Origin of the sequence: Streptomyces rubellus, assembly GCF_036323805.1 — a bacterium.
Lineage (GTDB): Bacteria > Actinomycetota > Actinomycetes > Streptomycetales > Streptomycetaceae > Streptomyces.
The window spans coordinates 56,022-112,931 of the sequence record NZ_JAZDCX010000013.1 but is presented as its reverse complement, the minus strand read 5'-3'; the positions used below and the strand labels follow the sequence as shown (position 1 = coordinate 112,931).

Below are 56,910 nucleotides of genomic sequence, written 5' to 3'. Positions count from 1 at the left end.
GGGTCCCCGCCCGCCTTCACCTTGGCGTTGTAGGCGTCGGCGGCCTCGTTGTACGCGTCGACCTTCCCGTTGTGCTCCGTCCGGGCGTCCTCGGAGGCCTTGACGGCGGCCTTGTACTTGGCGATCGCCTCCTTGGCGCGGCCCTGGGCCCACTCCACCGTCGAGGCGAAGTCCTCCAGGGCCTTGGCGGCCTTCTCGCAGGCGTCGGCGGCCTTGAACCACCTGGGCGGCTCCTCGGCAGCCTTGGTCCGGAACGCCTCGGCCGCCTCGCCCTCCAGGCCCGAGGAGTCCAGCCCCTTGATGCCCTTGCCGACGTTGTCGAACGCCTTCTGGAAGTCCTTCAGATGGCCGGCCGTCGAGCGCAGCTTCGAGGCGCTGCCGTAGATCAGCTTCTTGGGGTCCTCGGTCTGCCCGAGCTGGAGCTCGTCGACGTCGGCGCCCAGGGCGTTGGCGGCGGAGCGGGACTTGTCCCGCACCCAGTCCGCGCCGCCCTCCCAGCCCGCGTCCTCCAGCAGGTCGGCACCGACGTCACCCAGTTCCTCGATGCCCTCGCCGACGAGCTCGACGCCCTCCTCGACCTTGTCCTCGATGACATCGGGTACGAAGTCCCGCCAGCCCATCAGCCCTCACCCCCGCCGCCCTGCTGCTGTGCCCGTTCCTCGGGGGAGGGGCCGAACGCCTCGTCCAGCCCGCGCTCGAACGTCCGGTCGTCGATGCCCAGGGCGTCGTTCATCAGGTCGGAGCGCATTCCGCCCGCGCCCTCGGTCAGCACGGCGCGCCCGGTGTCCTTCCAGGTCTGGGCCGCCTCCTCACCGGCCTGCCGGAACGACTCGGCGCTGTAGTCGGGACGGTAGTTCTCCAGGGAGACCAGCTCTCCCCATTCCCGTTCGGTGATCTCGTCCTCGGACAGGTGGGGGTTCCCGACGAAGGCGTTGGCCGCGACCTTGAAGGTGCCCTCGATGTACTGCTCCTCGGAGTAGACCAGCCCGGCCGCCAGGCCGAGCCGGGCCGCCAGCCCGTTGGCGTCCATGATCAGGGCGCGTACGCCCCACTCCCAGTCCTCGCAGAACCCCTCGAAGTCCTTGGCCAGCCCGGAGTGGCCGGCCTCCATGTTGCTCAGTGCCAGCTCGCCGAAGCCCGAGCCCTGTACGGAGCCGGTCGACGAGCCGCCCACCGCCTTCAGCTCGTCGATCGCCCCGTTCAGGCCCTTGGTGATGAGGCTCAGCGCCTCCTTGGAGAACTTCAGGTCCCCGTCGCCGCTCACCGCGCACCCCCGTCCCGCGCCGCCGCGTCCGCACCGGCGTCTACGTCCGCGTCCACGTCCACCGCCGCCGCATCCGGCACGATGCCCTTCACCGGCGGGAACAGCATCGAGCCGTCCTCGTCCGCGACGTTCACCGCCACCCCGGCCGGGCCGTCCGCCTCGGGCACCACCGCGTCCAGCAACCGGGCGCCCAGCACCGCCTCGTACTCCCACTCCTGGCCGGGGGCGGTGTCCTTCGCCCGGGCGAAACGGGCCATCGCCGGCTCGTCGGTGAACGCGTAGATCCACCGGATCCCGCCGAAGACCCCCGTCAGCAGCCCGCCGTCCACCACCGGCACCAGCACGGCGGTGCGGCGGAACTCCCCCAGCATCGCGTGCGGGTTCCCCCGGCCCGCGCGCACCGCAGCTATCTCCTCGACGAGATCCACCCCGAACCCCCGTTCGACGCCCTGCCCGGCACAGTCGGCAACACCATAAGTCCATACGGCAGTCGGCCGCCCGGAGTACGGCAGCACTGTTGCGGCACCATGACACGGCACGGCCGGGGAACGCGCCGCCTCGGGAATCCGGCCTGCCGGGGCCGGAAAGCGCTCACTTACCATTGCCGCTACGACAACGGGGTGGACCGCGGCCCGCCGCGGGGGAGGGGACGGGAACCGATGAGTCTGCGTCAGTTCGAGTACGCCCTGGCCGTCGCACAGGAGGGCTCGGTGACGGCGGCGGCGGAGCTGCTGCACGTCGCCCAGCCGTCGGTGTCCCAGCAGATCCGCGGTCTGGAGCGGGAGCTGGGCGTGACACTCTTCGCCCGCACGCCGACCGGGCTGGTGCCCACCGTGGTCGGCCGCGCGTTCCTGCGGGAGGCGGAGGCCGCGGTGAGCGCGGCGCGGCGGGCGCGGGCGACGGCGCGGGCCGGTGCGCGGGAACCGGCGGGCGAGCTGGTGGTCGCGGCGCAGATGGGTCTGGGCGCGCGGCAGCTCCCGGGCGCGCTGAGCGCGCTGCGCCGCCGCTTCCCGCGGCTGGACGTCACCGTCTTCGAGGAGCGGAACCCCGCCGAGATGGAACGGCTGGCGCGCCGGGGCGTGCTGGACTTCGCCCTGACGGCTGCGCCCTGCGAGGAAGGCGGGTACGAGGAACACCGCCTCGGCGACGAGGAGTTCGTCGTGGTGCTGGGCGCCGGGCACCCACTGCTCGCCGCGGACCGGGTCGACCTGCGCGACCTGGCGCGGGAGCCGTGGGTGAGGTTCGACCAGGACAGCGCACTCGACGGTGTCCTGGTGGGCGTGCTGCGGGACAACGGGCTGACCCCGGCCACGGTCGCCCGCGTGTCCCAGACGGCGACGGCCGTGCGCTGGGCCGTCCACGGGCTGGGGGCGGCCCTCGTCCCGGCCTCCGCGGTGCCCCACAACCACGAGCACCTCACGCGCCCGGTGTCCCCGGCCGTGTCCCTGCCCGTCGTCGCCGTGGTCCGGCCCGGCGCGGGCCCGGCGGAGACGGCCCTGCTCGAACTCCTGCGGCAGGAGGCCTGGTACAGGTCCTCTTCCCCCGTCACCGTGCCCGTCCCCGTCCCCGCACCGGTGGCCTGACGGCCGGGACCGCGGCACAGCGGCGGGACCGGCTCAAAGCTGGGTGCGGCCGCCGTCCACGGCGAGTTCGGCGCCGGTGGTGTACGTGGCGTCGAAGGCGAGGAACGCGGCCGCCCGGGCGATCTCCCCGGGGCTGCCGAAACGCCCCATGGGGTTGTCCGCCAGCACCTGGGACTTGAACTGCTCGGCCTCCTCCTCGGTCATCGTCTTCTCCAGGATGCCCGTGTCGATGGGACCGGGGCTGATCGCGTTGACCCGGATCCCGCGCGGCAGCAGATCGCGGGCGAAGCTGCGGGCCATCGAGCGCAGCGCCGCCTTGCCGGCCGCGTAGCCGCTGGTGTCCGGCATGCCGATGACGTTCGCCGCCGAGGTGGTGAAGACGATGCCGGCGTCCGGGTTCAGCAGCGGGGCGAGCTTCTGCACGGTGAAGTAGGCGCCCTTGACGTTGACCGCGAACAGCTCGTCGTACACCTCCTCGGCCGTCGCCCCGAAGGGTGTGGTGAGTGTGATGCCGGCGTTGACGAACAGAGCGTCCAGGGTGCCGAGTTCGCCCTTCACCCGGTCGGCCAGGGCGTCCAGGTCGGCCAGTGAGGACACATCGCCCCGGACGGCCGTCGCGTTCTCGCCGAGCCGCTCCCGCGCGGCGTCGAGCGCGGCCCGGGAGCGGCCGGTGATCACCACCCGCGCTCCGCCGTCCGCCAGCAGTCTCGCCACCGCGAATCCGAGGCCGCTGCCGCCACCCGTGATCACCGCGTTCTTGCCGCTGTACTTTTCCATGCCGGTGTTTCCTCGCTGCTTTCTCTCGGAAGTCGGTGAGCTGTTTCTCCGGAAACGGCGTTCCGGAATGCCGCCGGTGTCAGGCCCGGGGGAATTCGCCGCCGTCCACGACGAGATTGCTCCCGGTCAGCCAGCCCGCCCGGTCGGACACCAGGAACAGCACCGTGTGGGCGAGGTCGTCGGGCCGCCCGTCGCGCCCCAGCGGCACGGGGCTGCCGTCCTGGCTCTGCGCCGGGTCCATGCGGGCCCACTGCTCCCGCGTCCGCACACCGCCGGGAGTGGTGACCCGGCCGGGGCTCACGGTGTTGACCCGGATGCCGAACGGGGCCAGCTCCAGGGCCAGTCCCCGGCTGTAGTTCTCCAGCGCGGCCTTCGCCGCCGTGTAGTGCAGGAACGGTCCCCCCGGGGTGCGGACCGCGGCGGTGGAGACGTGCACGACCGCCCCCGATCCCTGCTCCCGCATCCCCGGCACCAGCAGCGAGTCCAGCCGCACCGACGCCAGGTAGTTGAGGTCCAGCGAGTCCTGCCACACCTCGTCGGGGATGGCCGAGGTGCCCTCGTACGGCCGCGCCCCGCCCACGTTGTGGACCAGGACGTCCACCCCGCCGAGCGTCTCCCGCGCGGCCTCGGCGATCGCCGCCGCGCCGGCCCGCGTCCGCACGTCGGCCGCCACGAAGGCGGCACCCTCCGGCACCGTGTCCGCCGCCGTCCGGGCGGTCGTCAGCACCTCGGCGCCCGCGTCCAGGAGGTGGCGCACGACGGCCGCCCCGATTCCGCGGGAACCACCCGTGACCAGGGCCCGCTTTCCCGCGAGCTCCGGCTTTTCCGATCCGTTCTCGGTCGTGGCCATGCCACCGGTCCTCTCGATAACGTCTTCGTCCGCTCGACGGAAGAAGGGGCGATGTGCGCGGCGCGCGAATCCCCGGAGAAAAAGAGGCGGTCGCCCTCGTCGAGCTATTTGACGGTACGTCCGGGAAAGAGTGAGAGGCAAAGACGAAATATCAGCAGGGGGCATAGGGAGTTCCTATGGTGCCCCGGTTCCTCCGCAGTGACCGGCGCGGGGAGCGGGTCGAGGCGGCCCCGTCCACCGTCTCCACGCCGGCCCGCACCTCCCGCACCCGTTCGGTCAGGGCCGGAGCGAGCACCCCGACCGGCGGCCCGGCCGCCATGACCACGCCCCGCGGCAGCACCACGAGCCGGTCGCGGAACGCCGCCGTCCGGGCTTCGGGGCTGCCGTGGCCGGTACGGGCCGGGGGCGGCGGCACCTCCGCCCGAACGGTCCGGTGTACGTGCCCCCTCGCCCCCGGCGTGCACCGCGACCACGAACAACCGGCCCCGGCCCGCACGGTGGTCCGGGCCGGGGCGGCGTGCGAGGGCGGGGCTATGCGGCTTCCGCCTCCCGCCCGGGGGCACCGAAGGAGTCGTCGGCCGCCTCGGCCCCGTCGTCCAGGACGATGCGGACGGTACGGCGGCCGTCGCCGGGACCGGCTCCGGCCAGCCGGGCCCGGATGCGGTCGTAGACCCTGGTGGCCATTGCCCAGCCCACGTCCACCGTCTCACTTGGTGCGTTGCGGGTCTCCCACAGGCTGATCAGGGCCGTGATGAGGGACGGTCCGGACAGATGCGTCCGCACCCGGTCCTCGCCGTGGTCGTCGACCGCCCCCGGAACCCGGAAGCGAGGATGGCGGGCGGCCTGTACGAGCAGGAACTCCCAGGTGTCGCGGTGGCAGATCAGCTCCGCACGCGACAGTCCGGCGGCGGTCAGCAGCAGCTCAGCGTGCTCTTCCAGCGGATCCCTGGGCGTCCGGGGGGTCTGGCCACCCGCTCCCGGAGGTGCCGTGGCACCTCCGGAGCCGTCACCGGAACCGTGGGAACGGTGCCGCAAGGCTGCTTCGGCGGCCCTCTTCACCTCCCTCACTCGCTGCCCCTCCGGTGCCTCCCCGCCCGGGGACTTCGCCGCGTCGTCTTCGAGGTCCCGCCGGTTGCCGTCCCGCTCCCCGTTCACGCTTTCCTCCTGCTCATGCTGACCGCCGTCCTGTGCCTCGGGGACTCCGCCCGAGGAGGTGGGCGGCGGGTCCACCACCGGCCGCGTGGTCTCCTCCCCTGCCTCTCCGCCCGCATCGGCCTCGGAAGGAGGCGGGTGCGCCCCAAGCCGATCGCTGGTGATCTCCAGGTGCAGGTCTTTCAGACCGCCGAGCATCTTCTCCTGCCGCCGACGCAGTTCCCGGTTCTCCTCCCGCAGGACCATGGTCCCGGTGGAGATGGCTTCCCGGAGCTTGTAGAGCTCCTCGCCCGGTGTCTGTGCCAGCGGACGCGCCTCGGTGAGCGCCGTACGGACGGCCGCGATCTCCTCGCCGATGCCGTCGAGCTTGCCGTCGAGTTCGTTGAGCCCTCCGTCACAGGCATCGAGCTTCTTCGCGAGACGCTGTTTCCACCCCTGCCCCAACTCCACGCAACCCCCTTGTCGCTTTGTGTGACGGGCCCATCCTTTCCCTGGCGGATGCGGCCGACGCGGGCGTTTTCCGGCCACAGCCGAGCCGTACCGTGCGTGCTCGTGAAGTGGGTGTTCCGGCCGAGGCCCGGCACGGTGGCGGTCATTTCCCGCCACCCACGTCCAAGAAGCGCGCGCCCGAGGTCTCCGATGGGGTGGCTGCTCGAACGCAAGTACCCCGGCCCCCTGTGCTCGATCCCGTGCGCCGGAGAGCGGCGGATGCCGGACGATGTCACGCGCCTCGGACACCGGCCACACCCGCACCACGCGGTGCCACGGCCCCGACCGGAGGGAACGCCCGCCTTGGCGAAAACCACGCAACTGCGCACGTACACCGTCCGGGACGGCATGTTCGACGCCTGGTTGGAGCGGTGGCGGAAGGACGTCGTCCCGCTACGTCTGAAGCTGGGCTCTATGATCGACGGGGCCTGGACGGACCGGGAACGCAACCAGTTCGTGTGGCTGATCTCCTACGACGGCCCGGAGACCTTCGCGGAGCGCAACGCCGCGTACTGGGCGTCACCCGAGCGCGAGGCCATGGATCTCGAACCCGACGACTACCTCGTCCACACCGACGACCGTGTGGTCCAGCGGGCCTACTGATCGCACGGTGCCGCGCGGCAGCGGGAACTGCCGCCGGTCCGGGTGCCGTGTATGTGCGGGATTCGAAGGCTGCGGGCGATGGCCCTGTGCTGCGGGTCGGCCGGGACGAATGGGCCGCGTTCGTGGCGCGCGTGAGGTGAGCGAGTACCCGGAAAGCTGCATCGGATCAAAGTGACTGTGCTGCTTTCCGGGGGCACCGTTTGGAAGAGAGGGCTTTCGTGGGGGCGATCGGTCTACGACTCGACTTCCTCCGACTCCCTCAGGTATTTCTGATTGTTCTCGATGAGATGATCGAGCGCGGACCTGGCGGCAGTAAGGCTGTCCATCGCGAAGGACAGTCGGGCTCGCTCGTGATTCATTACTTCCAGAGCTTTCTGAGCCTTTTCCCTGCTGGGCTCCGCCATGCAGGGAACCATCGCGGCGATGCTGCTGCTGGACACGCCCGCGGCCAGGAACGCCTGTATGAGCCGGACTCGCCGGACATGCCCGTCGTCGTAGTGGCGCTGCCCGCTGGCGGAGCGTGAGCTGACGAGCAGGCCCTGGTCCTCGTAGTAGCGCAGTGACCGACGGCTGACTCCTGTCCGGGCGGACAGTTCGCCGATTCGCATCCCAACTCCCCGCTGTGTACTGGGTCACAACGACTTGCCCCTCACATCGATGTGAGGGTCTAGGTTAACCCCCGCGGTTGCCTGTCATGCCACTTCGTGTGTCCAGTGCTCGGTGTGGCCCTGCGAGGAGGAGAGAAGTCGTTGATCAAGCTTGCCTTCATGATCAATCGTGTCGGAGGAATGTCCTTCGAGCGGTTCGTCGAGTATCACCGGGACCGGCACGGTCCGCTGTTCACCTCCATTCCGGAGGCGCGGCGCTACGTGCGGAAGTATGTCGTGTCGCACCCGGTGCCCGCCGAGAACTACCCGGGTCCCGCCTATGACGGCCTGACGGAGATCTGGTTCGACAACTGGGAAGACCACAACGCCTTCTTCTCCTCCGAGAACTACAGGGAGCTGGTCAACCCGGACGAACCGAAATTCATCGACATGAGCACAGTGGCGGTTATGGTCACCGAGGAGAAGGTCATGATCTGATCCGGATTTCGGTGGGCGGTGCTCAGGCGCCGGTCAGCAGGCGGCGCAGCAGGCGTCCGGCGGGGCCCCACCCCCGACGGGCCCCGCCGGAGCGCTCGCGGTACCAGCGGCGCAGCTCCCGCCGCTCGGTACGGGACAGGGGGCCGGACGCCAGCAGGTGCGCGGCGAAGCGCAGGGCGTCCTGGCGGTGGCCGTCGGTCAGCGGGCGGCCGTCGGCGTAGGCGGTGAACGCCGGGCGGTAGCCGTCGCCCAGGATCCGGGGCAGTTCGGGCGCCAGCCTGGCGACGACGGCGGCGCGCTTGGCGGTCAGTGCCCGGGCCTGGACGCGCAGCCGCTCGGGGTCGAAGCCCTCGGGCGCCGGGGCGCCGGCGGTCAGTGCGGCCAGCAGGGCGGTCTGGGCCGCGGCGAGGTGTTCCCGGGCCGCCTCGGTGTCGGTGGTGCCGGCGCGGTCGGGGGCGACGGTGCGGTCGGGGATGTCAGGCACGGGCCGCCGTCCCCTCGAAGACGGTGCGGATCGCGGACAGTTCCGCCGCCAGCTCGCCGCCGGGCGGGAAGGCGTCGTCGCGTTCCAGCAGCACCCCCGGCGGCGCGGTGCGCGCGCACAGCTCGGCCAGGATGCCCAGCACCGGCTCGGGCACCGGGTGGGCGTGGCTGTCGTGCCACACCCCGTCCCGCTCCACCCCGCCCGCCACGTGCACGTACGCCAGCGCCTCCAGCGGCAGCCCGGCCAGCACGGCGGACGGGTCCTCGCCGCGGTTGACGTGGTTGGTGTGCAGGTTGGCGACGTCGATCAGCAGGCCGACTCCGGTGCGCTCCACCAGTTCGGTGAGGAACTGCGCCTCCGTCAGCTCCTCGCCGGGCCAGCGGACCAGGGCGGCGATGTTCTCCAGCGCCAGCGGCACCGGCAGGGCGTCCTGGGCGACGGTCACGTTCTCGCAGAGCACCTCCAGCGCGTCGCGGGTGCGCGGCACCGGCAGCAGGTGCCCGGCCTCCATCGCGGGCGCGCCGGTCCCCGGGCCGCCGGCCCGGACGAACGCGATGTGCTCGGTGACCAGCGGCGCGTCCAGCACCTCGGCCCGCCGCGCCAGTGCCGCAAGCCGGGCCGGGGCCGGGCGGTGGGCGCCGCCCAGGCCGAGCCCCACCCCGTGCGGCACCACCGTGGTGCCGCGCTCGCGCAGCCGCAGCAGGGCCTCGGGCAGGTGGTCCGGGCAGATGTTCTCCGCCACCACCTCGACCCAGTCGACGCCGGGCAGCGCGTCGATCACGTCGGCGATCTCGGGCCGCCAGCCGATGCCCGTGCCCAGCCGCGCCACCGCCTGCCGCATGGCCGCGCCCCCTCTCCGGATCCTCCCGACCCGCGGATGTCATCTCCGGAGGGAGAGAACGCCAACCGCGCGGCGGCGGGTTCAGAGCTTCATTTGAGCTTGTCCGGTCGCGATGTGCCCCGTTCCGCGTGTTCTTTCCGCCTCCGGGGCCAGAAGGGAACAGAATCTGCTGACCCCCCACAGGAGACATCCATGCTGGACGAACTGCAGCGAAGGCTCGGCCTCCGCACCGACTCCGTCATCTTCTTCACCTCCGCGGCGCTCACGGTCGTGTTCGTCGTCGCGGCGATCACACTGACGGAGCAGGTGGACCGGATCTTCGCGACGGCCTCGGACTGGCTCCTCACCAACCTGGGATGGTTCTACATCCTCGGGGTGACCAGCTTCGTGATCTTCCTGCTGTGGATGGCCGTCGGACGCTACGGTCACGTGCGGCTCGGGGGGCAGGACGAGCGCCCGGAGTACAGCACGCGCGCCTGGTTCGCGATGCTGTTCGCCGCCGGGATCGGCACGATCCTGATGTTCTGGGGGGTCGCCGAGCCCATCAGCCACTTCGCCGTGCCGCCGCAGCAGGGCGTCGAGCCGCAGACGGTCGAGGCGGCCAGGATGGCCATGGCCTACTCGCTGTACCACTTCGGCCTGCACACCTGGTCCATCTTCTGCCTGCCGGCCCTGACCTTCGCCTACTTCGTCTACGTGCGCGGGCTGCCGTTCCGGGTCAGCTCGGTCCTCCAGCCCCTGCTGGGCGACCGCGTCAACGGCACTGCGGGCCGGGTCGTGGACATCACGGCGGTGATGGGCACCCTCTTCGGCGTCGCCGTCTCCATCGGCCTGGGCACCCTGCAGATCAACAGCGGGCTCGCGCGGCTGTTCGGTCTGCCGGAGAACTCCCTGGTCCAGGTCCTGCTGATCACCGTGATCACGGCCATCGCCACCACCTCGGTGGTCTTCGGCCTGGACAAGGGGATCCGGCGGCTGTCGAACATCAACATCACCATGGCCATCGGGCTGATGATCTTCGTGTTCGTCACCGGGGCGACGCTGTTCCTGGCCAAGGGCATCATCGAGAACGTCGGCGTCTACCTGTCCCAGCTGGTGTCCCTGGCGTTCTGGAACGACACCTTCGCCGACACCGGCTGGCAGGGCAGCTGGACGGTGTTCTACTGGGCCTGGACGATCACCTGGTCGCCGTTCGTGGGCATCTTCATCGCCCGCATCTCCAGGGGGCGCACGATCAGGGAGTTCGTCCTCGGCGTCCTGGGGCTGCCGACCGCCTTCACCATCGTCTGGTTCAGCGTCTTCGGGCTGTCCGCCATCGATCTGGAGCTGGACGGCGAGAGCGACCTCGTCCGGACGGTCGTCGTGGAGGGCGACGTCCCCGGCGCGCTGTTCACCTTCCTGGAGAACTACCCGCTGACCACGCTCGTCTCGGCCCTGTCGGTGCTGATCGTGGTCATCTTCTTCACCACCTCCTCGGACTCGGCGTCCCTGGTGGTGGACATGCTCTGCGCCGGGCAGCGGGGCGAGGGCGGACCGACCCGGCAGCGGGTCTTCTGGGCGATCACCGAGGGCGTGGTCGCGGGCACCCTGATCGCCGCCACCGGCAGGAGCGCGCTCGACGCGCTCGCCGAGGTGATCACGGTCTTCGGCCTGCCGTTCTTCGTGCTGGCCTTCCTGATGATGTACTCGCTGCGGCGCGCGCTGCGGACCGACTTCCCCGAACTCGCCGGCCCGCCCCCGACGCTGCGGAAGCGGGCGGAGCAGGACCCGGAACGGGCCGGGAACGGCGGAGTGGACCGCGGGCCGCGCGAACAGGGGACGAGCCGGCTCAGCAGGCTGCGGGACCGACGGACGGGCGGCAGCGGGAAGAGGTGAGGCGGGCCCGCCCCGCCTCTTCCCGTCGCCGGACTCAGCGGCGCAGCGCCGGGTGGTCGGCGACCACCGTCGCCGACCCCGGGGCGATCTCGGTGAACCCGGCGTCGCGCACCACCGGCAGCCCGGAGGCCGTCAGCTCCGCCCACCGCCCGGGCGGGGCGGTACGGACGGCGAGCGGGAAGCCGGCCGCCCGCCAGGCGGCGCGGGTGTCGTCGTCCAGCGCCCACCAGGTGAACTGGGCGCCGTGCCCGGCCTGGGCCATCGCCTTGCCCGCGGACATCTCCAGCGCCGGGTTCAGCCACAGCACGGGTGTCCCGGAGGCGGGGACGACGGGCGGTGCGGGGTCGGTCAGCTCGGTGCCGGAGACCTGGAGCCGGGCCAGCTCCTTCGGCCAGCCGTCCAGCGGTACGGGCGGGAACACCCGCACCTCGGCCGGGGCGGTGCCTCCGGCGTCCACGGAGCCCTCGGCGCCCGGACCGGTCACCGTGATGCCCGGCAGGGCCTGGACCCGGCGCCACTCCGCGCCCCGCGCCCGCCGCACCACCTTGCGGATGCGCCCGTCCTGCCAGGCGCGCACCAGCCGGTGCCAGTCGCCGCCGGGGTCGGTCGCCCGCTCGTCGGACAGCAGGGCGAGCACCGCCCGCGCCGCCGTCCCCAGCGCGTCGGCGCGGGCCGGGGGGCCCGGCGGGGTGGCCCGCTCGATCCGGACGACGAGCGGCAGGACGTACTGCGGGGCGGCGTCCCGGTCTGCGGGCGCGGGGTCTGCGGGCGCGGGGTCGGAGGCGGCGGGGGAAGGGGCGTCGGGCGTGGTCACGGGGTCAGTGTGCCAGCCGGGATGAAGGGGACCTTATGCCTTCCTCAAGCGGGGGAAAGGGTTCCGCGAAGCGCGGACAGGGCCGCGGACCGGCGGCTATGGTCGGCCGTCATGAGACTGGAAGCCGTCGGCCGCCGCTACGGGATCGGCAAACCGTGGGTGCTGCGCGACGTGGACCTGGAACTGCGCCCGGGGACGCTGGTGCGGATCGAGGGGGCCAACAGCAGCGGCAAGTCCACTCTGCTGAGACTGCTCGCCGGGATCGACGCGCCCAGCGCGGGCCGGATCACCGGCCGTCCGCGCACCGCGTACGTGCCCGAGCGCTTCCCCGCCGCGCTGCCGTTCACCGTGATCGGCTATCTGACGCATCTGGGCCGGATCCACGGGATGCGGCGCGGTCCCGCGGTCACCGCCGCCCGGCGGTGGCTGGAGCGCTTCGGCGCCGGAGGGCTGGCGGACATGCCCCTGGCGGAGCTCTCCAAGGGCGGCTGCCAGAAGGTCGCCCTCGTCCAGGCGCTGCTGGCCGGACCGGAGCTGCTGGTGCTGGACGAGGCGTGGACGGGACTGGACCGCCGGGCGAGCGCCGAGCTGGACCGGGCGGTCGCCGAACGGGTGGCGGCCGGCGGCACGGTCGTCTTCGTCGACCACGATCCGCGGCGGCTGGCGGGCGCGGAGAGCGACGTGCACCGGATCGAGGACGCGGGGCTGGTGCCGGCCGCCGGTGAGGCGGCGGAGGCGCGGGAGACGGCCGGGCCGAAGGCCGTCGTGGAGGCGGTGGGCCCGCCGGGGACCCTGCCGCCGGACGGGCTGCCCGGTCATCCGGTCCGCGAACCCGCGGGCGGCGGCGCCCTGCGGCTGACCGTGCCCGCCCCCTACTCCGACCTGCTGCTGCGGGCCCTGCTCCAGGCCCACCCGCCCTGGCACGTCCGCTCCGTCACCACCCTGCCGGAGGGCGTACGGGCGGGGGGCGCCCGGCCGGGGGAGACGCGCGGGCCGCGGGGCGTACGGACGGGGAAGGACCGGCGGGGAGACGAGCGGCCATGACGGACACCGGACCGGAGACGGTGGCGGACAGGACGGCCCCGGACGGGGACGCCGGGGCGGGAGACGCCCCGGCCGTGGCCGCGGGCGCCGGGGTCGGAGGTGCCAGGGGCGCGGCGGCCGTGCTGCCCGCCCTGGTGCGCTACGAGACCTCCCTGCTGCTGCGCTCGCGCTGCTGGCTGCCGCCCCTGTTGCTGTACGCCGCCGCCCTGCTGGTCGGGGTGCGGGGCGGGGAGCCGGTCCTGGACTCGCTCGGCTACGCCGCCGCCGTGCTGCTGCCGGTGGCCGCCTGGCTGACCAGGGCCTGCGTCACCGGCGAGCCGCCCGCCGCCCGCTGGTGCGCCGCGGCGTCGGCCGGTCCGGGCGCGGTCCAGCTGGCGTCCCTGCTGGGTGCGCTGCTCGTCTCGGTGGCGCTGGGCGCCGCCGGTGCGGTGGCCGTCGCCGTGATCGGCGGCCCGCACGGCGGCGACCGCGCCACCGCCGTACCGCCGGTGCCCGCGGCCGGTGCCGGGCTGCTGGCCGTGCTCACCTGCGCGCTGCTGGGCACGGCGGTGGGGGCGCTGTGCAACCGGCCGCTGCTGCGCGGCACCGGACGGGCGGTGCCCGCCACCGTGCTCGCCTCGGTGGCGGCGCTGGTGGTCCCGTGGTCGCCGGCCAACGCGGCGGTCGGCGCGCTGGTCACCGGATCGCGCGCCGCCGACGTCCCGGTGCCGCTGCTGCCGTGCGCGGCGGCGCTGCTGGTGGCCGCCGGGGCGGTGGCGGTGAGCTGCCGGGCCGCCGCCCGCCGGGGGTAGCGCGGCGCCGTGGGGCGTCCCGTGCTTCCCGGCGGACCGGCCGGCGGCCGGCGCGTACGGCCGCGGGCGCCCGTAGGCTCGGCGATATGGAGAACGAACCGGAAGACCGCGCCGACCGCGCCGAGGGCGCCGAGCGCGAGGAGCGGGCCCGCTGTGTGCGGTGCGGCGAGCCCACCGAGTACCCGGCGAGCACGCCCGGCGCCACGCTGTGCCCGGTGTGCGGCTGGCAGGAGGCCGAGCGGGTCGCCTGCTCCGGCTGAGCCCGCCGACGGGCGGGCCGTACCGGGGGCGGGGTGCGCCGGGGCTCAGCGGGGCGGGACCGAGGATGCGGACGGCGAGGCGGGCGCCCGGCCCATGGCCGCCGCGACCAGCTCCGAGACTCGGACGAGGCGGTAGCCGCGCTCGCGCAGCTCCGGGACGAGGCGGCCGACCGCCTCGGCGGTGGCCGGTGCCCGCTCGCGGTCCCAGCGCAGGACCACCACCGAACCTGGCCTGACCTTCTCCAGCACCCGTCCGGCGAGTTCCTCCGGATCGGACGCGCCGGTGTCCGCCGCGTCCACGTCCCCCGCCACCGCGGTCACCCCGGCCGGTGCGACGGCCCGCCGGGACCGGTCGTCGTGGCAGCCGCCGGGGAAGCGGAAGTACGGGGTGGGCCGTGACACGCCCGCCGCGCGGATCTCCTTCAGCCCGTCGCGCACCTCCGCCAGGTGCCGCCCCGGGCCCAGGGCGGGCAGGCCCGCGCAGTCGGGGGTGAAGGCGCGGTGGGAGCGGGAGAGGTTGCCGACCTCGAACAGCCGGTCGCGGCCGATGGCGCGGGCCCGGTCCCGGTGGGCGCGGGCCCACACGCCGGTCATGAAGACGGTGGCGGGGGCCTTCGCGCGGCGCAGGGCGGCGAACAGTTCCGGGTTGTCGTGGCGGACGCCGTCCTCGGCCGCGCGTTTCGCGTCCTCGGGTGACAGGGCGGCGTCGAAGGTCAGCGCCACCACGCGGTCCCCGGACGCCCGGCCCGCCGTTCCCCCGGGACCCGCCACCTCCTCTCCGCCGTCCCCGCCGTCCCCGGTGCGCGGCCCGTGCCGGAGGACGGGGACACGGCCGCTGGCGGACAGCGGCAGGGTGAGGTACCCGCCGGGGGCCGGGGTGGCGGTGCCCGCGGAGTGGGACACGGAGGGCCGGGAAACCGGCGGGGAGGCGCCCGGGGCGGTGTCCGCCGCCGCGGGGGAGGGCGCGGCCCGGCCGCGGCCGTCGTCCGGGGCGCCGCAGCCCGCCACCGCGGCGGCGGCCAGGACGAGGGCGGTCAGGGCGGTGGCGGCACGGCGCGCGGAAACGGTCGTGATCGGCATGAACGGAACGTATCGGACCGCGACGGCGTTCCGGTCCGCCCGCGCGGCACGCTGCTCCCGTCGGACTACCGCCGCCCCCCGGCCGGGGTGGCGGGCACCGGCCGGGAGCCGGTCAGTGCCGCCACGGCCCGGTGACGGCGAACGTGGTGCCCGGCTCGTAGCAGTTGACGTACATGGTGCGGCCGTCGGGGGCGAAGGTCACGCCCGCGAACTCGCCGTACTCCGGCCGCTCGGGGGTGCCGGTGTTCTGCGCGTTGCGCGCCACGGGGTACACCCGGCCGTGCCGGGTCAGCCCGTGGACGTACTGGGCGCCGCCGCCGTCCTCGCACACCAGCAGGCCGCCGCCGGGGGCGAGGCAGATGTTGTCCGGCGACTCGCCGGGCAGGCCGGTGCCGGTGTCCGGGCCGAAGACCGCCACCAGGGTCAGCCGGCGGCGGGCCGGGTCGTACCGCCACACCTGGCCGGAGTGGTCGGCGGCCGAGCCCTCCAGGGCGCGTGCGTAGCTGGAGACGAAGTACACCGAGCTCCCGGCCCAGTAGCAGCCCTCCAGCTTCTGGCCGCGGGTGATGCCGGCCCGGCCGAAGTCCTGCAGCCGGACGGGGGTGCGGCGGGCCGGCGGGTCGGGCACCGGCACCCACTCGACGTGTTCGAGGACGGTGCCGGGCTCCCGGACGGCCGACAGGTCCGGTACGCCGCGCACCCGCAGGGCCTGGAGCTCCCCGCCCGCGCGCAGCGAGCCGAAGCCGCCCAGCGGGCGGCGGGGCAGGAAGCGGTAGAACAGGCCGAAGGGCGGGTCGAAGGCGTCCTCGGTCTCGTAGACGGCCCCGGTGCGCGGGTCGACGGCGACGGCCTCGTGCTGGAAGCGGCCCAGCGCGGTCAGCGGCTCGGGGACGGTGCGGCGGCCGGGGCCGGGGTCCACCTCGAAGACGAAGCCGTGGTCCCGCTCGTAGCCGTTGGTCCCCGCCCGGTCCTCGTTCTCCTCGCAGGTCAGCCAGCTTCCCCAGGGGGTGGGGCCGCCCGCGCAGTTCACGGCCGTGCCCGCGAGGCCGACCCGTTCGGACAGCACCCGCTCCGCGGGCGGCGCGCCGGGCGGGGTGCGGTCCCGGGCCAGTTCCAGGACGGTGCAGCCGCCCGCGGCCCCCGGGTCGTACACCAGGCCGCGCACCGCGGGGACCGGGACCGGGGTGTCGTCCGGCTTGTTCTCGTGGTTGCGGACCAGCCACAGCCGCCCGGGGCACGCACCGGGCAGGGCCGCCATGCCGTCGTGGTGGCCGGGCACCGGGCCCTGCCCGGAGAGCATCGGCTCGCCCTGGCGCGACAGCACCCGGTAGCGGAAGCCGGCCGGCAGGTCGAGCAGGCCGCCGGGGTCGGGGACCAGCGGGCCGTGACCGGTCCGGCCGCCGGCGAGCCGCGCGGCGGGGCCGGTGAGCAGTTCGGTGACGGCGCCGGTGAGGGCGATGCCCGCCCCCACGGCGCCGGTTCCGGTCAACAGGCCCCCCAGGACCTGGCGGCGGGTTGCTGACATGGGTGGCTCCGGCTCCCTGCGGCGGACGGGCTGAGACCGGGTGTAGCACGCGGTGCGCCCGGCCCGGGCCGGGCGCGGCCGGTGCCGGTCCGGCGCGACCCGTCCGGCGTACGGCGGGGCGGCCCGGAACGGGGTGGTCCGTCAGACGGTCCCGGAGTCCGGCGCCCGGTCCCCGCGGCCGTCCCCGTCCGCCCCGTCCGGTGCCTCCCCGGTCAGCCGCCGGGCGTCACGGGCGAGCGCGGTGAGCCGGGAGATCGCGCGGAAGTACTTCTTGCGGTAGCCGCCCCCCAGCATGTCCTCGCCGAAGAGCCGGTCGAAGGGCACCCCGGAGGCCAGCACCGGCACCTCGCGGTCGTAGAGCCGGTCGGCGAGGACGACCAGGCGCAGCGCGGTGGACTGGTCCGGCACCGGCCGGACATCCGTCAGACAGACCGCCCGCAGTCCGTCGCACAGCGCCCCGTAGCGGCTGGGGTGGACCTGGGCGAGGTGCTCCAGAAGAGAGGGGAAGTGGTCGAGGGAGGCACCGGGGGTGCGGTGCGCGACGCCGGTCACCGTCGCCTCGCCGGCGGGCGGCGGGGCCTCGGGCAGGCCGCGGTGCCGGTAGTCCTCGCCGTCGATGCGCAGCGCGCGGAAGTGCGCGGCCAGCCCCTGTATCTCGCGCAGGAAGTCGGCGGCGGCGAAGCGGCCCTCGCCGAGCCTGCCCGGCAGGGTGTTGGAGGTGGCGGCCAGTGCCACGCCCGCCTCGACCAGCCGGCCCAGCAGGGTGGAGACCAGGACGGTGTCGCCCGGGTCGTCCAGCTCGAACTCGTCGATGCACAGCAGCCGGTGCCCGCCGAGCGTGTCCACCGTCCGCTGGAAGCCGAGTGCGCCCACCAGGTTGGTCAGCTCCACGAAGGTGCCGAACGCCTTGCGCTCGGGCGGCGCGTCGGTCGCGTGCCACAGGGAGGCCAGCAGATGGGTCTTGCCGACGCCGTAGCCGCCGTCGAGGTAGACCCCGCGCGGCCCGGACGGCCGGGCCGGCCGGTCCCCCCGGCGGAACCAGCGGCGGATGCCGCCCCCGCCGCCGTCCGCCGCCGGGCCGCCGATCCCGGCCGCGAACTCGCTCAGGACCCGTACCGCCTCGGCCTGGCTGGGCTGCTCCGGGTCCGGGAGGTAGTTGCCGAAGCGCACCGAGTCGAAGCGCGGTGGCGGGACCAGCTCCGCCACCAGCCGCTCGGCCGGGACGTGCGGGCGGCGGTCGCACAGGGACAGCGGGGCGGTCTCGTCGGTCGTCGGGCGTATCGAGGCGGTGGAGGACGGCACCCTCCCCACTCTACGGGGCGTGGCGGGGCGCGAAGCGCGTCCGTGAGCCGTGCCACACTGCGCGGTATGCGACGTCTGTTCCCCGCTCCGGAGCCCCTGTCCGAGGCCCTCGCCGACGCCCCGCCCGGTCCTCTCGCGGCCGGCCCCCGGGCCCCGGGCCCCGGTGGGACCGACGGCCGGTGGAGCCTGGACGAACTGGCCGACGCGTACGCCTACCCGCCCGCCGCGTGGCCGGGCGGGCCGGACGGACCGGTGCCCTGGCTGCGCGGCAACATGGTCTCCTCGCTCGACGGCGCCGCCCACCACCGGGGGCGCTCCCAGCCGCTCTCCTCGGACGCCGACATGCGGATCTTCGGGGTGCTGCGGGGGCTGGCGGACGTGGTGGTCGTCGGCGCTGAAACGGTACGGCAGGAGGGCTACCGGCCCGCCCGCGCACGCGAGGCGTTCGCCGCCCGGCGCGCGGCGGCCGGACAGGGGCCGGCCCCGGCGGTCGCGGTCGTCAGCGCCGGGCTGGAACTGGACTTCTCCCTGCCGCTGTTCACCGGGCCGCTGGTGCCCACCCTGGTGATCACCGGCGCGGACGCCCCGGCCGGGCGGCAGGCGGCGGCGCGGCGGGCGGGCGCGGTGGTGCTGCACGCGGGGGAGGGTGCCGCGGTGGACCCGGCGCGGATACCTGGGGTGCTGGCGGAGCGGGGTCTGACCCGGCTGCTCACCGAGGGCGGTCCGCGGCTGCTGGGGCAGTTCGCGGCGGCGGGCGTGCTGGACGAGCTGTGTCTGACCCTCTCGCCGCGGCTCACCGCCGGAGACGCCGGGCGGATCACCGGCGGCCCCGGTGTCCCCGGCCCCGAGGTGCCGCTGGCGTACGAACTGCTGTCCCTGCTGGAGGAGGAGGGGTTCCTCTTCACCCGCTACCGCAGGGTCGGCACCATGACGGGACGACAGGAATGATCCGCCGATACCGGGAATCCGTACGGGAAGGTGTGACATGCACAGAATGAGATACGCAGAGTGAAATGTACAACCCCCGCGCGACGCGGGACGGGATGGTTTCGCACGGGTCACCGGACCCGCCACGAGGAAGGGCGCCCGCAGTGTTCACGAGCGTATTGATGATCGAGAAGCCGCTGGTGCCCGCGGATGTGGAGCTCGTCACCACCCTCCACGGGGACGAGCCGGTCTCCTTCGTGGTGCTGATGCAGCCGCGCGGCGACCAGGACCGGCTGCTGCGCGCCCTGGACGACGTGGCGCTCGGCGAGCTGGACGAGGCCGTGCGCGAGGCCGCCGGGGAGGGGGAGGGGGAGGTGACGGGGGAGGACGGGCCGGTCTCCCCGGCCGAACGCTCCCTGGAGCACTCGCTGGAGGCGCTGCGCGCCGCGGGGGCGGACGCCGTCGGACAGATCGTCAGGAACCACCCGATCGATCTGCTCACCTCCGTCGTCCGCGAAACCCGGGCGGACGAGGTGATCGTCCTGACCGCGCCCCATCTGGTCGAGGAGTTCTTCCACCGCGACTGGGCCTCCCGGGCCCGTCACCGGGTCGGTGTCCCGGTGCTCAAGCTGTTCGCCCACAACGACTAGCGCCCCCGGAAGCGGCCGGGTGCGACCGGACGCGCCGGGGACCGGGGCGCGGAGCCGAGCCGGTGCGCCGGGCACGTGGACTGGGGGCATCCGCGAGCCTCGCATAGGGTGGGAACGCGAGCCTCCGGCGGGTGTCCGCGTGCCTTGATCCGTGGGACACGTGCGCGCGTGGGCGCGGCACGGGGGCCGGGAGCGCTCCCGGGCTCCGCGGGCGGTTCGCGCCGGGGACACCCCGACCACACCGGAAGAACACCTCCCGGACACCCGGGCCCGAAAGGACACCGCATGGCACCCGGTCTGCCGCCCGCGCTGGAGCGACCCCACTTCATCGGCATCGGCGGCGCCGGAATGTCCGGCATCGCGAAGATCCTCGCCCGGCGCGGCGCCCGGGTCGCCGGAAGCGACGCCAGGGAGTCCGCCACCGCCGACGCGCTGCGCGCCCTCGGAGTGAGAGTCCACATCGGTCACGCCGCCGGACACCTGGCCGACGACGCCACCGCCGTCGTCGTCTCCAGCGCCATCCGCGAGGACAACCCCGAACTGGCCGCCGCCCGCGAGCGCGGTGTCGGGGTGGTGCACCGCTCCGACGCGCTGGCCGCCCTGATGGACGGCCTGCGCCCCATCGCCGTCGCCGGCACCCACGGCAAGACGACCACCACCTCGATGCTCGCGGTCGCCCTGCGCACGATGGGCCTGGACCCCTCGTACGCGATCGGCGGCGACCTCGACGGCCCCGGCACCAACGCCCACCACGGCGAGGGGGAGATCTTCGTCGCCGAGGCCGACGAGAGCGACCGCAGCTTCCACAAGTACGCGCCCGAGGTGGCGATCGTCCTCAACGTGGAGCTGGACCACCACGCCAACTACGCCTCCCTGGCGGAGATCCACGAGTCCTTCGAGACCTTCGTCGACCGCCTCCGCCCAGGCGGCACCCTGGTGGTCTCCGCCGACCACGACGGCGCCCGCGAGCTGACCGCCCGCCTCCGCGCCCGCAAGGCGCCCGGCGAGCCGCGGATCGTCACCTACGGCGAGGCGGCCGATGCCGACGCGCGGGTCCTCAAAACCGTCCCCCGCGGCCTGACCAGCGAGGTCACCGTCCGGCACGAGGGCGTGGAGATCGACTTCACCGTCTCCGTCCCCGGCCGCCACTACGCCCACAACGCCGTCGCCGCGCTCGCCGCCGGAGCGGCCCTGGGCGTCCCGGCCGACCGGCTGGCCGCCGCCCTCACCTCGTACACCGGCGTCAACCGGCGCCTCCAGCCCAAGGGCGAGGCGCGCGGCGTGCGGGTCATCGACTCCTACGCCCACCACCCCACCGAGATGGCCGCCGACCTGGAGGCCGTCCGGGACGCCGCGGAGGGCGGCCGGGTGCTGGTGCTCTTCCAGCCCCACCTGTTCAGCCGCACCCGGGAACTGGGCGCCGAGATGGGCCGGGCCCTGGCCCTGGCCGACGCCTCGGTCGTCCTGGAGATCTACCCCGCCCGCGAGGACCCCGTCCCGGGCGTCACCAGCGCCCTCGTCGTGGACGCCGCCCGCGCGGCGGGTGCCGCGGTGCGGGCCGAGTCCGCCCCGGAGCAGGCCGTTGCGGCGCTCGCCGGAATGGCGGAGCCCGGTGACCTCGTTCTGACGATGGGGGCCGGCGACGTCACCGAACTCGGTCCGGCCCTCCTCGACCGGCTGGCGAAGTGACAGGAGGCACCCCCATGGCGTACGAGATCGACAGGACCGAGGAGCAGTGGCGGCAGGAGCTGAGCCCCGCCGAGTACCACGTGCTGCGCGAGGCGGGCACCGAGCCCCCCTTCACCGGCGAGTACACCGACACCAGGACCACCGGGGTCTACCAGTGCCGGGCCTGCGGAGCCGAACTCTTCCGCTCGGACACCAAGTTCGAGTCCCACTGCGGCTGGCCCAGCTTCTTCGACCCGGCGGACTCCTCGGCGGTCGAGCTGCGCGAGGACCGCTCCCACGGCATGGTCCGCACCGAGGTCCGCTGCGCCCGCTGCGGCTCCCACCTGGGCCACGTCTTCCGCGGCGAGGGGTACCCCACCCCGACCGACGAGCGCTACTGCATCAATTCCATCTCCCTGCGGCTGGTGCCGCGCGAGGAAAACACCGAGTGATGAGGAGAGCCCGGGCATGAACGAAACCCGGCCGACGAAGAGAATCCTGATCAGATCGGGCAAGAGCCCCTTCGACGCGGTCCCGGCCGAGGGAGTGATACACCGGGACCTGATAGGCACCAACTCGGGGAACCTGGTCTTCAGCGACGCCGCGCACAAACTGCTCACCCTGCCGGACACCGAGGTCGTCTCCAACGGCCTCAAGGCCGACCCGAGGGCCGCCGCCCGGATCAACGAGGAGTACGACGTCTTCGTCATCCCCCTGGCGAACGCCTTCCGGATCTCCTTCGCCGGCTCCCTGGACCGGCTGGCGCGCCTGATCGAGCAGCTCAAGATCCCCGTGGTCGTCCTCGGCGTCGGCGCGCAGAGCACCCTGGGCTACGACCCCGAGCGACTGCGCCGGATCGAGGAGCCGGTCAAGCGGTTCATGAAGGCCGTGCTGGACCACTCGCCGTCGGTCGGGGTGCGCGGCGAGTTCACCCAGAGCTACCTCAACGGCCTGGGCTTCCGGGACGTCGAGGTCATCGGCTGCCCGTCGATGTTCCTGCACGGCCCCGAGATCCGGGTGGAGAAGCGGGTCGACGCCCTCACCCGCGACTCCCGCATCTCCGTCAACGCCTCGCACAGCGCCCTGCGCACCAGCGGCGAGGTCGGCAGGTTCGTGACCGCCGCCTGGGAGCGCTACCCCGACCTGGTCTACATCGCCCAGAACCTCATCGACGCGGAACTGATGTTCTGGGGCGACGTCTCGGAGGCGGCCGGCAACCACTCGACCATGCCGATCCACCGCACCCACCCGCTGTACCGCGAGAACAAGGTCCGTCTCTACTCCGACTCCGCCACCTGGATCAAGGAGCTGAGCGAGCGCGACTTCTCCTTCGGCACCCGGATCCACGGCAACATCGCGGCGCTGCTCGCCGGGACGCCGTGCACCGTGCTGTGCCACGACTCGCGCACCCTGGAGCTGTGCCGGTACTTCGACATCCCGCACCGCATGCTCACCGAGGTGCCGCCCGACGTCGACCCGGCCGACCTGTACGAGCAGGCCGACTTCGGCCCCCTGGTCAAGGGGCACCCCGAGCGCTTCGAGCGCTTCGCGTCGTTCCTCGACAGGCACGGGCTGCGGAACACCTTCACCCACGGCGACGGCGGCGCCGCCTTCGACGCCCGGCTGCGGGAGCTGGATCTCCCGCCCGCCATCGACGTGTGGGACGGCACCGACGACGGCCGGCTCGGCTACCGCTTCAGCCGGCTCAGGCAGCGTGACGACGAGGCCGCGAAGAAGATCGCCGAGCTGACCAAGCGGGTCACCACGCTGGAGAAGCGGCTGGCCGCCCTGGAACGGGGGCGGTCCGGCAACGCGGTGGTGCGGGTCGGCCGGGCTGTCCGGCGCCGGGTCGTCAGGCGGTAGCGGCTCCCCGCGGCGGCGCCGGGAAGCCGGACAACCTCCGCCCCTCCCGCGGGAGGGACCGGGAGCGACGGCGGGTACGGGACGCCGCCGGGTTTCCCGGCCGCCTGCTCGCCGCCGGCCTCCGGGGCCGGGCGGCGTGCCGCCCGGCCGCCGGTCACCCGCCGCCCGCGCCGCCGCGACGGCACGGCCGGGGCGCCCCCGCGGGGCGTGGCCGCCTCCCGGCCCGCCCGCGCCGCGCCGCGTGCGGTCGGCGCGGTGGCGCCGTCGGGCTTCGGCGCGCAGGCGCCTCGCGCGGGCCCGGCACGGCCCGCCCGTGCCCCGCCCGCCGCGGCGGTACGCCTACCGCAGCACCGCCGCCGAGTGCGGGCCCAGCCGCAGCAGGCCGTCGCCCCTCGGCGGCTCGCACACCCCCCAGGAGGCCAGCTCGTCGGCCGTGTGCACCGTCAGGGGGATCTCGGCCGTGCCCTCGGCGGCCAGGTGCACCGCGAGGTGCAGCCCGCCGTGGCGCAGGTACAGCCAGCGCCGTTCCTCGTCGAAGGAGACGTGCACGTCGGCCGGCACCGTACGGGGCGAGACATGGGCGCGGCGCAGCGCGATCAGCGCCCGGTGCCAGGCCAGCAGGTCGGCGTGCGGCTCGCGGCGCGGCTCGTCCCAGTCGAGGCAGGACCGCAGCCGGGTGGCCGGGTCCTGCGGGTCGGGCACGTCCTCCTCGGCCCAGCCGTGCGCGGCGAACTCCCGCCGCCGCCCGCGCCGTACCGCCTCCGCCAGCTCGGGGTCGGGATGGTCGGTGAAGTACTGCCAGGGGGTGCGCGCCCCCCATTCCTCGCCCATGAACAGCATCGGCGTGTACGGCCCGCACAGCACCAGCGCCGCCGCGCAGGCCGCGAGACCGGGGGAGAGGTGGGCGGCGAGCCGGTCGCCCTGGGCCCGGTTGCCGATCTGGTCGTGGGTCTGGGCGTAGGCCAGGAAGCGGCGGGTCTCGGTGGCCGTACGGTCCACCGGGCGGCCGTGGCGGCGGCCCCGGAAGGACGAGTACGTGCCGTCGTGGAAGAACACGCCGGTCAGCGTCTTGGCCAGGGCCGCCAGCGGGGCACGGGCGAAGTCGGCGTAGTAGCCCTGGGCCTCACCGGTCAGCGCGGTGTGCAGGGCGTGGTGGAAGTCGTCGTTCCACTGCGCGTGGATCCCCAGCCCGTTGGCCGCGCGCGGCGCGGTGGTGCGCGGGTCGTTCCGGTCGGACTCGGCGACCAGGAACAGCGGGCGGCCCAGTTCCTCGGCCAGGGCGTCCACGGCCGCCGACAGCTCGGCCAGGAAGTGCTCGGCCCTCTCGTCCACCAGCGCGTGCACCGCGTCCAGGCGCAGCCCGTCCAGCCGGTAGTCGCGCAGGAAGGCCAGCGCGCTGCCGATGAAGTACGCCCGCACCTCGTCCGAGCCGGGCGCGTCCAGGTTGACCGCCGAGCCCCACGGGGTGTGGTGGCGATCGGTGAAGTACGGGCCGAACTCCGGCAGCCGGTTGCCCGAGGGCCCCAGGTGGTTGTGCACCACGTCCAGGACGACGCCCAGACCGTGCGCGTGCGCGGCGTCCACGAAGCGCTTGAGGCCGTCGGGCCCGCCGCAGGGCTCGTGCACCGCCCACGGCGCCACCCCGTCGTAGCCCCAGCCGTGGGTGCCGGGGAAGGAGTTGACCGGCATCAGCTCGACGTGGGTGACGCCGAGGCCGGCCAGGTGGCCCAGCCGTCCGGCCGCCGCCTCGAAGGTGCCCGCCTCGGTGAAGGTGCCGACGTGCAGCTCGTACAGCACCGCGCCGGCCAGGTCCCGTCCGGCCCACTCGTGCCGCCAGGAGTACGCGCCGTGGTCCACCACCGCGGCCGGGCCGTCGGGCCCGTCCGGCAGCCGCCGGGCGCGGGGATCGGGCAGGACGGGCCCGCCGTCGAGCGAGAAGCCGTAGCGGGTCCCGTGCCCGGCGGACGCCTCGGCCCGCCACCACCCGGCGCGCTCCGGGTCGCGCGCCATGGGGAACTCCTCGTCCCCCGTGTGCAGCGCGACCTCTCGCGCGTCCGGTGCCCACACCTCGAACAGCACTGGCGTCTCCTTGTGGCCGACGGCACGTCAGAGGTCCAGCATGCCCGCTCCGGGCCCGTTCACCGCGGACCTCACGCGGGCACCGCCCGGTGTTCCCCGCCGGGCCGGGGCGCGGGGGCCGCCCCCGGCTCCCGGCCGCGTGAGCGGAGGGCACCACGGGGCCGCCGCGCCCCGGAAGGGGAGGCATGCGGGTGGCCGGGTACCCGAGCCCGTGCCAGGCCGCGGGACTCGTTCTGCCCGAGGGAGGAGAGTCACTGGCGGCGCGCTTCTGGCCCTAGCAGCGTCTCGGCCAGCTCCGGGAGTCCGCGCAAGGTGGCCTGTGCCTGCTCGGCCAGCTCGTCCAGTCCGTCCCGGAAGGTGCCCCGGGGGATGCGCCCGATCTCCGCGACGATGTGATCGCAGGATCCGTGCTGCCGTCTCCAGATAGTCGGCGACGGCCGACCGGGGGTCCCAGAAGCGGTCGTTGACCCGGTAGCGCTCCCAGACGGCAAGGTCGGACGGCAGGTCCCCGCGGCGCACCACTCCTCCGGACCAGTCGGGCACGGCGCTTCCCCACTCCCTCAGTTCGCTGTCGATCGCGTCACGTACCGCGTCGCAGGCGCTGTGGAAACCGTGCACCCGCTCAGCCAGCTGGTCCGTGTTCGGCACGTGTACCGCGTTACCGGGGCAGGCAGCTGCGACCGGTTTTGACGAGAGGTGCTTGTCGCCGCCGTCCCGCGTCAGGACGAGACGGAGCAAGTACACGAAGGTCTCCCCCGGATGCTCATGAGGCCGTCCCTGGGACGGGGCGGTCTCGGCACGGAGCAAGACCTTGAAACGATCCGCCTGCAACGGGCCGATCTCGTGCGAGACGTGCTTCTCGACGGGGGCGATCCTGCCGATGCGCGGAGCCGGGAGTGTCACTTCGTATGTGGCCGATGGCGCCAGTAGAGCAGGCCCTGAGCTGTCGGAGTACGGAAGCAGTACGTCCAGTACCTGAATCCTGGCTGACCGAATGACTTCCAACGTCATTCGCTTGACGATGGTCGGCTGCCCGCCGCGATTGCGCAGCTTGACGTCGATCTCCGTGGGATCCACGGCCCGGCCTCTGTGGCCAACGTGCACATCGGCCAGCTCAAGTTGCTCTTTGGGAGAACGCTGCCCGATCCGGGAGATCGCCAACGCGGTGACGGCCGCGACGATGGTGCCCCCTATGCCGGCGAGCACGCCCAACATCTCAGCAGACATCAGCAGCCGCCTCCGACTCATCTACCGGCGAACAACTTACGGCGCGCGCCTGGAGAATTCCTTGTCACCGCGGGACCAGGCGGCTCGCCAGTAGTAGTGGCGGGCTCGCGCGCGCTCTCCGCGCTCACGCGGGCCGAGCGCGCCAAGTTCACCCACCGGGGACGTCTCACCGCGGGACCCCGCCGTCCGCGGCGAGGGCGCACGCCGGACTCCGGACGGGTCCGTTCGACGTCCCCTCACCCCAGGCACACGCGGCGCTGCGTCACCGGATACCCGGCCCGGGCGAAGTGGGCGGCCATCGGGGTGTTGGTGACGTCGGTGGCCGCCGCGATGCTCCGCGCGCCCTCGGCGACGAGCTGGTGGGTGCACTCCACCAGCAGGTCGTAGGCGTAGCCGTGGCCGCGCCGCTCGGGTACCACGCCGATGAAGCCGACGCACGGGCCGGACGGGTTGCGGGCCGGGACCTGGATGCCGGCGAGCTCGCCGCCGGGCGTGTACGCCAGCCGCCACCAGTCGCGCGGCGAGGGGCACCAGCGGAAGAAGTCCAGCTCCTCCCGGGCCGCCCGCTCCACGCCGCCCGCGGCGATCGCGCGGCGGGCGTGCGCGTCCAGGGTGTCGGAGTGGACCCGGCGCAGCACGTCCAGGACCAGTTCGTCGCCCGCCTCGCCGTCCGGCACGGGGCGGAACTCCAGCCGCCCGGGCCGCTCGGGCAGCCCGCACCCGGGGGTCCACAGATAGCGGTACCGCTCGACCACGAACGCGTACCCGGCGGCCTCGGCCGCCTCGATACGGGCCTCGGCGGCGGCGCGGACCTCGTCCCGCTCGCGCCAGTCGGGCGGCAGCACCAGCTCGTACCCGGCGCGGAAGGGGGCGCGCCGCAGCAGTTCCACCGCGGCGTCGCGGTCGGTGAAGTCGAACCAGTCGAGCACGACCGGCTCGGTGTCGTGCGGCCCGCCCCAGAACGCGGCCCGCGCGACGACCGCGCCGCCGCGCAGGGCCACCCAGGTCCACTCGGGGCGGTACGCGCCGCCCTCGGCCACGGTGGTGTACGGGCGCCCCATGACGGGCGGGCCGATCAGGTCCGCGGCGGGGGCGGACAGGGAGGTGAACAGCTCGCGCGCCTCGCCCTCGGCGAGCGCGCGGACGACGGGGGAGGCCGGGTGGGCCGGAGAGGTCATGGTGATTCCTTCGCGGAGAACGCGGACACCGCCGCGCTCCCGTCAGGGAAGGAGGAACGCCCGGCGGACGGGGCGGAAGCGCGTGACGGCAGGGGTACGGACGGCGTGCACGGCTCTCACCTCCCTTTCCGGTGCAGGGGCGTGACGGCACCGTAGCCCGGGGGACCGGCGGGCGTCCACGTGTTTTCCGGCGCCCCGCCGCGCCATCCCGCCGTGGCCGGGGGCAGGACCGGGGCGGGCGCGTGGACGGCTTCCGGTCGCCCCGGCCCCGGGCTGGACAGCCCGGGGCCGGGTCCGGAGAATGACCGGTCATGGCATCTCTGGAGCCGGGAGCGGTCCCGCCGCGCCCGTCGGACGAGGACCGGGAGCGCGCCCTGGAGGTGCTGCGGGAGAGCGCGGCCGTCGGCCGCGTGTCGCACCAGACGTTCGAGCGCCGGGTGGAGCTGGTCCTCACCGCCCGCCGGGCCGACGAACTGGCGGCGGCGGTCCACGATCTGCGCCCGGCCCCGCCGGAGCCGGTGCTGCTGAGGATCGTCGGCGGGCTCTCGGCGCTGCCCGGACGGCTGCGACGGGCCTGGCGGACGGCCCGGCTGCCGGAGCTGATGCTGCCCCCGCCCGGCCCGTACCCGATGAGCATCGGCCGCGCGCCCGGCTCGGTGCTGCGGCTGAACGACGAGACGGTCTCCCGGGCGCACGCCCAGCTGCACAGCTCGCCGCGCGGCTGGACGCTGCGCGATCTGGGGTCGTCCAACGGCACCTGGGTCAACGGCCGCCGGGTGACCGGGTCGGTGAGCGTACGGCCGGGGGACCACGTGCGGTTCGGGCAGGTCAGCTTCCGGCTGAGCGGGCGCTGAGCTGCTGACGGCGTTCGCGGCCCTCTGCCGTCCGGCCGGCGGCCACGGCAGGTGACACCGGCTCCCGGGCAGTGCCGGCCGGGTGCGCCGCGAACGGCGCACCCGCGCCGCCGCTCACCACGGCCCCTCGCGGCCGCCCGGCCGCGCTGCTCCCCGGCCCTGCGGACCGGGAACCGGCGGCCGGTAGCGGCCCGGCGATACGGCCACTCGCCGGTGCCGCCCTCGCGGTACCCGCGTGCTCTTCCGCGCCCGGTGTGTCTCCCGCCCGGGGCGGGGAGACACACCGGGCAGACGGGCGGGCCCGTGCCGGGCGGTCAGTCCCGGACCAGCAGCACGGCCGGGGAGCGGGCCAGCAGCTCCGCCAGCGGGACGGCCCCCTCGACCGTCCGGCCGTCCAGCGCGTCCCGCCACCGCCCCGGCGGCAGCTCCAGCGCCGTGTCCCGCCAGCCGCCCGCCCCGGCCAGCCGCAGCGAGAGCCGGGTGACCACGGTGGCGACCGCGCCGGAGCGGGTGAACGCCACACAGTGGTCCGCCGCCGGGCCGCCGGCCCGCAGCGGCTCGTACGACGCCGCGGCGCCGAACCACTCGGGGTGCTCGCGCCGCAGCCGCAGGGCGGCGACGGTCAGCCGCCGCTTCCCCTCCGACAGCCCGGGCGGCAGGGCGCCCGTCAGGTCCTCGGCGTCCCGCGCCGCGGTGTCCGCCTCGTCCGCGGCGCCCTCCCCGGCGGGGAAGCCGGGCAGCCGGCGGTTGTCGGGGTCCACCAGCGCGGCGTACACCCGCTCGGTGCCCATGTAGAGGTCCGGCACCCCGGGCATGGTCAGGTGCAGCAGCGCCGCGCCGAGCACGTTGGCCCGCACCGGCTCCCGCAGCTCCCGGGCGAAGGCGGTGACCGTGTGCAGCGGCGGCCCGCCCGGCCCGGCCGCCGCGAAGCGCTCGACGGCCTCCTCGTAGCCGGGATCCGGCTCCGTCCAGCTGGTGCGCAGCCCCGCCTCCCGCACGGCCTTCAGCAGCGCGGGCACCAGCCGCTCCTGTTCGGGGAAGCCCATGCCGTACGCCGTCTGCCACGCCGACCACGCCAGGTGGCGGTCCGGGGCCTCGACGCCGCCGGTGCGCAGCGTCTCCTCCGCCGCCTCCGCCAGCAGCCCGGCCCACCGCTCCGGGCACTCGCTCAGCACCGCGATCGCCGCCCGGACGTCCGCGCTGCGCTTGGTGTCGTGCGTGGACAGTACGGTGCCGGTGGCCGGCCAGTCGCGCTGGAGACGCGCGCAGTAGGCGTGGAACTCCTCCGGTGCCACCAGAGGGTTCTCCGGGCTGCCGCCCACCTCGTTGGCCGACAGCAGCGGCGTGTACCGGTAGAAGGCGGTGTCCTCCTCCGACTTGGCCCGCAGCGCCGCGCTGACCTGTGCGAAGCGCGCGCAGAAGTCCCGCTGCGCCGCCCCGGTGCCCAGCCGGCCCAGCGCCAGGTCCCGCACCACGTCCACCGAGGCGGCCTCCTCGGGCACGGCGAACGCCTCCCGCGCCCCCTCGGCGGCCTCCTCCAGCATCGCCCGGTCCTCCGCGCTCACCGGCCCGCCCGCGGTGGTGTACGGCCGGTACACCGGCAGCCGCACCAGCGTCTCCCGGATGGCGGTGCGCAGCGCCCAGGGCGCGTGGTCGCGCAGCGCCAGACCGGGCGCGGTCTCGCACACCGCCGCGGCCGTCCGGGTGAGCCGCTCCACCTCGGCGGCCAGATCGTGGGCGACCACCTCCCGCGCGGCCCGCCGCACCGTCGCCTCCCACTCGCCGCCCTCGTCCGGCGCGGCGCCGGTGGACTCCCGGTGGAGCCGCACCAGCTCCGCGTGGCCCACCGGGTCGGTGAACAGGCCGTCGAGGTGGCGCAGCGCGTCGTAGCCGGTGGTCCCGGCGACCGGCCAGGACACCGGCAGCCGCTCGGCGGGGCCGAGGATCTTCTCCACCACCGTCCAGACGCCGCCGGTCTCCTCGCGCAGCCGCAGCAGGTACGCGCCGGGGTCGGCCAGTCCGTCCGGGTGGTCCACCCGCAGCCCGTCCACCACGCCCTCGCGCACCAGCCGCAGCACGCACTCGTGGGTGGCGGCGAAGACCTCCGGGTCCTCCACGCGCAGCCCGATCAGGTCGGAGATGGTGAAGAACCGCCGGTAGTTCAGCTCGGTGCGGGCCAGCCGCCACCAGGCCAGCCGGTAGTGCTGGGCGTCCAGCAGTTCGGGCAGCGGCAGGTCCTCGGTGCCCGCGCGCAGCGGGAAGCGGTGGTCGTAGTAGGTCAGCACGCCGCCCTGGACGGACAGCGCCCGCAGCTCGTCGCCCAGCCGCCCGCCGAGCACCGGCAGCAGCACCCGGCCGTCGCCGGCCTCCCAGTCGATGTCGAACCAGCGGGCGTACGGCGAGGCCGGGCCCTCGCGCAGCACCTCCCACAGCGGCTCGTTCAGCCGCTCGGGCGCGGGGACGCCCATGTGGTTGGGCACGATGTCCAGCACGATCCCCAGCCCGTGCTCCCGGGCGGTGCGCGCCAGCGCCCGCAGGCCCTCCTCGCCGCCGAGCTCCTCGCGCACCCGGGCGTGCCCGGTCACGTCGTAGCCGTGCGCCGAGCCGGGGACCGCCTCCAGCACCGGGGACAGGTGCAGATGCGACACGCCCAGCGAGGCGACGTACGGCACCACCCGGGCGGCGGCGGCGAACGGGAAGCCCGGCTGGAGCTGGAGCCGGTAGGTGGCGGTCGGCGGGGCGGTACGGGAGGGCGGGGCGGTGCGGGCGGCAGGGGACGGGGACGACTCGGGAGGCAGATCGGACGTCATGGGCTTGGGTGTTCCCGGCGAGCCGCGCCCGAATCCGCCGCGTCCGGGTCCGCGTGCCGTCCGTGCGGTCCACCGCACGGTGCGGGGCGTACGGCTACCGGCGGCGGCCGTCCGTCCGCGCGGCCGCCGCGCCGCGCTGATCGGCCGGCCGCTGGAGCACCGTCAGGCTGCGGTCCACCAGGGTGATGCGGTCGCCCGCCTTCACGGTGGGGCCCGAGCCGGGCGGCACCGCGTCCTCCCGCGCGGTGTCCACCACGACCTGCCACTGGCTGCCGTGGTCGGCCGGCACCACGAAGGAGCGCGGCGTGGACTGGGCGTTGAACATCAGCAGGAAGGAGTCGTCGGTGATCCGCTCGCCGCGCTCGCCGGGCTCGGAGATCGCGTTGCCGTTGAGGAACACCGTCAGGGCCCTGGCCTGCGCCTCCTGCCAGTCGCGCTGGGTCATCTCCTCCCCCTCGGGGGTGAACCAGGCGATGTCCGAGAGCTCGTCGTGGGTGCCCTCCACCGGCCGCCCGTGGAAGAAGCGCCGCCGCCGGAAGGCCGGGTGGTCGCGCCGCAGCCCCACCATGGCCTGCACGAACTCGCACAGCGGGTGCTCCTCGCCGGGCTCGGGCCAGTGCACCCAGGACAGCTCGCCGTCCTGGCAGTACGCGTTGTTGTTGCCCCGCTGGGTGCGGGCGAACTCGTCGCCGTGGCTGAGCATCGGCACGCCCTGGGAGAGCAGCAGCGTGGCGATGAAGTTGCGCATCTGCCGGCCGCGCAGGGCGCGGATGTCCGCGTCGTCGGTGTCGCCCTCGGCCCCGCAGTTCCAGGAGCGGTTGTGGCTCTCGCCGTCCCGGTTGCCCTCGCCGTTGGCCTCGTTGTGCTTCTCGTTGTACGACACCAGGTCGTGCAGCGTGAAGCCGTCGTGGCAGGTCACGAAGTTGATCGAGGCCAGCGGCCGGCGCCCGTCGTCCTGGTACAGGTCCGAGGAGCCGGTCAGCCGGGAGGCGAACTCCGCCAGGGTGCGCGGCTCGCCCCGCCACAGGTCCCGCACGGTGTCCCGGTAGCGGCCGTTCCACTCCGTCCACAGCGGCGGGAAGTTCCCCACCTGGTAGCCGCCCTCGCCCACGTCCCACGGTTCGGCGATCAGCTTCACCTGGCTGACCACCGGGTCCTGCTGCACCAGGTCGAAGAACGACGACAGCCGGTCCACCTCGTGGAACTGCCTCGCCAGCGTCGCCGCCAGGTCGAAGCGGAAGCCGTCCACGTGCATCTCGGTGACCCAGTAGCGCAGCGAGTCCATGATCAGCTGGAGCACGTGCGGGGAGCGCATCAGCAGCGAGTTGCCGGTGCCGGTGGTGTCCATGTAGTACCGGGGGTCGTCCGTCAGCCGGTAGTACGAGACGTTGTCCAGGCCCCGGAAGGAGAGCGTGGGGCCCAGGTGGTTGCCCTCGGCCGTGTGGTTGTAGACCACGTCCAGGATCACCTCGATCCCGGCCTGGTGCAGCGCCTTGACCGCCTGCTTGAACTCCAGCACCTGCTGGCCCCGGTCCCCCCAGGAGGCGTAGGCGTTGTGCGGGGCGAAGAAGCCGATGGTGTTGTAGCCCCAGTAGTTCGCCATCCCGGCGTCGGCCAGCCGGTGGTCGGTGACGAACTGGTGCACCGGCATCAGCTCCAGCGCGGTGACGCCCAGCCGGGTGAGGTGCTCGATGATCGCCGGGTGGCCGAGCGCCGCGTAGGTGCCGCGCAGGTCCTCCGGCAGCTCCGGATGGAGCATGGTCAGGCCCTTCACATGGGCCTCGTAGATCACCGTCTGGTGGTAGTCGGTGCGCGGCGGCCGGTCGTCGCCCCAGTCGAAGTAGGGATTGACGACCACGGACGCCATGGTGTGCGGCGCCGAGTCCAGGTCGTTGCGCCGTTCGGGGTCGTCGAAGTGGTAGCCGTAGACCGACTCGTTCCAGTCGATGGCCCCGCTCATCGCCCGGGCGTAGGGGTCGAGCAGCAGCTTGGCGCTGTTGCACCGGTGGCCCTTCTCCGGCTCGTACGGCCCGTGCACCCGGAAGCCGTACCGCTGGCCGGGCATCACGCCCGGCAGATAGGCGTGCCGTACGAAGGCGTCGGACTCGCGCAGCTCGACGGCCGTCTCCGAGCCGTCGTCGTGCAGCAGACACAGCTCGATGCGCTCCGCCGCCTCCGAGAACACGGCGAAGTTCGTTCCCGCGCCGTCGTACGTGGCGCCGAGGGGATAGGCCCGTCCCGGCCAGACCTGCATGTCGACTCTTCCTGTCGCGTTGCTGCCGCGGTTCTGTCGCGGTTCCTGTCGGGATCCCTCTACCCGCTGCTGCCGAATCCTCGCGCAGTACGGGCGCGCCGAGCGGACGCGGCGTTTATCTTCCCCCGGAAGAGCGTACGAGCAAAGGAACTTGGTCCCGGGATACGGCTGCGCGCCCTCCCGCGGGCACAGTAGGCTCCTTGATCGACAGAGCGCGGGTCCGGAAGGCGGTGCACAGGCAGGTGAGCTCGGGAGGGCTTGAGCTCCCCCCAGGTGGCGGGAGCGAGGGCGGTGCCGGTCCGTCCGGGGCGCCGTCCGGAGCACCGCCCGGAGTGCCGCCCGGCACGGTGTCCCTGGCGCGTCCGATGGAGATCGGAGCGGACCTGGCCTGGGACGCCGGGGACTGGGCCGAGGTGCGGCAGCGCGCCCAGCGGGCCGGGCGGGCGTACATCTGGCTGAACCTCGTCGAGCAGCGGCTGCGCGCGGTGGTCGCGGCGGTCCTGCGGCCGATCTACGAGCCGGTGCACGGCGAGGAGTGGGTGGTGGCCGCGGCCGGGCCGGCCGGGCAGGAGTGGGTCCAGCGGGCGGTGGCCGTCCGCGAGGTCAGCCGCCGCAAGGGCTATCTGCTCGACCCGGCCGACGACAACCTGCTGTCCTTCCTCACCCTGCCGCAGCTGCGCGAGCTCATGGTGCAGCACTGGCCCTGCTTCGAGCCGTACTTCGAGGCGCGCCGCGAGCTGGAGCTGGCCCTGGACGAGCTGGAGGTGGCCCGCAGCGCGGTGGCCCGCAACCGCGCGCTGTCCCCGGCCGTGCTCGCCCAGGCCGAGCGGATCTCGGCCCGGCTGCTGGACCTGCTGGGCGCCGGCCGGGACGTCCCCTCCGCCCGCCGGCTCCCGGTGGACGCGGTGGAGGAGCTGGTCGGCGACCGCTTCGCGGACGTCGTCGGCGTCCACCCGGACCGGGTGCGCCTCCAGCGCCAGCTCCCGGCCGAGGACCTGTTCGGCGGCGCGCGCCGGCTGGACGCCATCGGCATCGGCCTCAACCTGCTGGTCCAGAACTACTCCGGGCGCCGTCTGATGCGGCTGGCCGACTCCGGCTGCCGGGTGCGGCTGCTCTTCCTCAACCCGGCCAGCAGCGCGGTACGGCGCCGGGAGCGGGAGCTGGGGCTGAAGAAGGGCGAGCTGAGCCGTTCGGTGGAGACGAACATCCTCCACATGCGCCGGGTCCGCTCCCGGGTGCGGGACACCGGCGCCTTCGAGATCCACGTCTTCGACGAGACGCCGCGCTTCACCGCCTACCTCGTCGACGGCGACGGCCCGGACGGCGTCGCCGTCGTCCAGTCGTACCTGCGGCGGACCCGCGGCATGGAGGCCCCGGTGCTGGTGCTGCGCGGCGGCGGCCGGGACCTCGTGCACGGGGGCGCGTACGGCGGCCCCGGGCCGGCGGGGGAGGGCGGCGAGCACGGGCTCTTCCACCTCTACCGGGAGGAGTTCGAGTCGGTCTGGACGGACTCCCGTCCGGTGTCCTGAGCCCGGCGGGAAACGCGGACGCGTCCCGCGTCCGCGGGCGGCTCCGGGGCCGGGCCGGGCTGCCGCTGTCACACCCCGTGGCTAGGGTTCCCGCATGACGGGACAGCCAGGACGGCCGGAGCGGCCTCAGAGGTATGTGGCGCTGCTGCGCGGGATCAATGTGGGCGGGCACCGGAAGGTGCCCATGGCCGAGCTGCGCCAGACGCTGACGGGGCTGGGCTGGGACGGGGTACGCACCTACCTGGCCAGCGGAAACGCGGTCTTCACCGTCGAGGGGCGGAGCACGGGGGAGCTGGCGCGGGAGCTGGAGGCCGCGCTCGCCGGGCGGTTCGGCTTCTCAGTCGACTGCCTGGTCCGTACCGCCGGCGAGCTGCGTGCGGCGGCCGACGCCTGCCCCTATCCGGCCGACGGCGACCCGGCGAAACTGCTGGTCCTCTTCCTCGACCGGGCCCCGGACGCCGCGCGGCTGGCGGCGGTGGACGCGGCGGCCTTCGCGCCGGACGAGTTCCGGGCCGGGGAGCGCGAGCTGTACTGCTGGTTCCCCGGCGGCATGGGCCGCAGCAAGCTGCCCGGCGCGCTGGAGGCCGCCTGCAAGGGGCGCACGGTCACGGGGCGCAACTGGCGCACGGTCACCGCCCTGCTCGGGATGGCCGCCTAGCACCGGGGGAGCGGGCGGTCCCGCGGCGGTGCGGCGCACCCGGCCGGGTGGTGTGTCCGCTCCCCGCCGGGGCACTCCTTCCTGTCCGTGGACGACACCGACCGGAAGGGCTTCCGTGGAGAGCACCGAGGCGAACCCGCACTCCCGCATCATGCTGCGCCCCATCGCCAGTCCGCTGCCCATGGGCTTCCTCGGGCTGTCCTTCGGCACGTTCCTGTTCGCCGCGTTCCAGCTCGGCTGGCTGCCGGAGCCGGAGGAGGACCGGGTGGCGCTGGCCGTACTGCTGCTGACCGTGCCGCTGGAACTGCTGGCGTCGGTGTTCGGCTTCCTGTGCCGGGATCCGGGGGCCGCGGTGGTGATGGCCGTGCTGGCCGGTTCCTGGGCCCTGGTCGGGACCTTCAAGGCGCTCTCGCCGCCCGGCACGTACAGCGAGGTGCTGGGGGTGGCACTGCTCGCCGTCGCGGTGCTCCTGCTGGTGACGTCCGCGGCCGAGATCGGCAAGCCCCTGGTGGGGGCGGTGGTGGTGCTGGCGGCGGTCCGCTTCGCCGTCACCGGAATCACCGAGCTGACCGCCTCGTCCGGCTGGCAGACGGCCGCCGGGCTCACGGGTCTGCTGCTGGCCGTGCTGGCCGCCTACGCCGCGCTCGCCTTCCTGCTGGAGAACGCCCAGAACCGCCCGGTGCTGCCGGTGCTGCGGGGCAAGCCGGTCGGTGAGGAGGAACCGGGGGTGCGCCCGCGGCTGTGACGGCCCGCCCCGTACGCCGCCCGGCCGGGCGGCGTACGGTCAGGCGCCGATCGGCACGCTTCCGGCCGCCGGCGCCGACCAGGCCGCCACGGCCTCGTCATAGCGGCGGGCCAGCAGCCGGACCAGCTCCGGGGCGTCGCCCAGCTCCGGGGCCAGCACGTCCGCGCCCGCCTCGCGGGCACCCGCGGCGATGCGGTCCGGCAGGAAGCCGGGCGCGATCACGTACGGGGCGACGGCCACCCGCCGTACGCCCGCCGCGCGCAGTTCCCGGACCGCGTCGGCGGTGCGGGGAAGGGCAGCGGAGGCGAACGCGGGCCGCACGGCGCACCAACCGGCGGTGCGCCGCCACTCCCGCGCGATTTCTGCGATCACCGCGATCGCCTCCGGGTCACTGGAGCCCGCCGAGGCCAGGACGACCCCGGTCGAGCACTCGTCGCCGGGCCGCAGCCCGGCCTGGCGCAGCCGCCGCTCCAGGGCGGCCGTCAGCAGCCGGTCCGGGCCCAGCACCTCGGCCTGGCGCACCGCCAGCCGCGGTAGGCGGGCGGCCGTCTCGCCCAGCACCCCGGGGATGTCCGACTTGGCGTGGAAGGCGCGGGTGAGCAGCAGCGGCAGGGCCACCACCCGGCGCGCCCCCTCGGCGTGCAGCCGGGTGAGCGCCTGGGGGACGGACGGCGCGTTGAAGTCCAGATGGCCGACCTCGACCCGCACCCCGGGGCGCAGCGCCCGCAGCCGCGCGCACAGCGCCGCCACGGTCGCGGCGTGCCGGGGGTCGCGGCTGCCGTGGGCGACGACCAGCAGGGCCGGCCCGCCGGTCCGGGGGCCGCTGCCGTCGCCGGGTGCGGCGCGGTGCGCGGCGGACAGGGGGACGGTTCGCACGGGCCGGATCACCTCCCGGCCGCGGCCAGCCCGCGGCTGTGCAGGACGCGGCGCTCCAGCGGCGAGAACAGCGCCGCCTCGACGGCCACGCCCACGGCCAGGATCAGCACCACCGAGGCCAGCACCAGGCTCATCTCGCCGCTCTGCCGCCCCGCGTCCAGCATCCGGCCGATGCCGGGCAGCGGAGTGGCGGTGATCAGTTCGGCGGTCATCAGGGCGCGCCAGCCGAAGGTCCAGCCGTGCCGCAGCGCGGTGACGAAGCCGGGCAGGGCGGCGGGCACCAGGACGTGGACGGCGCCGGTCAGCCCGCCGGCGCCCATCGACCGGCCCGCCCGGATCAGCAGCGGCGGCACCCGGTCCACGGCGGCGGTCACCCCGACGGCGATCGACGGGACGGCGCCCAGCAGCACCACCGCGTACACCGCGCCCTCGGAGTTGCCCAGCGCGATCACCGCGACGGGCACCAGCGCGGCGGCGGGCAGCGACTGCAGGGCCGACAGAATCGGTCCCAGCACCGTGCGCAGCGGTGCCACCCTCGTCAGCAGCAGCCCCAGCGGGACGCCGATGGCCACCGAGGCGGCGAAGCCGATCAGACAGCGCAGCAGGCTGTGGCCCAGCGCGGGCAGCAGGGTGCCGTCCGACCAGGCACCGGCCAGCTCGCGCCACACGGCGGCCGGGGCGGGCAGGGTGGCCGACCAGCCCAGCGTGTGGGCCGTCTGCCACAGCGCCAGCACCAGGGCGATCGCCGCCAGCGGGGGCACGGCCTTGGCCAGCACCCGCCGGGAGGCGGCCCCGGGGGTGGAGGCGGGAGATTCCAGGGCGTCCAGACCGGACGCCATCTCGTCGGAGTCGTCGGAGGAGCCGGAAGCGCCGCCGGTGCCCGTGCCGGAGCCGGCCGGGTCGCCGGCGTCCGCCGCCCCCCGCATGCCCTGCCGGGAGTCCTCGGTGTCAGTGGCGGGCATGGCGGACGATCTCCTCGTGCAGATGGCCGGTGATCTCCCGGGCGAGGGAGGTCACCGAAGAGTCCTCGATACGGCGCGGATGGGGGGCGTCCACCCGCCACTCGTGCGCGATCCGGCCCGGACGCGAGGACAGCAGCACCACCCGCTGGCCCAGCCGCACCGCCTCGCGGACGTTGTGGGTGACGAACAGGACGGTCAGCTCCCGCTCGCGCCACACCCGGGTCAGCTCCTCGTGGAGCAGGTCGCGGGTGATGGCGTCCAGCGCGGCGAAGGGTTCGTCCATCAGCAGCACCCGGCTGCCCTGCGCCAGCGAGCGGGCCAGCGCCACGCGCTGCCGCATGCCGCCGGAGAGCTGGTGGACCCGCTTGCCGTACGCGTCCGGCAGCCGCACCAGCCGCAGCAGCTCCTCGGCCCGGCCGCGCCGCTCGGCCCGGGGCACCCCGGCCAGCTTCAGGGCCAGCTCCACGTTGCGGCCGGCGCTCAGCCACGGAAACAGGGCGTGGTCCTGGAACATCAGCGCGGGCCGCCCGTGCGGCACCCGCACCTCGCCCGAGGTCGGCCGGTCCAGTCCGGCGACCAGGTTGAGCAGGGTGGACTTGCCGCAGCCGGAGGCGCCCAGCAGGCAGACGAACTCCCCGGGCGCGACCCGCAGCCCGATGTCGTCCAGCACCTGCTGGCCGCCACCGCCGCCGCGGTGGGGACCGAAGCTCTTCGACACGTGCTCGAGCTGCACCGCGTACGGGCCGTGCTGCCCGGTCTGCGATCCGTCCTGCTGACCGGTCTGCCGCCCGGTCCCGGCGCCGGTGACGGACGACGCCGGGACGGCGGTGGCGAGTTCGGTGGACACAGCGGAGTCCTCTCGTCGTTCGCCACCCGGGTGCGGGCGGCGCTACGGCTGGGGTGCGCCGGCGTGTGCGGCGGGGACGTGCGGGGTGTGCGGCGGAAGGTGGCGCGGGGCGTGCTGCGGGGGTTCGGGAGTCACCGGCGGCGTCCCGCCAGTCCGCCCTGCCCGCTGCCCACGGCGCCGCTGCCGATGCGGCCGCCGGTGAGGTCGAAGGTGGCGAAGGCGTTCTCCGGCGCCCCGGCCGGGGCGCCGGCCGCCGTCCTCACCGTCACCGTCATGGTCAGAAGTCCCATCCGTCGTCGGTGCCGGCACCGTCGGCGGCGGCGCCGGCCGTCCTGGCGGCGGCCTCGGCGAAGGCGTCACCGGCCATGCCGGCGGTGAGGGTGGCGCCGTCGGCGGGGTCGATCAGCAGAAACGATCCGGTGCGCCGGGAGACGGCGTAGGCGTCCAGCGGCAGCGGCTCGGCGGTACGGATCCGCACCCGGCCGATGTCGTTGGCCGCCAGCTCGCCCGGCCCGGGGTGCTGGGAGAGGTCGTCCAGGGTCAGCCGGGAGGGGATCTCCTTGACGATCGCCTTCACGGTGCGGGTGGTGTGCTTCAGCAGCACCCGCTGACCGACCCGCAGCGGGGTGTCGTGCAGATGGCAGACGGTGGCGGTGACGTCCTGGGTGGTGGCCGGGGCCTCCTCGGCGGGGGCGATCAGGTCACCGCGGGAGATGTCGAGGTCGTCCGCCAGCCGGAGGGTGACGGACTGCGGCGCCCAGGCGTTGGCCACGGACTGCCCGAGCACGTCGATGCCCTCGACGGTGGAGGTGCGGCCCGAGGGCAGCACCGTCACCCGCTGGCCGACGCGGAACGCGCCGGAGGCGATCTGTCCCGCGTAGCCGCGGTAGTCGGGGTGCTCGGGCGTCTGGGGGCGGATGACGTACTGCACCGGGAAACGGGCCGCGCAGGCCGCCAGGTCGTGGCTGACCGGAACGGTCTCCAGGTGCTCCAGGACGGTCGGGCCGCTGTACCAGTCCATGTTCGCGGACGGGGTCACCACGTTGTCGCCGACCAGCGCCGAGATGGGGACGGCGGTGATCTCGGGGACGCCCAGGGAGGCGGCGTAGGCGGTGAACTCGTCCGCGATGGCCGAGAAGACCGCCTCGTCGTAGCCGGCCAGGTCCATCTTGTTGACGGCCAGCACCACGTGCGGCACGCGCAGCAGGGCGGCGACCGCGGCGTGCCGGCGGGTCTGCTCGACCACGCCGTTGCGGGCGTCCACCAGGATGATGGCCAGCTCGGCGGTGGAGGCGCCGGTGACCATGTTGCGGGTGTACTGCACGTGCCCGGGGGTGTCGGCCAGGATGAACCGGCGCCGCGGCGTGGCGAAGTAGCGGTAGGCGACGTCGATGGTGATGCCCTGCTCGCGCTCCGCGCGCAGGCCGTCGGTCAGCAGGGCCAGGTCCGGGCCCTCGGCGCCGCGGCTGCGGGAGGCGTGCTCGACGGCCTCCAGCTGGTCGGCCAGGACCGACTTGGAGTCGTGCAGCAGCCGCCCGACCAGGGTGGACTTGCCGTCGTCCACGCTCCCGGCGGTGGCGAAGCGCAGCAGCGAGGTGGTCGCGAGCAGCTCCGCGGCGGCGGTGCCGGTGGCACTGTCGTTGGCGCTGTCGGTGGCGGTGTCGGCGGTCATCGGATCAGAAGTACCCTTCACGCTTGCGGTCCTCCATGGCGGCCTCCGACAGCTTGTCGTCGGCCCTGGTCGCGCCCCGCTCGGTGAGCCGGGACGCCGCGATCTCCGCGATGACCTGCTCGATGGTGACGGCGTCGGAGTCCACCGCACCGGTGCAGGACATGTCGCCGACGGTGCGGTAGCGCACCCGGCGCGTCTCGACCGTCTCGCCCTCCTTGGGGCCGCCCCACTCGCCCGGCGCCAGCCACATGCCGTTGCGGCGGAAGACCTCGCGGGTGTGGGCGTAGTAGATGGCCGGGAGCTCGATCTTCTCCCGGGCGATGTACTGCCACACGTCCAGCTCGGTCCAGTTGCTCAGCGGGAAGACCCGTACGTGCTCCCCGGGCGCGTGGCGGCCGTTGTAGAGCTGCCACAGCTCGGGGCGCTGGCGGCGCGGGTCCCAGCCGCCGAACTCGTCGCGCAGCGAGAACACCCGCTCCTTGGCGCGGGCCTTCTCCTCGTCGCGGCGCCCGCCGCCGAAGACCGCGTCGAACCGGCCCGTCTCGATCGCACGCAGCAGCGGCACCGTCTGCAGCGGGTTGCGGGTGCCGTCGGGACGCTCGCGCAGTTCGCCGCGGTCGATGAACTCCTGCACGGAGGCCACGTGCAGCCGCAGCCGGTGCTCGGCCACCACCCGGTCCCGGTAGGCGATCACCTCGGGGAAGTTGTGGCCGGTGTCCACGTGCAGCAGCGCGAAGGGCACCGGCGCCGGGGCGAACGCCTTCAACGCCAGGTGCAGCATCACGATGGAGTCCTTGCCGCCGGAGAACAGGATCACCGGCCGCTCGAACTCACCGGCCACCTCGCGGAAGATGTGCACCGCCTCGGACTCCAGCGCGTCCAGGTGGGTGAGCGTGTACGGGGCTCCGGTGTCCCCGGCGGGTCCGCTCTCCCCGGTGGTGGCCGGCTCGGTCGCTTCGGTCGCGGTCGTCACGCCAGTCCCCTCTCGGCGAGCAGTGCGTACAGCCTGGCTGCGGAGTCCTGAACGGTCTCGGTGTGCGCCTCGATCCGCAGGTCGGGATCGGCCGGCGGCTCGTAGGGGTCGTCCACCCCGGTCAGCCCGGTCAGCTCGCCCGCGGCCTGCCGGGCGTACAGCCCCTTCACATCGCGCTCGGAACACACCTCGACCGGGGTGGCCACGTGCACCTCCAGATACGCGGTGCCCTCCGCCTGGTGGCGCTTGCGGACCGCCTCGCGGCTGTCGGCGTACGGCGCGATCACCGGGACCAGGGCCTTCACCCCGTTGGAGGCGAGCAGCTCGGCGACGAAGCCGATCCGCTGCACGTTGGTGTGCCGGTCCGCCCGGGAGAAGCCCAGCCCGGCGGAGAGGAACTCCCTGACCTCGTCGCCGTCCAGCACCTCCACCCGGTGCCCCTCCTCGCGCAGCCGGCCGGCCAGCGCGTGGGCGATCGTCGTCTTGCCGGCGCTCGGCAGACCGGTGAGCCAGACCGTGGCCCCCTCGCCGGTCCCGCCCGCGCCGGGGGCGGTCGCCCCGCTCATCCGCAGCTCCTCGTCCGTCGGGTCATCCGTCGGTTCATCCGTCCGGCCTTTCGGGTCGGCCATCAGACGTGCAGTCCGCACTCGGTCTTGCCGCGCCCGGCCCAGCGGCCGGCCCGGGCGTCCTCGCCCGCCGACACCCGCCGGGTGCAGGGGGCGCAGCCGACGGAGGCGTAGCCGTCCATCAGCAGGGGGTTGGTCAGTACACCGTGCTCGGCGACGTAGGCGTCCACGTCGTCCTGGGTCCAGCGGGCGATCGGCGAGACCTTGACCTTGCCGCGCTTGTCGTCCCAGCCGACGACCGGGGTGTTCGCCCGGGTCGGGGACTCGTCGCGGCGCAGGCCGGTGGCCCAGGCGTCGTACGCCCGCAGCCCCCGCTCCAGGGGGGCGACCTTGCGCAGCGCGCAGCACAGGTCCGGGTCGCGGTCGTGCAGCCGCGGCCCGTACTCGGCGTCCTGCTCGGCCACCGTCTGCCGCGGGGTGAGCGTGATGACGTTGACGTCCATCACCTCCGCCACCGCGTCCCGGGTGCCGATGGTCTCCGGGAAGTGGTAGCCGGTGTCGAGGAACACCACGTCCACCCCGGGCGTCGCCCGCGAGGCGAGGTGCGCGACGACCGCGTCCTCCATCGAGGAGGTCACGCAGAAGCGCGGCCCGAAGGTGTCGGCCGCCCAGTGCAGGATCTCCAGGGCCGGGGCGTCCTCCAGCTCGTGGCCCGCCTTCTCGGCGATCCGCCGCAGCTCGCCGGCGTCCCGCCGCAGGCCCTGCCGGCCGTCGGTGGGTGTCATCGGGCACTCCCTCCGTTCTCGCCGGTGCCGGACCGCCGCAGCCCGTCGGCCAGCAGGCCGAGGAAGGACAGCTTGAAGGCGCGGTTGCAGGAGGCGCACTCCCAGGCGCCGTGGCCGGCCTCGGACGGGCGCAGGTCCTCGTCACCGCAGTAGGGGCAGTAGAACGGCGCGGCCCGCTCGCTCACTTGAGGTCCCCCTCACCGGCGCGTGCCGCCCACTGGGCGAACCGCTCGCCGTCCTGCCGCTGCTCCTGGTAGCGGGTCAGGACGCGCTCGACGTAGTCGGGCAGCTCGGCGGCGGTGACCTTCAGCCCGCGGACCTTGCGGCCGAAGCCGGGGTCCAGGCCGAGGGAGCCGCCCAGGTGCACCTGGTAGCCCTCGACCTGGTTGCCGTCGGCGTCGGTGACGAGCTGGCCCTTGAGGCCGATGTCCGCGGTCTGGATGCGGGCGCAGGAGTTGGGGCAGCCGTTGACGTTGATGGCGACCGGCTCGTCGAACTCCGGCATCCGGCGCTCCAGTTCGTCGATGAGCGAGGACGCGCGGCCCTTGGTCTCGACGATGGCCAGCTTGCAGAACTCGATGCCGGTGCAGGCCATGGTGCCGCGCCGGAAGACGGACGGGCGCGCGGTCAGGTCCATCGCCTCCAGCCCCTCCACCAGGGACTCCACCTTGTCCTCGGCCACGTCGAGAACGATCATCTTCTGCTCGACGGTGGTGCGGACCCGGCCCGAGCCGTGCGCCTCGGCCAGTTCGGCGATCTTGGTGAGGGTGGTGCCGTCGACGCGGCCGACGCGGGGGGCGAAGCCGACGTAGTACCGGCCGTCCTTCTGGGCGTGCACCCCGATGTGGTCGCGCCAGCGCTGATCGGGGAGCTCGGGGGCGGGCCCGTCGGCCAGCTTCCGCGTCAGGTACTCGTCCTCCAGCACCTGGCGGAACTTCTCGGCGCCCCAGTCGGCGACCAGGAACTTCAGCCGGGCGCGGTTGCGCAGCCGGCGGTAGCCGTAGTCGCGGAAGATGCCGATGACGCCCTCCATGACGTCCGGGACGTCCTCCAGCGGCACCCAGGCGCCCAGCCGGACGCCGAGCTTGGGGTTGGTGGACAGGCCGCCGCCCACCCACAGGTCGAAGCCCGGGCCCAGCTCGGGGTGGCGGACGCCGACGAAGGAGACGTCGTTGATCTCGTGCGCCACGTCCAGCAGCGGGGAGCCGGAGATCGCGGTCTTGAACTTGCGCGGCAGGTTGGAGTACGCCGGGTTGCCGACGATGCGGCGCTTGGCCTCCTCCAGCGCGGGGGTACCGTCGATGATCTCGTCGGCGGCGATCCCGGCGACCGGTGAGCCGAGGAAGGCGCGCGGGGTGTCGCCGCACGCCTCGGCGCTGGACAGGCCCACGCTCTCCAGCCGGCGCCAGATCTCGGGGACGTCCTCGATCCGCACCCAGTGGAGCTGGATGTTCTGCCGGTCGGTGATGTCGGCGGTGCCGCGGGCGAACTCCTGGGAGATCTCGCCGATGACGCGCAGCTGCTCGGTGGTCAGCCGGCCGCCGTCGATGCGCACGCGCATCATGAAGTACTCGTCGTCCAGCTCCTCCGGCTCCAGGACCGCGGTCTTGCCGCCGTCGATCCCGGGCTTGCGCTGGGTGTACAGGCCCCACCAGCGCATCCGGCCGCGCAGGTCGGAGGGGTCGATGGAGTCGAATCCCCGGTGGGCGTAGACCGTCTCAATGCGTGTCCGCACATTGAGACCGTCGTCGTCCTTCTTGACCTGCTCGTTGCCGTTGAGGGGAGTGAAGTGCCCGGCGGCCCACTGACCCTCGCCGCGGTGGCGGCCGGCCTTGCGGCGGGTCGGGGCAGCGCTGGCTGGCTTGCGGGTGTCGGCCATGGCGGTGTCTACGTCCTTCGGCTGGACTCGGCTGCGCCGGTGCGGGGCGGGCCCGCGCGGGGCGCGCGGACGTGCGCGCTCTCGGCGCGGAGCGTGGGGCGGGGATCGCCTGCCCGCGGTGTCGGGGCGGCGGGGGTGCGGCGGTGCTGGGACTGTCAGCCCGCCGGACAGATGGCGCTGGACATGCGGCCGAGGTCGACGTGCCGCCGACTCACCAAGGCAATTCCAGCTCGAGACATGGCAGAAGCGTGGCACGCGCGTCTCGCGACAGTCCACCGCTATCCGGGATATGGACAAAGCCGTCCCGTTTTATGAGACGCTGTGGTGTCTCTCACAGCTCCCGGGGGTGCGGGGCGAACGCTTTCGGCCATGGACCCGGCGCGGGCACGGCCGGCTCCCGCGTCACCCTGGTGTCGAAGAGCCGGAAGCCGCGCCGGGTGTAGTTCGCCCGCGCGTGGGGGCCGTCCTTGGAGCAGGTGTGCAGCCACACCCGCCGGGTGGGCTCCCGCCCCGGCTCGCGCTCCGCCAGGTCCCAGGCGCGCGCGGTCGCGTACGACAGCAGACGGCCCCCGATGCCCCGCCCCCGGAAGGCCGGGATCAGGCCGAAGTAGGCGATCTCCACCACGCCGCCCGGCTGCGGGTCCAGTTCGGCGTATCCGGCCGGGGTGCCGTGCTCGAACGCCACCCAGGTCTCCGCGCCGGGCCGGTTCAGGTACGCCTGCCACCGCGCGTACGGCCACCCCAGCCGGTCCGTCCAGGTGACGTCACCGCCGACGGCGGTGTAGAGGAAGCGGGTCAACTGCTCGGCCCCTGAAGGGACCGAGCTTGGAAGCTGGGTCCCTGTGGGGGCTTTGCTTATGCTCCCGACTGTCCCCTACGGCAGGACGGTCACGGGTCACATTCACCGGTCTCCGCTCAGGCGGAGGCCGGGTCGGGCATGTTGACGAATACCCACGCCGTGGCCGCTCGCTGGGCGATGTTGACCCCGGCGACGCGGTCGGCCGGCCCAGCGAGACCGCACCGACGACAGGAAAAGTGATCCCGGGCGCGCCGATTGGCGCGCTCGGTGTGGCCGCAACGCGGACAGCGCTGCGAAGTGTGGGCCGGATCCACTTCCAGGAACGGGACACCGGCGCGCTTGGCCTTGTAGGCCAGGAACGCGCCGAGCTGGTGGAAGGGCCAGGCTGACTGGCGTGCTCGCTGGTCGCGGGGAACCGTGACCCGCTCGCGGATGCCCCGCAATTCCTCCAGGGCGATACCGCGTTCGGTGCGTTGGGCGACAGCAACGACAGTCTTGGCGATCGTGTGGTTGATGTGGGCGGCGTGCCGCGCCTCGCGGCGGGCCCGCTTCTTCAGCAGCTGTTTCGCGCTCCGGGTCTGTCCGGCTTGGAGTTCGGCTCGCTTGCGGGCCTGCCACCTGCGGTAGCGGCCCGGGCGGCGGCCGGTGTTTGTCCCCGTCGCTGGTGGTGGCGAGGTTGGTGATGCCCCGGTCCACCCCGAGGAACCCCTTCGGCTCGTACACCTCCGGCTCGCAGACGTCGATGGTGGCGGCCAGGAACAGCTTCCCGTCCCGCCGGACCAGGTCCGTCTCGCCCTTGCGGGACTCGGCAAGCTGTTTGAGCGCGCCGGGGGAACAGGCGAACCGCACGTGCTTGAGACGGCCGTCCAAGGTCCAGATCGAGACGGTCTGGGTGTCGTAGTTCCACGACAGACACCGGTCGTCATAGGTGTGCGCCGCATCCGGCCGGAAGGCGATCGGCTTGGACCCGGCCTTGCGGCGGCGCGCCGAACCCTGCGGCCCCAGGTTCCCGGCCCGGATGTTGGCGCGCAGTGTGGCATAGGCGTCGGCGACCCGTTTGATCACATGCTGGGCGGCCTGCGCACCGAACCCGCGGGCCTTCAGCTCGCCGTAGCACAGCGCGCGCAGCTCCCGCACCGAACCCGTGAGCCCGAAGTGCTCGAACGAGAGGGCGGATACCCAGGTGGCGGCCTCGTTCGCCGCGCGCAGGGTCCGCTCCACCGCCGACGCCTGCACGGCATCCGGTGCGAGTTTCACCTGCACAACCAGCTTCACAGCGCGATCGTAACGCCACCCTGTGTCACTGCAATGGGGGGCGGAACCCGATATCCGCAGGGGCCGTAGCGTCGTCCACATCCTTCACCCGCATCTGGTCTTCATACCGAAGTACCGGCGGAAGGCCTTCACCGACGCGGTCCTCACCCGGCGCGAGGAGGTCATGCGGGGAGGTGTGTGCCAAGGCCGGTGTGGAACTGCGCGAGTTCAACGGCGAGCGCGACCACGTACACCTCCTGGTGCACTACCCGCCGCAGGTCACACTCTCCGCGCTCGTCGGCAGCCTCACAGGCGTCTTCCGCGCACTACCCGGCAAGGAGTTCCCCGACCACCTCAAGCAGTACCTGCGGGGTGAGCGCTTCTGGTCGCCCTCGTACTTCGCCGCCTCGTGCGGGGGAGCACCGCTGGCCGTGGTCAAGGAGTACATCGAGAACCAGAAGCGCCCGGGCTGAGCGCGCCACCGTCGCGGGAGCTTTGCGGAGCGGTGCGGCGGAGCTCCGCGCCGCCGCACCCAGGACGCGATTCCTCCCGAGCCCCTGAAGGGGCCGGGGTTCCTCGCAAGAACATGCTGAACCCCGGGCTGGGGACCTGGGCCAGGGCGATCCGGATGCCGGAGCCGGGGTCCGGGACGCGGGCGGGGGAGAGGTCCTCCGGGGAGGTCTGCTCGAACGACCAGGTGGTGACGGTGATCATGTCCCCGGCGGCTCCGGCGGCTCCGGCGGTCCCGTCGTTCCCGGTGCTCACGGCGTGTTCGGAGTTCTCCACGCCGCCCAGTGAAACACGCCGCTGAAACACGCGTTCGCCGGCCCGCTTCCGCCCCGGGTCCGGTCCGGTTCCCGCCCGGATCCGGCCCGGTTCCGCCGGGCGCGGGAGAAGCGGGCGGACCCGGGCCACAATGACCGGCATGCCCACGATCAGCAGCGCCCCGAACGGCGGCCGGGCCGACGGCTCCGCCTCCGCGCCCCCCGTCGCCGTCCTCGGCGAGTGCGTCGCCGACGCCTTCACCGTCCCGGCGGCCGGCGGCACCCCCGGACCGGACGCCGGTACGGGTGCCGGACCGGAGCTGCCCACGCTCGGCCTGGAGGTCCTGCCCGGCGGCGGTCCCGCCAACACCGCCGTGGCGCTCGCCCGGCTCGGCACCCCCACCCGCTTCCTCGGCCGGTTGTCGCAGGACGTCTTCGGCCGCCTCTTCCGCGCGCACCTGACCGCATCCGGGGTGGACCTCGGCCCGGCGGTGACGGCCTCCCAGCCCGCCACCCTGGCCGTCGCGGACCTCGACGCCGAGGGGCGTGCCGACTACTCCTTCCACGCCGAGGGCACCGCCGACTGGCAGTGGACGGACCAGGAGCTGACGACCGCCGCGGCGGCCCCCATGGCCTGCCTGCACACCGGCTCGCTGGCGCTGGTGCGGCCGCCGGGCGCCGCGGCGGTGGAGCGGCTGCTGGAGCGGGCGCGGGAGCGGGCCACCGTCTCGCTGGACCCCAACGTCCGGCCGCTGCTGGTGGACCCGGCCGTCTACCGGGAGCGGCTGCCGCGCTGGTGCGCGGCGGCCGACATCCTGCGGCTGTCCGACGACGACCTCGGCCACCTCCTGCCCGGCCTGGACCCCGCGGCCGCCGCCGACGTCTTCCACGGCCACGGCGTCCGGCTGGTCGTCGTCACCCTCGGCGGCGACGGCGCCCTGGCCTCCCTGGACGGCGAGCGGCTGCGGGTGCCCACCCCGCCCGTGGAGGTGGTCGACACCGTCGGCGCGGGCGACTCGTTCATGGCCGGTCTGCTCCACGCCCTGCACACCGGCGGGGCCCTGGGCGGACGGCTGGACGGCCTGACCACCGGTCTGCTGGCCCAGGCGCTGGCCACCGGGGCCGCGGTCGCCGCCGCGACCTGCGCGGCCCGTGGTGCCAACCCGCCCTGGAAGCACCAGATGGGCGGGCACCGGCGCAGCTGAGCGGGCCTGTGGCGGGGCCGGGCGGGGAAGGCGGGACCTTCGTCCCGGGCCCGGCCCGGGGCCGGGACCTTCGGCCTGCGGCCGGGGCCCCTTCGGCGGCTGTGGCACCGGGTACCCGGGGCGTGCAATGGAGGTACCGAAGCCCCCGCGTTCAGGAGTGAGCCCCCATGGCAGCAGCCGCCGCACGTCCCACCGCCCCGTCGGATGTCAAGGCCGCCGGGACCGCAGAGGCCGTCGGGATCACTGTCGACACCCTGGTGGCGCACGCCGTCAAGGCCCTGGACGAGTACGCCTCGTTCACCCAGGAGCAGGTCGACCACATCGTGCGGAAGGCCTCGCTCGCCGCGCTGAGCAACCACTGCGAGCTCGCCGAACTCGCGATCGGCGAGACCGGCCGGGGCGTCTTCGAGGACAAGGCGATGAAGAACCTCTTCGCCTGCGAGCACGTCACCCACTCGATGGACGGCATGAAGACGGTCGGCGTGATCCGCCGCGACGAGCTGAACGGCATCACCGAGATCGCCGAGCCGGTCGGCGTCGTCTGCGCCATGACCCCGGTGACCAACCCCACCTCCACCGCGATCTTCAAGGCGCTCATCGCGCTGAAGACCCGCAACCCGATCGTCTTCGCCTTCCACCCCTCGGCCCAGCGGTGCAGCGCCGAGGCGGCCCGGATCGTGCGGGACGCCGCCGTGGCGGCCGGCGCCCCCGAGCACTGCGTGCAGTGGATCGGGGAACCGTCGATGGAGGCCACCCGGCGCCTGATGAACCACCCGGACGTCTCCACCATCCTGGCCACCGGCGGCAACGCGATGGTCCGGGCGGCCTACTCGTGCGGCAAGCCGGCGCTCGGCGTCGGCGCGGGCAACGTCCCCGCCTACGTCCACCGCACCGCCGACGTACCGCGCGCCGTGCACGACATCGTGCTCTCCAAGACCTTCGACAACGGCATGATCTGCGCCTCCGAGCAGGCCGCCGTCCTGGACGCGGACATCTACGAGCGGGCGATCGCGGAGTTCCGCAAGCTCCACGCCCACCTGGCCACCCCCGCGGAGAAGGCGAAGCTGGAGAAGTTCCTGTTCGGCGCGACCGCCCGCGGCGCCAACTGCGCCGAGGCGAAGCTCAACGCAGACGCGGTGGGCCGGCCGGTCACCTGGATCGCCGAGCAGGCCGGCTTCACCGTCCCCGAGGACACCTCCGTCATCCTCGCCGAGATCCCGGGCGTCGGCCCCGCCGAGCCGCTCAGCCGCGAGAAGCTCTCCCCGGTCCTGGCCGTGCTGCGCGCCGGGAGCACCGAGGAGGGCATCGAACTGGCCGCGCGGATGGTGGAGTTCGACGGACTGGGCCACAGCGCCGTCATCCACACCGACGACGAGGAGCTCACCGAGCGCTTCGGCCGCCGCGTCAAGGCGGTGCGGATCATCGCCAACGCGCCCTCCAGCCTCGGCGGCATCGGCGACGTCTACAGCTCCTTCCTCCCCTCGATGACCCTGGGTTGCGGCTCCTACGGCCACAACTCGGTCTCCGGCAACGTCACCGCCGTCGACCTGCTCAACATCAAGCGGGTGGGGCGCCGGAACAGCAACATGCAGTGGTTCAAGGTCCCCCCGAAGATCTACTTCGAGCGGCACTCCCTGCGCTACCTCGGCGACATGCGCGGCATGCGGCGCGTCACCGTCGTCACCGACCGGAACATGGACCGCCTGGGCCACCTCACCCGCGTCAAGGACATCCTGCGCTCGCGCCGCGAGCCGGTGAACCTCCAGATCATCGACGACGTCGAGCCCAACCCGGAGCTGGCCACCGTCGAGCGCGGCGCCGCGAAGATGCGCGAGTTCGGGCCCGACACCATCGTCGCCCTCGGCGGCGGCTCGCCGATCGACGCCGCCAAGGTCATGTGGCTGATGTACGAGCACCCCGAGATCGCCTTCGCCGACACCAAGGAGAAGTTCTCCGACATCCGCAAGCGCGCCTTCACCTTCCCGCCGCTGGGGGAGAAGGCGAAGCTGATCGCGGTGCCCACCACCTCCGGCACCGGCGCCGAGGTCACCCCGTTCGCGGTCATCTCCGACCCGGCCGCCGCCCGCAAGTACCCGCTGGCCGACTACGCGCTCACCCCCGGCGTCGCCATCGTCGACCCGGTGCTGACCGCCACCCTGCCGCCCGCCGTCACCGCCGACTCCGGCTTCGACGCCCTCACCCACGCCACCGAGGCGTACGTGTCGGTCTACGCCAACGACTACACCGACGGGCTGTGCCTCCAGGCCATCCGGCTGATCTTCGAGAACCTGGAGAACTGCGTCACCCGCGGCCCCGAGGACCCCAGGGCCCGCGAGCGGATGCACAACGCCTCCACCATCGCCGGCATGGCCTTCGCCAACGCCTTCCTCGGCCTGGTGCACGCCATGTCCCACACCCTGGGCAACACCTTCCACATCACCCACGGGAGGACCAACGCGCTGCTCCTGCCGCACGTCATCCGCCACAACGGCCGCATCCCCGGCAAGCTGACCGGCTGGCCCAAGTACGAGACCTACCGGGCGCACGAGCGCTTCCAGGAGATCGCCAAGACGCTCGGCCTGCCGGCCGCCACCCCCGAGGAGGGCGTGGAGTCCTACGCCCGGGCCGTGGAGGACCTGCGCGCCCGGTGCGGGATCCCGGCCTCCTTCCAGGAGGCGGGCGTCGACGAGAAGGAGTTCCTCGCCGCCCTGCCCGAGCAGGCCCGCAACGCCTACGCCGACCAGTGCGCACCGGCCAACCCCCGGATGCCGATGCTCGACGAGATGCGGACGCTGATGCGCCAGGCCTACTACGGCCGCACCGCCGGGGCCTGACCCGGGCCCGCCGCCCACCGCCTGACCCACCCCTTCAGGAGCCAGCGATGACCACCATCCCGCAGCCGCAGACCCCGCACCGCCCGCACCAACCCACCGGCGCCGACCGCGCCGGCACCCCCGCCGCCCCCGCCCGGCACACCGTCGAGGGCGCCTGGAAGGGCTTCAAGGGCGGCCTGTGGCGGGACGCGATCGACGTCCGCGACTTCGTCCAGCACAACTACACCCCCTACGAGGGCGACGGCGCCTTCCTGGCCGGCCCCACCCACCGCACCACCGCCGTGTGGGAGAAGCTCCTGGCGATGTTCCCCGCCGAGCGGGAGCGCGGCGTCTACGACGTGGACACCGCCACCCCTTCCACCATCACCGCCTTCGGCCCCGGCTACATCGACAAGGACCTCGACCTGATCGTCGGCCTGCAGACCGACGCCCCGCTCAAACGGGCGATCATGCCGACGGGCGGCTGGCGGATGGTCGAGGCGGCGCTGAAGGCGTACGGCTACGAGCCCGACCAGCGGGTGAAGGAGATCTTCACCACCTACCGCAAGACCCACAACGACGGCGTCTTCGACGCCTACACCCCCGAGATCCGCGCCTGCCGCTCGGCGGGCATCATCACCGGCCTGCCCGACGCCTACGGCCGCGGCCGCATCATCGGCGACTACCGCCGCGTCGCCCTGTACGGCGTGGACCGGCTGATCGCCGACAAGCAGGCCGGCCGGCGGCTGCTGGACGACCGCTGGCCCACCGAGGAGGTCATCCGCGACCGCGAGGAGAACGCCGAGCAGATCAGGGCGCTGCGCGAGCTGAAGGAGATGGCCGCCTCCTACGGCCACGACATCTCCCGGCCCGCCGCCACCGGCCGCGAGGCCGTCCAGTGGCTGTACTTCGGCTACCTGGCCGCCGTGAAGGAGCAGAACGGCGCGGCGATGTCCATCGGCCGGCTCGACGCCTTCCTCGACGTCTACCTCCAGCGCGACATCGAGCAGGGGCTGCTCACCGAGAGCGGCGCCCAGGAGCTGATCGACGACTTCGTGACCAAGCTCCGCATCGTCCGCTTCCTGCGCACCCCCGAGTACAACTCGCTCTACTCCGGCGACCCGACCTGGGTCACCTGGTCGCTGGCCGGGATGGGCGAGGACGGCCGCCCGCTGGTCACCCGCACCACCTTCCGCGCCCTGCAGACCCTGTACAACCTGGGGCCGGCCCCCGAGCCCAACCTGACGGTCTTCTGGTCGCAGGCGCTTCCCAGGGGCTTCAAGGACTTCGCCGCCGGGGTCGCCGTCGACACCAGCGCCCTGCAGTTCGAGTCCGACGAGCTGATGCGCCCGAGGTACGGCGACGACACCGCCATCGCCTGCTGCGTCTCGGCGATGGCCACCGGCAAGCAGATGCAGTTCTTCGGCGCCCGCGTCAACGTCGCCAAGGCCCTGCTCTACGCCATCAACGGCGGCCGCGACGAGATGACCGGCGAGCTGGTCGTCAAGGGCTTCCGCCCGGTCGAGGGCGAGTACCTGGACTACGCCACCGTCGCCGAGCGCTACGACGCGATGCTGGAGTGGCTGGCGAGGACCTACGTCCACGCGCTCAACGTCATCCACTACATGCACGACCGTTACGCCTACGAGCGGCTGGAGATGGCCCTGCACGACCGGGCGGTGCTGCGCACCATGGCCTGCGGCATCGCCGGCCTGTCGGTTGCCGCCGACTCGCTCTCGGCCGTCAAGCACGCCAGGGTGCGGGTGATCCGCGACGCCACCGGGCTGGCCGTCGACTACCGGGTGGAGGGCGACTACCCGGCGTACGGCAACAACGACGACCGGGCCGACGAGATCGCCCGCGGTCTGGTCCACGGCTTCATGGCCAAGGTGCGCCGCCACGCCACCTACCGCGACGCGGTGCACACCCAGTCGGTGCTCACCATCACCTCCAACGTCGTCTACGGCGAGAAGACCGGCAACACCCCCGACGGCCGCCGCGCCGGCACCCCCTTCGCGCCCGGCGCCAACCCGATGAACGGCCGGGACCGGCACGGCTACATCGCCTCGGCCCTGTCGGTGGCCAAGCTGGACTACGCCGACGCCGAGGACGGCATCTCGCTGACCAACACCATCACCCCCGACGCCCTGGGCCGCACCCCCGAGGAGCGGGCCGGGAACCTCGCCGGGGTGCTGGACGGCTACACCGCCTCGGGCGGCTTCCACATGAACGTCAACGTCCTGGACCGGGACACCCTGGTGGACGCCATGGCGCACCCGGAGAAGTACCCGCAGCTGACCGTCCGGGTCAGCGGCTACGCGGTGAACTTCGTCCGGCTCACCCGCGAGCAGCAGCTCGACGTCATCAACCGCACCTTCCACGGAGCACTGTGATGACCGCACCCGTCAACACGGGACCGGGTACGGAGCGCGTCCGGGAGACCGCTCCGGCGGGGGCGGCCACCCGCCGCCCGGTGACCGGCTCGGTGCACTCCTGGGACCTGTCCACCGGCGTGGACGGTCCCGGCGCCCGCTTCGTCACCTTCCTCGCCGGCTGCCCGCTGGCCTGCCTGTACTGCCACAACCCCGACACCTGGCAGCTGCGCAACGGCCGCCGCACCGCGGCCGACGAGATCGTCGCCGAGGCCGCCAAGTACACCGCCTTCATCCGCGCCGCGGGCGGCGGCGCCACGCTCAGCGGCGGCGAGCCGCTGCTCCAGCCGGTCTTCGCCGGGGAGCTGCTGCACCGCTTCAAGCACGAGCTGGGGCTGCACACCGCCCTGGACACCTCCGGCTTCCTCGGCGCGCGGGCCTCCGACGCGCTGCTGGCCGACACCGACCTGGTGCTGCTGGACATCAAGTCCTGGGACCCGGCCCTGTACCGGAAGGTCACCGGAGGCCGGGGCGAGACAGGCCCCACCGTCGACTTCGCCCGCCGGCTGGCGCTGCTGGGCAACGAGGTGCGGGTGCGGTTCGTGCTGGTCCCCGGGCTGACCGACGAGCCCGACAACATCGAGGGCGTCGCCGCCTTCACCGCCTCGCTCGGCAACGTCTCCCGGGTGGACGTGCTGCCCTTCCACAAGCTGGGCGCCGCCAAGTGGGAGGCCGTCGGCCGCACCTTCCCGCTGGCCGGCACCCCCGCTCCCGCCCCCGGGCAGGTGGCGGCGGCCCGGGAGATCTTCGCCGCGCACGGCCTGTACGCGGTGTGAGCGGCCCGGCCCGGCTCCGGACCGGTACGGCCGGCCCGCACCGTACACCGGAAGAGCCCGCAGGTGGGCCACGGTGCGAGCCGGCCGCGGCGGGCCGGATACGTTAAGGGCGTGCAAGCAGCCCCGACACCTCCCCAGCAGTCCCGGAGCACCCTGCGCAGGGCCCGCGCCCTGTACCGCGACGTCCCCAAACGGAAGCTCGCCTGGCTGCTGCTGAAGGACACCGTCAACTCCGCCATGGAGTACCGGATCCTGGGGCTGGCGGCCGAGGCCGCCTTCTTCACCCTGCTGTCGCTGCCGCCGCTGCTGCTCGGCCTGATCGGGCTGCTGGGCTACCTCGACGCCTGGATCGGCACCGACACCATCGCCAGCGTCCGCGCCAACATCCTGGACGCCTCCGCCACCGTCCTGTCCGACCGGGGCGTCAGTCAGCTGGCCGAACCGCTGATCGACGACGTGATCGAGGGCGGCCGGCCCGACGTGATCTCGGTCGGCTTCGCGCTGGCCCTGTGGTCCGGCTCGCGCACGATGAACGTCTTCATCGACACCATCACCGTGATGTACGGACTCGACGGCCACCGCGGCATCGTGGCGACCCGGCTGCTGGCCTTCGTGCTGTACCTGGCCGCCCTGCCGCTGGGCGCGGTCGCCCTGCCGCTGCTGATCGTCGGCCCGGACGCGCTGATCGGCTGGATCCCGCAGCTGGAGATGCTGGTGCCGCTGCTGTACTGGCCCGTGGTGGTGCTGGCGTCCGTCGCCTTCCTGACCACCCTCTACCACGTCTCCGTGCCCGTCCGCTCGCCCTGGGTGGAGGACGTCCCCGGCGCCCTGGTGGCCCTGCTGATGTGGATCCTGGGCAGCGCCCTGCTGCGCTTCTACCTCACCCGCACGGTGGACGGCCCGACGCTGTACGGCTCACTGGCCGCGCCGGTGGCCGTCCTGCTGTGGATCGGCGTCTCCGCCTTCGCCGTCCTGGTCGGCGCGGCCGTCAACGCCGCCATCGACCATGTGTGGCCCTCGGTGTCCACGGCCGCCGCCCGCCGCGCCACCGAGCGCGCCCGGGAGCAGGCCGCCGCCGAGGTCGTCGCCGCCGCGGCGGCGCGGCGCGCGATGCGGGGAGCCGAAGGCGGTGACGGCGACGGCGACGGGGAGGAGCCGGGCGAGCCGCCCGCGGAGTTCCCCGAGCGCTGGACGAAGTTCCTGCCGCCCGCCGACGTGCGCTCCCGGCTGCGTTCCCGGCTGCGGTCCCGTCACCGGGACTGACCGGCCCCGCCCGTGCCCGGTGCCCGGCCGATCCGCTCCGGTCGGGCACCGGGCGTGTGTTCCGGTCGCGGTGTGCCGCTCACCCCCTTCCGCGTTCGCCGCTCCCCTTGCCGCCCTTCCTGCCGATGGCCAGGAGCGCCAGTCCGAGGAGGAAGACGATGCCTCCGGTGATCACGTTGGTGAGGATCGTCCGGGTGGTGTCCACGTTGCCCGACACCAGCCAGGGGGAGAGGACCGTCCAGGCGCCGAGCGCGCACACGGCCCAGCTCAGGCCGTAGGCGCGCTCGAAGGCCACGCCGAGGGCCAGGCCGATCACGGCGAGTGCGATGCCGGTGACGAAGTTGTTGACGGTCAGTGCGTTGAACTGGGTGAAGCCCACGATCCAGGGCGAGGCCAGCAGGAAGACCCCCGCCAGCAGGGTCAGCGACTCCAGCCCCTGTGCCGTCGGCGTCGTCGACGCCTGCGCGTAGCGCGCCCGCATTCCCACCAGGTCGGGGTGTTCCTCGATGCGCGGCGTGGGTGTGGCCATGTGAGCCACCTCCTCTGAGGTTTTAACCCTTACACTCCAATCTTCACCCGAATGACCTCTTATGTCTTCCTCGCCGGACCGTCCGGACCACCTCCCGGGGAGAAACCCGGAAAGGAAAAGAAGTGGTGCCGGGGCGCCGCGCTCGTCTAGGGTCGCTCGCGGACGGGGGGGAGCACCGCTCCCCGAGCGCGTCCGTACGCACCGTCGCCGACCCGGAGAACAGGAGGTGGAGACCATGGCCGCCGCTGTCGCCG

The 56,910-nt window shown here is 73.9% G+C and carries 51 protein-coding genes and 3 pseudogenes (1 of these 54 cut by a window edge); 23 read left to right on the top strand and 31 right to left on the bottom strand.

The features are described 5' to 3' along the window. The 3 genes in view from V1L54_RS17210 to V1L54_RS17200 are tightly spaced (each overlapping or abutting the next) and all read right to left on the bottom strand, a layout consistent with a single transcriptional unit that may run on beyond the window. Positions 1–620, bottom strand: the start of a protein-coding gene (locus V1L54_RS17210; protein ID WP_330118894.1) for a putative T7SS-secreted protein. The gene continues 4,021 nt to the left of window position 1, outside the view; the window shows 620 of its 4,641 coding nt (coding positions 1–620); the start codon lies at positions 618–620; its stop codon lies off the left edge, out of view. Further along, the gene (locus tag V1L54_RS17205) at positions 620–1,264 is read right to left on the bottom strand and encodes a hypothetical protein (RefSeq protein ID WP_330118893.1); all 645 of its coding nucleotides are present in this window, start codon (positions 1,262–1,264) and stop codon (positions 620–622) included. Before V1L54_RS17205 ends, V1L54_RS17210 begins: the two co-directional genes overlap by 1 nt. Further along, a complete protein-coding gene (locus V1L54_RS17200; RefSeq protein WP_330118892.1) occupies positions 1,261–1,692 on the bottom strand; it encodes a hypothetical protein in 432 nt (143 codons plus the stop codon). The genes V1L54_RS17205 and V1L54_RS17200 overlap by 4 nt, the downstream gene beginning before the upstream one ends. Before the next feature lie 231 nt (positions 1,693–1,923). On the opposite strand from V1L54_RS17200, the gene V1L54_RS17195 reads away from it, so the two are divergent. Further along, positions 1,924–2,847, top strand: coding sequence for a LysR family transcriptional regulator (locus tag V1L54_RS17195; protein ID WP_330118891.1), 924 nt, complete (start codon positions 1,924–1,926; stop codon positions 2,845–2,847). A 33-nt stretch (positions 2,848–2,880) separates the two neighbouring features. On the opposite strand, the gene V1L54_RS17190 is transcribed toward V1L54_RS17195, so the two are convergent. From V1L54_RS17190 to V1L54_RS17175, 4 genes are all read right to left on the bottom strand, one after another. Further along, positions 2,881–3,624, bottom strand: coding sequence for an SDR family oxidoreductase (locus tag V1L54_RS17190; RefSeq protein ID WP_330118890.1), 744 nt, complete (start codon positions 3,622–3,624; stop codon positions 2,881–2,883). 79 nt (positions 3,625–3,703) lie between these two features. Continuing rightward, positions 3,704–4,474 carry an SDR family oxidoreductase gene (locus tag V1L54_RS17185; RefSeq protein WP_330118889.1) on the bottom strand — a complete coding sequence of 257 codons (771 nt, stop codon included), beginning with the start codon at positions 4,472–4,474 and terminating at the stop codon, positions 3,704–3,706. A gap of 151 nt (positions 4,475–4,625) precedes the next feature. Further along, complete coding sequence (locus V1L54_RS17180; RefSeq protein ID WP_330118888.1) at positions 4,626–4,889, bottom strand: hypothetical protein; 264 nt, start codon at positions 4,887–4,889, stop codon at positions 4,626–4,628. A 116-nt stretch (positions 4,890–5,005) separates the two neighbouring features. After that, positions 5,006–6,076, bottom strand: coding sequence for a hypothetical protein (locus tag V1L54_RS17175; RefSeq protein ID WP_330118887.1), 1,071 nt, complete (start codon positions 6,074–6,076; stop codon positions 5,006–5,008). Between the two features lie 342 nt (positions 6,077–6,418). Between V1L54_RS17175 and V1L54_RS17170 the strand changes: the two genes are divergently transcribed. Both V1L54_RS17170 and V1L54_RS29500 read left to right on the top strand, forming a co-directional pair. Further along, positions 6,419–6,718 (top strand): NIPSNAP family protein, encoded by a 300-nt coding sequence (locus tag V1L54_RS17170; RefSeq protein ID WP_330118886.1) that lies wholly within the window; start codon positions 6,419–6,421, stop codon positions 6,716–6,718. After that, the gene (locus V1L54_RS29500; RefSeq protein ID WP_443076675.1) at positions 6,628–6,858 is read left to right on the top strand and encodes a DUF397 domain-containing protein; all 231 of its coding nucleotides are present in this window, start codon (positions 6,628–6,630) and stop codon (positions 6,856–6,858) included. Before V1L54_RS17170 ends, V1L54_RS29500 begins: the two co-directional genes overlap by 91 nt. A gap of 93 nt (positions 6,859–6,951) precedes the next feature. Here V1L54_RS29500 and V1L54_RS17160 read toward each other — a convergent pair whose 3' ends face one another. After that, entirely contained in the window at positions 6,952–7,326 is a 375-nt protein-coding gene (locus V1L54_RS17160) for a MerR family transcriptional regulator (RefSeq protein WP_330118885.1), read from the bottom strand. A gap of 96 nt (positions 7,327–7,422) precedes the next feature. Between V1L54_RS17160 and V1L54_RS17155 the strand changes: the two genes are divergently transcribed. Then, positions 7,423–7,803, top strand: coding sequence for an EthD domain-containing protein (locus V1L54_RS17155; RefSeq protein ID WP_330118884.1), 381 nt, complete (start codon positions 7,423–7,425; stop codon positions 7,801–7,803). A gap of 22 nt (positions 7,804–7,825) precedes the next feature. Here V1L54_RS17155 and V1L54_RS17150 read toward each other — a convergent pair. Further along, positions 7,826–9,128 (bottom strand): annotated as a pseudogene (locus tag V1L54_RS17150) (MbnB/TglH/ChrH family RiPP precursor modification enzyme). Positions 9,129–9,320: 192 nt separating this feature from the next. Between V1L54_RS17150 and V1L54_RS17145 the strand changes: the two are divergent. Continuing rightward, on the top strand, positions 9,321–11,003 hold the full coding sequence (locus V1L54_RS17145; protein WP_330118883.1) for a BCCT family transporter: 1,683 nt from the start codon (positions 9,321–9,323) through the stop codon (positions 11,001–11,003). 34 nt (positions 11,004–11,037) lie between these two features. On the opposite strand, the gene V1L54_RS17140 is transcribed toward V1L54_RS17145, so the two are convergent. After that, complete coding sequence (locus tag V1L54_RS17140) at positions 11,038–11,817, bottom strand: peptidyl-tRNA hydrolase (RefSeq protein WP_330118882.1); 780 nt, start codon at positions 11,815–11,817, stop codon at positions 11,038–11,040. Positions 11,818–11,928: 111 nt separating this feature from the next. Between V1L54_RS17140 and V1L54_RS17135 the strand changes: the two genes are divergently transcribed. The 3 genes from V1L54_RS17135 to V1L54_RS17125 all read left to right on the top strand — a co-directional run bounded on the left by V1L54_RS17135 (position 11,929) and on the right by V1L54_RS17125 (position 13,912). Further along, positions 11,929–12,861, top strand: coding sequence for an ABC transporter ATP-binding protein (locus tag V1L54_RS17135; RefSeq protein ID WP_330118881.1), 933 nt, complete (start codon positions 11,929–11,931; stop codon positions 12,859–12,861). A 122-nt stretch (positions 12,862–12,983) separates the two neighbouring features. Next, complete coding sequence (locus V1L54_RS17130) at positions 12,984–13,652, top strand: ABC transporter (RefSeq protein WP_330118962.1); 669 nt, start codon at positions 12,984–12,986, stop codon at positions 13,650–13,652. Positions 13,653–13,738: 86 nt separating this feature from the next. Next, entirely contained in the window at positions 13,739–13,912 is a 174-nt protein-coding gene (locus V1L54_RS17125; RefSeq protein WP_330118880.1) for a hypothetical protein, read from the top strand. A 45-nt stretch (positions 13,913–13,957) separates the two neighbouring features. Here the strand turns inward: V1L54_RS17125 and V1L54_RS17120 are convergent, their stop codons facing one another. The 3 genes from V1L54_RS17120 to zapE all read right to left on the bottom strand — a co-directional run bounded on the left by V1L54_RS17120 (position 13,958) and on the right by zapE (position 17,819). Beyond that, entirely contained in the window at positions 13,958–14,992 is a 1,035-nt protein-coding gene (locus V1L54_RS17120) for a polysaccharide deacetylase family protein (RefSeq protein WP_330118879.1), read from the bottom strand. A gap of 112 nt (positions 14,993–15,104) precedes the next feature. After that, on the bottom strand, positions 15,105–16,517 hold the full coding sequence (locus tag V1L54_RS17115) for an alkaline phosphatase PhoX (protein WP_330118878.1): 1,413 nt from the start codon (positions 16,515–16,517) through the stop codon (positions 15,105–15,107). 141 nt (positions 16,518–16,658) lie between these two features. Then, positions 16,659–17,819 carry a cell division protein ZapE gene (gene zapE / locus V1L54_RS17110; protein WP_330118877.1) on the bottom strand — a complete coding sequence of 387 codons (1,161 nt, stop codon included), beginning with the start codon at positions 17,817–17,819 and terminating at the stop codon, positions 16,659–16,661. A 66-nt stretch (positions 17,820–17,885) separates the two neighbouring features. Here zapE and V1L54_RS17105 point away from each other — a divergent pair, with 66 nt between their 5' ends. The 5 genes from V1L54_RS17105 (at position 17,886) to V1L54_RS17085 (ending at position 22,927) form a co-directional block, all read left to right on the top strand. Beyond that, the gene (locus tag V1L54_RS17105) at positions 17,886–18,767 is read left to right on the top strand and encodes a dihydrofolate reductase family protein (RefSeq protein WP_330118876.1); all 882 of its coding nucleotides are present in this window, start codon (positions 17,886–17,888) and stop codon (positions 18,765–18,767) included. Positions 18,768–18,910: 143 nt separating this feature from the next. Further along, positions 18,911–19,396 (top strand): indole-3-glycerol phosphate synthase, encoded by a 486-nt coding sequence (locus V1L54_RS17100; RefSeq protein ID WP_330118875.1) that lies wholly within the window; start codon positions 18,911–18,913, stop codon positions 19,394–19,396. Positions 19,397–19,681: 285 nt separating this feature from the next. Further along, entirely contained in the window at positions 19,682–21,085 is a 1,404-nt protein-coding gene (gene murC / locus V1L54_RS17095; RefSeq protein ID WP_330118874.1) for a UDP-N-acetylmuramate--L-alanine ligase, read from the top strand. Positions 21,086–21,099: 14 nt separating this feature from the next. Then, entirely contained in the window at positions 21,100–21,516 is a 417-nt protein-coding gene (gene msrB, locus V1L54_RS17090) for a peptide-methionine (R)-S-oxide reductase MsrB (protein WP_330118873.1), read from the top strand. 16 nt (positions 21,517–21,532) lie between these two features. Next, complete coding sequence (locus V1L54_RS17085) at positions 21,533–22,927, top strand: polysaccharide pyruvyl transferase family protein (protein WP_330118872.1); 1,395 nt, start codon at positions 21,533–21,535, stop codon at positions 22,925–22,927. 339 nt (positions 22,928–23,266) lie between these two features. Here V1L54_RS17085 and treZ read toward each other — a convergent pair whose 3' ends face one another. Both treZ and V1L54_RS17075 read right to left on the bottom strand, forming a co-directional pair. Further along, a complete protein-coding gene (gene treZ, locus V1L54_RS17080) occupies positions 23,267–25,006 on the bottom strand; it encodes a malto-oligosyltrehalose trehalohydrolase (RefSeq protein WP_330118871.1) in 1,740 nt (579 codons plus the stop codon). 1,463 nt (positions 25,007–26,469) lie between these two features. Continuing rightward, the gene (locus tag V1L54_RS17075; protein WP_330118870.1) at positions 26,470–27,411 is read right to left on the bottom strand and encodes a GNAT family N-acetyltransferase; all 942 of its coding nucleotides are present in this window, start codon (positions 27,409–27,411) and stop codon (positions 26,470–26,472) included. A gap of 311 nt (positions 27,412–27,722) precedes the next feature. On the opposite strand from V1L54_RS17075, the gene V1L54_RS17070 reads away from it, so the two are divergent. Then, positions 27,723–28,265, top strand: coding sequence for an FHA domain-containing protein (locus V1L54_RS17070; protein ID WP_330118869.1), 543 nt, complete (start codon positions 27,723–27,725; stop codon positions 28,263–28,265). A gap of 314 nt (positions 28,266–28,579) precedes the next feature. On the opposite strand, the gene treY is transcribed toward V1L54_RS17070, so the two are convergent. Beyond that, the gene (treY, locus tag V1L54_RS17065; RefSeq protein WP_330118868.1) at positions 28,580–31,075 is read right to left on the bottom strand and encodes a malto-oligosyltrehalose synthase; all 2,496 of its coding nucleotides are present in this window, start codon (positions 31,073–31,075) and stop codon (positions 28,580–28,582) included. Positions 31,076–31,169: 94 nt separating this feature from the next. After that, entirely contained in the window at positions 31,170–33,329 is a 2,160-nt protein-coding gene (gene glgX / locus V1L54_RS17060) for a glycogen debranching protein GlgX (protein WP_330118867.1), read from the bottom strand. A 242-nt stretch (positions 33,330–33,571) separates the two neighbouring features. Between glgX and V1L54_RS17055 the strand changes: the two genes are divergently transcribed. From V1L54_RS17055 to V1L54_RS17045, 3 genes are all read left to right on the top strand, one after another. Further along, positions 33,572–34,858, top strand: a complete 1,287-nt coding sequence (locus V1L54_RS17055) for a DUF5919 domain-containing protein (protein ID WP_443076674.1) — start codon at positions 33,572–33,574, stop codon at positions 34,856–34,858. A gap of 94 nt (positions 34,859–34,952) precedes the next feature. Beyond that, a complete protein-coding gene (locus V1L54_RS17050) occupies positions 34,953–35,516 on the top strand; it encodes a DUF1697 domain-containing protein (RefSeq protein WP_330118865.1) in 564 nt (187 codons plus the stop codon). Positions 35,517–35,631: 115 nt separating this feature from the next. Next, the gene (locus V1L54_RS17045; protein ID WP_330118864.1) at positions 35,632–36,261 is read left to right on the top strand and encodes a GPR1/FUN34/YaaH family transporter; all 630 of its coding nucleotides are present in this window, start codon (positions 35,632–35,634) and stop codon (positions 36,259–36,261) included. A 39-nt stretch (positions 36,262–36,300) separates the two neighbouring features. Here the strand turns inward: V1L54_RS17045 and V1L54_RS17040 are convergent, their stop codons facing one another. The 13 genes and pseudogenes from V1L54_RS17040 to V1L54_RS16980 form a co-directional block, all read right to left on the bottom strand. Beyond that, positions 36,301–37,122, bottom strand: a complete 822-nt coding sequence (locus V1L54_RS17040) for a sirohydrochlorin chelatase (protein ID WP_443076673.1) — start codon at positions 37,120–37,122, stop codon at positions 36,301–36,303. 23 nt (positions 37,123–37,145) lie between these two features. Beyond that, the gene (locus tag V1L54_RS17035; protein WP_330118863.1) at positions 37,146–38,099 is read right to left on the bottom strand and encodes an ABC transporter permease; all 954 of its coding nucleotides are present in this window, start codon (positions 38,097–38,099) and stop codon (positions 37,146–37,148) included. After that, entirely contained in the window at positions 38,086–38,832 is a 747-nt protein-coding gene (locus V1L54_RS17030) for an ABC transporter ATP-binding protein (protein ID WP_330118960.1), read from the bottom strand. The genes V1L54_RS17035 and V1L54_RS17030 overlap by 14 nt, the downstream gene beginning before the upstream one ends. Positions 38,833–39,077: 245 nt before the next feature. Then, complete coding sequence (locus V1L54_RS17025; RefSeq protein WP_330118862.1) at positions 39,078–39,236, bottom strand: hypothetical protein; 159 nt, start codon at positions 39,234–39,236, stop codon at positions 39,078–39,080. After that, positions 39,224–40,618, bottom strand: a complete 1,395-nt coding sequence (locus V1L54_RS17020) for a sulfate adenylyltransferase subunit 1 (protein ID WP_330118861.1) — start codon at positions 40,616–40,618, stop codon at positions 39,224–39,226. The genes V1L54_RS17025 and V1L54_RS17020 overlap by 13 nt, the downstream gene beginning before the upstream one ends. Positions 40,619–40,622: 4 nt before the next feature. Continuing rightward, positions 40,623–41,501 (bottom strand): sulfate adenylyltransferase subunit CysD, encoded by an 879-nt coding sequence (cysD, locus tag V1L54_RS17015; RefSeq protein ID WP_443076672.1) that lies wholly within the window; start codon positions 41,499–41,501, stop codon positions 40,623–40,625. Between the two features lie 86 nt (positions 41,502–41,587). Further along, positions 41,588–42,157 carry an adenylyl-sulfate kinase gene (gene cysC / locus V1L54_RS17010; RefSeq protein WP_100205464.1) on the bottom strand — a complete coding sequence of 190 codons (570 nt, stop codon included), beginning with the start codon at positions 42,155–42,157 and terminating at the stop codon, positions 41,588–41,590. Between the two features lie 62 nt (positions 42,158–42,219). Beyond that, entirely contained in the window at positions 42,220–42,942 is a 723-nt protein-coding gene (locus V1L54_RS17005; protein ID WP_330118859.1) for a phosphoadenylyl-sulfate reductase, read from the bottom strand. Further along, positions 42,939–43,127, bottom strand: coding sequence for a hypothetical protein (locus V1L54_RS17000; protein ID WP_330118858.1), 189 nt, complete (start codon positions 43,125–43,127; stop codon positions 42,939–42,941). The genes V1L54_RS17005 and V1L54_RS17000 overlap by 4 nt, the downstream gene beginning before the upstream one ends. Continuing rightward, positions 43,124–44,821, bottom strand: a complete 1,698-nt coding sequence (locus V1L54_RS16995) for a nitrite/sulfite reductase (protein WP_330118857.1) — start codon at positions 44,819–44,821, stop codon at positions 43,124–43,126. Before V1L54_RS16995 ends, V1L54_RS17000 begins: the two co-directional genes overlap by 4 nt. Before the next feature lie 155 nt (positions 44,822–44,976). Continuing rightward, positions 44,977–45,060, bottom strand: coding sequence for a putative leader peptide (locus V1L54_RS16990; RefSeq protein WP_309471194.1), 84 nt, complete (start codon positions 45,058–45,060; stop codon positions 44,977–44,979). Positions 45,061–45,152: 92 nt separating this feature from the next. Beyond that, positions 45,153–45,680 (bottom strand): GNAT family N-acetyltransferase, encoded by a 528-nt coding sequence (locus tag V1L54_RS16985; protein ID WP_443076670.1) that lies wholly within the window; start codon positions 45,678–45,680, stop codon positions 45,153–45,155. A 56-nt stretch (positions 45,681–45,736) separates the two neighbouring features. Next, positions 45,737–46,883: pseudogene (locus tag V1L54_RS16980) on the bottom strand (RNA-guided endonuclease InsQ/TnpB family protein). Positions 46,884–46,917: 34 nt separating this feature from the next. On the opposite strand from V1L54_RS16980, the pseudogene tnpA reads away from it, so the two are divergent. The 6 genes and pseudogenes from tnpA to V1L54_RS16950 all read left to right on the top strand — a co-directional run bounded on the left by tnpA (position 46,918) and on the right by V1L54_RS16950 (position 56,127). Then, positions 46,918–47,347: pseudogene (tnpA, locus tag V1L54_RS16975) on the top strand (IS200/IS605 family transposase). A 452-nt stretch (positions 47,348–47,799) separates the two neighbouring features. Next, entirely contained in the window at positions 47,800–48,843 is a 1,044-nt protein-coding gene (locus V1L54_RS16970; protein WP_330118855.1) for a carbohydrate kinase family protein, read from the top strand. A 167-nt stretch (positions 48,844–49,010) separates the two neighbouring features. After that, the gene (adhE, locus tag V1L54_RS16965; RefSeq protein WP_330118854.1) at positions 49,011–51,677 is read left to right on the top strand and encodes a bifunctional acetaldehyde-CoA/alcohol dehydrogenase; all 2,667 of its coding nucleotides are present in this window, start codon (positions 49,011–49,013) and stop codon (positions 51,675–51,677) included. Between the two features lie 47 nt (positions 51,678–51,724). Then, a complete protein-coding gene (gene pflB / locus V1L54_RS16960) occupies positions 51,725–54,049 on the top strand; it encodes a formate C-acetyltransferase (protein WP_330118853.1) in 2,325 nt (774 codons plus the stop codon). Beyond that, complete coding sequence (gene pflA / locus V1L54_RS16955; protein WP_330118852.1) at positions 54,049–54,864, top strand: pyruvate formate-lyase-activating protein; 816 nt, start codon at positions 54,049–54,051, stop codon at positions 54,862–54,864. The genes pflB and pflA overlap by 1 nt, the downstream gene beginning before the upstream one ends. Positions 54,865–54,975: 111 nt before the next feature. After that, entirely contained in the window at positions 54,976–56,127 is a 1,152-nt protein-coding gene (locus V1L54_RS16950; RefSeq protein ID WP_330118851.1) for a YihY/virulence factor BrkB family protein, read from the top strand. 79 nt (positions 56,128–56,206) lie between these two features. On the opposite strand, the gene V1L54_RS16945 is transcribed toward V1L54_RS16950, so the two are convergent. Continuing rightward, entirely contained in the window at positions 56,207–56,656 is a 450-nt protein-coding gene (locus tag V1L54_RS16945; RefSeq protein WP_330118850.1) for an SPW repeat protein, read from the bottom strand. Positions 56,657–56,910: the final 254 nt, after the last annotated feature.

Coding starts and splice junctions, on each gene's coding strand:
- cysC (WP_100205464.1), bottom strand. CDS start 42,157: ATGAGCGGGGCGACCGCCCCCGGCGCGGGCGGGACCGGCGAGGGGGCC.
- V1L54_RS17050 (WP_330118865.1), top strand. CDS start 34,953: ATGACGGGACAGCCAGGACGGCCGGAGCGGCCTCAGAGGTATGTGGCG.
- V1L54_RS17135 (WP_330118881.1), top strand. CDS start 11,929: ATGAGACTGGAAGCCGTCGGCCGCCGCTACGGGATCGGCAAACCGTGG.
- msrB (WP_330118873.1), top strand. CDS start 21,100: ATGGCGTACGAGATCGACAGGACCGAGGAGCAGTGGCGGCAGGAGCTG.
- V1L54_RS17085 (WP_330118872.1), top strand. CDS start 21,533: ATGAACGAAACCCGGCCGACGAAGAGAATCCTGATCAGATCGGGCAAG.
- V1L54_RS17125 (WP_330118880.1), top strand. CDS start 13,739: ATGGAGAACGAACCGGAAGACCGCGCCGACCGCGCCGAGGGCGCCGAG.
- V1L54_RS17005 (WP_330118859.1), bottom strand. CDS start 42,942: ATGACACCCACCGACGGCCGGCAGGGCCTGCGGCGGGACGCCGGCGAG.
- V1L54_RS17075 (WP_330118870.1), bottom strand. CDS start 27,411: ATGACCTCTCCGGCCCACCCGGCCTCCCCCGTCGTCCGCGCGCTCGCC.
- V1L54_RS16945 (WP_330118850.1), bottom strand. CDS start 56,656: ATGGCCACACCCACGCCGCGCATCGAGGAACACCCCGACCTGGTGGGA.
- pflB (WP_330118853.1), top strand. CDS start 51,725: ATGACCACCATCCCGCAGCCGCAGACCCCGCACCGCCCGCACCAACCC.
- V1L54_RS16995 (WP_330118857.1), bottom strand. CDS start 44,821: ATGGCCGACACCCGCAAGCCAGCCAGCGCTGCCCCGACCCGCCGCAAG.
- V1L54_RS16990 (WP_309471194.1), bottom strand. CDS start 45,060: ATGTCTCGAGCTGGAATTGCCTTGGTGAGTCGGCGGCACGTCGACCTC.
- V1L54_RS17185 (WP_330118889.1), bottom strand. CDS start 4,474: ATGGCCACGACCGAGAACGGATCGGAAAAGCCGGAGCTCGCGGGAAAG.
- murC (WP_330118874.1), top strand. CDS start 19,682: ATGGCACCCGGTCTGCCGCCCGCGCTGGAGCGACCCCACTTCATCGGC.
- V1L54_RS17020 (WP_330118861.1), bottom strand. CDS start 40,618: ATGACCGCCGACACCGCCACCGACAGCGCCAACGACAGTGCCACCGGC.
- V1L54_RS17105 (WP_330118876.1), top strand. CDS start 17,886: ATGCGACGTCTGTTCCCCGCTCCGGAGCCCCTGTCCGAGGCCCTCGCC.
- V1L54_RS16970 (WP_330118855.1), top strand. CDS start 47,800: ATGCCCACGATCAGCAGCGCCCCGAACGGCGGCCGGGCCGACGGCTCC.
- V1L54_RS17070 (WP_330118869.1), top strand. CDS start 27,723: ATGGCATCTCTGGAGCCGGGAGCGGTCCCGCCGCGCCCGTCGGACGAG.
- V1L54_RS17190 (WP_330118890.1), bottom strand. CDS start 3,624: ATGGAAAAGTACAGCGGCAAGAACGCGGTGATCACGGGTGGCGGCAGC.
- V1L54_RS17115 (WP_330118878.1), bottom strand. CDS start 16,517: ATGTCAGCAACCCGCCGCCAGGTCCTGGGGGGCCTGTTGACCGGAACC.
- V1L54_RS17035 (WP_330118863.1), bottom strand. CDS start 38,099: ATGCCCGCCACTGACACCGAGGACTCCCGGCAGGGCATGCGGGGGGCG.
- V1L54_RS17160 (WP_330118885.1), bottom strand. CDS start 7,326: ATGCGAATCGGCGAACTGTCCGCCCGGACAGGAGTCAGCCGTCGGTCA.
- treY (WP_330118868.1), bottom strand. CDS start 31,075: ATGACGTCCGATCTGCCTCCCGAGTCGTCCCCGTCCCCTGCCGCCCGC.
- V1L54_RS17195 (WP_330118891.1), top strand. CDS start 1,924: ATGAGTCTGCGTCAGTTCGAGTACGCCCTGGCCGTCGCACAGGAGGGC.
- V1L54_RS17025 (WP_330118862.1), bottom strand. CDS start 39,236: ATGGGACTTCTGACCATGACGGTGACGGTGAGGACGGCGGCCGGCGCC.
- adhE (WP_330118854.1), top strand. CDS start 49,011: ATGGCAGCAGCCGCCGCACGTCCCACCGCCCCGTCGGATGTCAAGGCC.
- V1L54_RS17145 (WP_330118883.1), top strand. CDS start 9,321: ATGCTGGACGAACTGCAGCGAAGGCTCGGCCTCCGCACCGACTCCGTC.
- pflA (WP_330118852.1), top strand. CDS start 54,049: ATGACCGCACCCGTCAACACGGGACCGGGTACGGAGCGCGTCCGGGAG.
- V1L54_RS17120 (WP_330118879.1), bottom strand. CDS start 14,992: ATGCCGATCACGACCGTTTCCGCGCGCCGTGCCGCCACCGCCCTGACC.
- glgX (WP_330118867.1), bottom strand. CDS start 33,329: ATGCAGGTCTGGCCGGGACGGGCCTATCCCCTCGGCGCCACGTACGAC.